The sequence below is a fragment of the Nocardia sp. NPDC003183 genome (genome assembly GCF_053590715.1).
Genome location: NZ_JBSFTG010000004.1, coordinates 423,761 through 481,431, shown reverse-complemented (window position 1 = coordinate 481,431; position 57,671 = coordinate 423,761). Strand labels below are relative to the sequence as shown.

General features: G+C 67.9%; 49 protein-coding genes and 1 tRNA gene (1 of these 50 cut by a window edge). 29 read left to right on the top strand and 21 right to left on the bottom strand.

What is annotated here, in order from left to right:
- Both ACWDXS_RS18115 and ACWDXS_RS18110 read right to left on the bottom strand, forming a co-directional pair.
- On the bottom strand, window positions 1–495 hold the 5' portion of the coding sequence (locus ACWDXS_RS18115; protein WP_449966938.1) for a MerR family transcriptional regulator. The gene continues 264 nt to the left of window position 1, outside the view; 495 of the gene's 759 nt are visible here — the first part of the coding sequence; its start codon is at window positions 493–495; the stop codon falls past the left edge of the window.
- A 55-nt stretch (window positions 496–550) separates the two neighbouring features.
- On the bottom strand, window positions 551–1,261 hold the full coding sequence (locus ACWDXS_RS18110; protein ID WP_387445969.1) for an SDR family NAD(P)-dependent oxidoreductase: 711 nt from the start codon (window positions 1,259–1,261) through the stop codon (window positions 551–553).
- A gap of 103 nt (window positions 1,262–1,364) precedes the next feature.
- Here ACWDXS_RS18110 and ACWDXS_RS18105 point away from each other — a divergent pair, with 103 nt between their 5' ends.
- The gene (locus ACWDXS_RS18105; protein WP_378989485.1) at window positions 1,365–1,991 is read left to right on the top strand and encodes a TetR/AcrR family transcriptional regulator; all 627 of its coding nucleotides are present in this window, start codon (window positions 1,365–1,367) and stop codon (window positions 1,989–1,991) included.
- A gap of 12 nt (window positions 1,992–2,003) precedes the next feature.
- Here the strand turns inward: ACWDXS_RS18105 and ACWDXS_RS18100 are convergent, their stop codons facing one another.
- Entirely contained in the window at window positions 2,004–3,020 is a 1,017-nt protein-coding gene (locus ACWDXS_RS18100) for an EamA family transporter (RefSeq protein ID WP_449966934.1), read from the bottom strand.
- 103 nt (window positions 3,021–3,123) lie between these two features.
- Here ACWDXS_RS18100 and ACWDXS_RS18095 point away from each other — a divergent pair, with 103 nt between their 5' ends.
- Window positions 3,124–3,624 carry a MarR family winged helix-turn-helix transcriptional regulator gene (locus tag ACWDXS_RS18095; RefSeq protein ID WP_378989483.1) on the top strand — a complete coding sequence of 167 codons (501 nt, stop codon included), beginning with the start codon at window positions 3,124–3,126 and terminating at the stop codon, window positions 3,622–3,624.
- A 23-nt stretch (window positions 3,625–3,647) separates the two neighbouring features.
- Here the strand turns inward: ACWDXS_RS18095 and ACWDXS_RS18090 are convergent, their stop codons facing one another.
- Window positions 3,648–5,186: a SpoIID/LytB domain-containing protein gene (locus tag ACWDXS_RS18090; protein ID WP_449966931.1), complete on the bottom strand. Its 1,539-nt coding sequence runs from the start codon at window positions 5,184–5,186 to the stop codon at window positions 3,648–3,650.
- Between the two features lie 216 nt (window positions 5,187–5,402).
- On the opposite strand from ACWDXS_RS18090, the gene ACWDXS_RS18085 reads away from it, so the two are divergent.
- Entirely contained in the window at window positions 5,403–7,853 is a 2,451-nt protein-coding gene (locus ACWDXS_RS18085; protein WP_449966928.1) for an N-acetylmuramoyl-L-alanine amidase, read from the top strand.
- A 96-nt stretch (window positions 7,854–7,949) separates the two neighbouring features.
- Here ACWDXS_RS18085 and ACWDXS_RS18080 read toward each other — a convergent pair whose 3' ends face one another.
- Window positions 7,950–8,777: an HAD family hydrolase gene (locus ACWDXS_RS18080; RefSeq protein WP_378637961.1), complete on the bottom strand. Its 828-nt coding sequence runs from the start codon at window positions 8,775–8,777 to the stop codon at window positions 7,950–7,952.
- 86 nt (window positions 8,778–8,863) lie between these two features.
- Here ACWDXS_RS18080 and ACWDXS_RS18075 point away from each other — a divergent pair, with 86 nt between their 5' ends.
- The 13 genes from ACWDXS_RS18075 (at window position 8,864) to ACWDXS_RS18015 (ending at window position 25,115) form a co-directional block, all read left to right on the top strand.
- A complete protein-coding gene (locus ACWDXS_RS18075) occupies window positions 8,864–9,841 on the top strand; it encodes an ABC transporter permease (protein WP_449966924.1) in 978 nt (325 codons plus the stop codon).
- On the top strand, window positions 9,838–10,806 hold the full coding sequence (locus tag ACWDXS_RS18070; protein ID WP_378989479.1) for an ABC transporter permease: 969 nt from the start codon (window positions 9,838–9,840) through the stop codon (window positions 10,804–10,806). The genes ACWDXS_RS18075 and ACWDXS_RS18070 overlap by 4 nt, the downstream gene beginning before the upstream one ends.
- Window positions 10,803–12,647: an ABC transporter ATP-binding protein gene (locus ACWDXS_RS18065; protein WP_449966920.1), complete on the top strand. Its 1,845-nt coding sequence runs from the start codon at window positions 10,803–10,805 to the stop codon at window positions 12,645–12,647. The genes ACWDXS_RS18070 and ACWDXS_RS18065 overlap by 4 nt, the downstream gene beginning before the upstream one ends.
- 31 nt (window positions 12,648–12,678) lie before the next feature.
- Window positions 12,679–14,373 (top strand): ABC transporter family substrate-binding protein, encoded by a 1,695-nt coding sequence (locus tag ACWDXS_RS18060; RefSeq protein ID WP_449966917.1) that lies wholly within the window; start codon window positions 12,679–12,681, stop codon window positions 14,371–14,373.
- A 32-nt stretch (window positions 14,374–14,405) separates the two neighbouring features.
- Complete coding sequence (locus tag ACWDXS_RS18055; protein WP_449966914.1) at window positions 14,406–16,076, top strand: ABC transporter family substrate-binding protein; 1,671 nt, start codon at window positions 14,406–14,408, stop codon at window positions 16,074–16,076.
- A gap of 36 nt (window positions 16,077–16,112) precedes the next feature.
- Window positions 16,113–17,789, top strand: a complete 1,677-nt coding sequence (locus ACWDXS_RS18050) for an ABC transporter family substrate-binding protein (protein WP_449966911.1) — start codon at window positions 16,113–16,115, stop codon at window positions 17,787–17,789.
- Window positions 17,790–17,808: 19 nt separating this feature from the next.
- The gene (locus ACWDXS_RS18045; protein ID WP_449966908.1) at window positions 17,809–18,450 is read left to right on the top strand and encodes a hypothetical protein; all 642 of its coding nucleotides are present in this window, start codon (window positions 17,809–17,811) and stop codon (window positions 18,448–18,450) included.
- 87 nt (window positions 18,451–18,537) lie between these two features.
- The gene (locus ACWDXS_RS18040) at window positions 18,538–19,275 is read left to right on the top strand and encodes a FadR/GntR family transcriptional regulator (protein WP_449966905.1); all 738 of its coding nucleotides are present in this window, start codon (window positions 18,538–18,540) and stop codon (window positions 19,273–19,275) included.
- Window positions 19,276–19,400: 125 nt separating this feature from the next.
- Window positions 19,401–20,027 (top strand): sterol desaturase family protein, encoded by a 627-nt coding sequence (locus ACWDXS_RS18035; RefSeq protein ID WP_379312214.1) that lies wholly within the window; start codon window positions 19,401–19,403, stop codon window positions 20,025–20,027.
- Between the two features lie 138 nt (window positions 20,028–20,165).
- Window positions 20,166–21,581: an MFS transporter gene (locus ACWDXS_RS18030; protein ID WP_449966902.1), complete on the top strand. Its 1,416-nt coding sequence runs from the start codon at window positions 20,166–20,168 to the stop codon at window positions 21,579–21,581.
- Window positions 21,582–21,635: 54 nt separating this feature from the next.
- On the top strand, window positions 21,636–21,839 hold the full coding sequence (locus ACWDXS_RS18025) for a heavy-metal-associated domain-containing protein (RefSeq protein WP_101464960.1): 204 nt from the start codon (window positions 21,636–21,638) through the stop codon (window positions 21,837–21,839).
- A gap of 19 nt (window positions 21,840–21,858) precedes the next feature.
- Window positions 21,859–22,797 carry a hypothetical protein gene (locus tag ACWDXS_RS18020; RefSeq protein WP_449966898.1) on the top strand — a complete coding sequence of 313 codons (939 nt, stop codon included), beginning with the start codon at window positions 21,859–21,861 and terminating at the stop codon, window positions 22,795–22,797.
- Between the two features lie 62 nt (window positions 22,798–22,859).
- Complete coding sequence (locus ACWDXS_RS18015; RefSeq protein ID WP_449966895.1) at window positions 22,860–25,115, top strand: heavy metal translocating P-type ATPase; 2,256 nt, start codon at window positions 22,860–22,862, stop codon at window positions 25,113–25,115.
- A 67-nt stretch (window positions 25,116–25,182) separates the two neighbouring features.
- On the opposite strand, the gene ACWDXS_RS18010 is transcribed toward ACWDXS_RS18015, so the two are convergent.
- Window positions 25,183–25,794, bottom strand: coding sequence for a DUF6636 domain-containing protein (locus tag ACWDXS_RS18010; RefSeq protein WP_378989466.1), 612 nt, complete (start codon window positions 25,792–25,794; stop codon window positions 25,183–25,185).
- Between the two features lie 102 nt (window positions 25,795–25,896).
- Here ACWDXS_RS18010 and ACWDXS_RS18005 point away from each other — a divergent pair, with 102 nt between their 5' ends.
- Together ACWDXS_RS18005 and ACWDXS_RS18000 are read left to right on the top strand one after the other, a co-directional pair.
- Window positions 25,897–26,553: a histone deacetylase gene (locus ACWDXS_RS18005; RefSeq protein WP_378989465.1), complete on the top strand. Its 657-nt coding sequence runs from the start codon at window positions 25,897–25,899 to the stop codon at window positions 26,551–26,553.
- Between the two features lie 63 nt (window positions 26,554–26,616).
- Window positions 26,617–28,047: a lipase maturation factor family protein gene (locus ACWDXS_RS18000; RefSeq protein ID WP_449966890.1), complete on the top strand. Its 1,431-nt coding sequence runs from the start codon at window positions 26,617–26,619 to the stop codon at window positions 28,045–28,047.
- 34 nt (window positions 28,048–28,081) lie between these two features.
- Here the strand turns inward: ACWDXS_RS18000 and ACWDXS_RS17995 are convergent.
- A tRNA-Gly gene (locus tag ACWDXS_RS17995) sits at window positions 28,082–28,153 on the bottom strand.
- A gap of 227 nt (window positions 28,154–28,380) precedes the next feature.
- On the opposite strand from ACWDXS_RS17995, the gene ACWDXS_RS17990 reads away from it, so the two are divergent.
- A complete protein-coding gene (locus tag ACWDXS_RS17990; protein WP_378637916.1) occupies window positions 28,381–28,803 on the top strand; it encodes a hypothetical protein in 423 nt (140 codons plus the stop codon).
- 43 nt (window positions 28,804–28,846) lie between these two features.
- Here the strand turns inward: ACWDXS_RS17990 and ACWDXS_RS17985 are convergent, their stop codons facing one another.
- Window positions 28,847–29,728: an SDR family oxidoreductase gene (locus tag ACWDXS_RS17985; RefSeq protein ID WP_449966887.1), complete on the bottom strand. Its 882-nt coding sequence runs from the start codon at window positions 29,726–29,728 to the stop codon at window positions 28,847–28,849.
- A gap of 85 nt (window positions 29,729–29,813) precedes the next feature.
- Between ACWDXS_RS17985 and ACWDXS_RS17980 the strand changes: the two genes are divergently transcribed.
- Window positions 29,814–30,605 (top strand): helix-turn-helix domain-containing protein, encoded by a 792-nt coding sequence (locus ACWDXS_RS17980; RefSeq protein ID WP_449966884.1) that lies wholly within the window; start codon window positions 29,814–29,816, stop codon window positions 30,603–30,605.
- Between the two features lie 67 nt (window positions 30,606–30,672).
- Here the strand turns inward: ACWDXS_RS17980 and ACWDXS_RS17975 are convergent, their stop codons facing one another.
- Both ACWDXS_RS17975 and ACWDXS_RS17970 read right to left on the bottom strand, forming a co-directional pair.
- Window positions 30,673–31,194, bottom strand: coding sequence for an OsmC family protein (locus tag ACWDXS_RS17975; protein ID WP_449966881.1), 522 nt, complete (start codon window positions 31,192–31,194; stop codon window positions 30,673–30,675).
- Window positions 31,195–31,227: 33 nt separating this feature from the next.
- Window positions 31,228–31,989, bottom strand: a complete 762-nt coding sequence (locus tag ACWDXS_RS17970; protein ID WP_378989458.1) for a lysophospholipid acyltransferase family protein — start codon at window positions 31,987–31,989, stop codon at window positions 31,228–31,230.
- 205 nt (window positions 31,990–32,194) lie between these two features.
- Between ACWDXS_RS17970 and ACWDXS_RS17965 the strand changes: the two genes are divergently transcribed.
- From ACWDXS_RS17965 to ACWDXS_RS17955, 3 genes are all read left to right on the top strand, one after another.
- Window positions 32,195–33,088, top strand: a complete 894-nt coding sequence (locus ACWDXS_RS17965) for a hypothetical protein (RefSeq protein ID WP_449966878.1) — start codon at window positions 32,195–32,197, stop codon at window positions 33,086–33,088.
- A gap of 101 nt (window positions 33,089–33,189) precedes the next feature.
- Window positions 33,190–34,725: a Rieske 2Fe-2S domain-containing protein gene (locus ACWDXS_RS17960; RefSeq protein ID WP_378989456.1), complete on the top strand. Its 1,536-nt coding sequence runs from the start codon at window positions 33,190–33,192 to the stop codon at window positions 34,723–34,725.
- A 131-nt stretch (window positions 34,726–34,856) separates the two neighbouring features.
- Window positions 34,857–36,233, top strand: a complete 1,377-nt coding sequence (locus ACWDXS_RS17955; RefSeq protein WP_449966875.1) for an FAD-binding oxidoreductase — start codon at window positions 34,857–34,859, stop codon at window positions 36,231–36,233.
- A gap of 98 nt (window positions 36,234–36,331) precedes the next feature.
- Here ACWDXS_RS17955 and ACWDXS_RS17950 read toward each other — a convergent pair whose 3' ends face one another.
- The 9 genes from ACWDXS_RS17950 to serS all read right to left on the bottom strand — a co-directional run bounded on the left by ACWDXS_RS17950 (window position 36,332) and on the right by serS (window position 50,094).
- Window positions 36,332–37,381 (bottom strand): Gfo/Idh/MocA family protein, encoded by a 1,050-nt coding sequence (locus tag ACWDXS_RS17950; protein WP_449966873.1) that lies wholly within the window; start codon window positions 37,379–37,381, stop codon window positions 36,332–36,334.
- Window positions 37,382–37,438: 57 nt separating this feature from the next.
- Window positions 37,439–39,355, bottom strand: coding sequence for a protein kinase domain-containing protein (locus ACWDXS_RS17945; protein ID WP_449966870.1), 1,917 nt, complete (start codon window positions 39,353–39,355; stop codon window positions 37,439–37,441).
- Window positions 39,352–41,217, bottom strand: coding sequence for a serine/threonine-protein kinase (locus tag ACWDXS_RS17940; RefSeq protein WP_449966867.1), 1,866 nt, complete (start codon window positions 41,215–41,217; stop codon window positions 39,352–39,354). Before ACWDXS_RS17940 ends, ACWDXS_RS17945 begins: the two co-directional genes overlap by 4 nt.
- 17 nt (window positions 41,218–41,234) lie before the next feature.
- The gene (locus ACWDXS_RS17935) at window positions 41,235–42,401 is read right to left on the bottom strand and encodes a DUF7373 family lipoprotein (RefSeq protein WP_449966864.1); all 1,167 of its coding nucleotides are present in this window, start codon (window positions 42,399–42,401) and stop codon (window positions 41,235–41,237) included.
- A 78-nt stretch (window positions 42,402–42,479) separates the two neighbouring features.
- Window positions 42,480–44,342, bottom strand: coding sequence for a protein kinase domain-containing protein (locus tag ACWDXS_RS17930; protein ID WP_449966861.1), 1,863 nt, complete (start codon window positions 44,340–44,342; stop codon window positions 42,480–42,482).
- A 128-nt stretch (window positions 44,343–44,470) separates the two neighbouring features.
- Window positions 44,471–45,376 (bottom strand): DMT family transporter, encoded by a 906-nt coding sequence (locus ACWDXS_RS17925; protein ID WP_449966858.1) that lies wholly within the window; start codon window positions 45,374–45,376, stop codon window positions 44,471–44,473.
- 101 nt (window positions 45,377–45,477) lie between these two features.
- Window positions 45,478–46,839: an MFS transporter gene (locus ACWDXS_RS17920; RefSeq protein ID WP_449966855.1), complete on the bottom strand. Its 1,362-nt coding sequence runs from the start codon at window positions 46,837–46,839 to the stop codon at window positions 45,478–45,480.
- 88 nt (window positions 46,840–46,927) lie between these two features.
- The gene (locus tag ACWDXS_RS17915) at window positions 46,928–48,760 is read right to left on the bottom strand and encodes a putative bifunctional diguanylate cyclase/phosphodiesterase (RefSeq protein WP_378637876.1); all 1,833 of its coding nucleotides are present in this window, start codon (window positions 48,758–48,760) and stop codon (window positions 46,928–46,930) included.
- Window positions 48,761–48,837: 77 nt separating this feature from the next.
- Window positions 48,838–50,094 carry a serine--tRNA ligase gene (serS, locus tag ACWDXS_RS17910; RefSeq protein ID WP_449966852.1) on the bottom strand — a complete coding sequence of 419 codons (1,257 nt, stop codon included), beginning with the start codon at window positions 50,092–50,094 and terminating at the stop codon, window positions 48,838–48,840.
- Window positions 50,095–50,149: 55 nt separating this feature from the next.
- On the opposite strand from serS, the gene ACWDXS_RS17905 reads away from it, so the two are divergent.
- From ACWDXS_RS17905 to ACWDXS_RS17880, 6 genes are all read left to right on the top strand, one after another.
- A complete protein-coding gene (locus ACWDXS_RS17905) occupies window positions 50,150–51,832 on the top strand; it encodes an aldehyde dehydrogenase family protein (protein WP_379313862.1) in 1,683 nt (560 codons plus the stop codon).
- 36 nt (window positions 51,833–51,868) lie between these two features.
- Entirely contained in the window at window positions 51,869–52,936 is a 1,068-nt protein-coding gene (locus tag ACWDXS_RS17900; protein ID WP_387445995.1) for a septum formation family protein, read from the top strand.
- Window positions 52,937–52,950: 14 nt separating this feature from the next.
- A complete protein-coding gene (locus tag ACWDXS_RS17895; RefSeq protein ID WP_378661368.1) occupies window positions 52,951–53,289 on the top strand; it encodes a metallopeptidase family protein in 339 nt (112 codons plus the stop codon).
- Window positions 53,290–53,398: 109 nt separating this feature from the next.
- The gene (locus tag ACWDXS_RS17890) at window positions 53,399–53,710 is read left to right on the top strand and encodes a PE family protein (RefSeq protein WP_378637867.1); all 312 of its coding nucleotides are present in this window, start codon (window positions 53,399–53,401) and stop codon (window positions 53,708–53,710) included.
- Window positions 53,711–53,758: 48 nt separating this feature from the next.
- Window positions 53,759–54,880 (top strand): PPE family protein, encoded by a 1,122-nt coding sequence (locus ACWDXS_RS17885; protein ID WP_387445996.1) that lies wholly within the window; start codon window positions 53,759–53,761, stop codon window positions 54,878–54,880.
- Window positions 54,877–55,713, top strand: a complete 837-nt coding sequence (locus tag ACWDXS_RS17880; RefSeq protein WP_379313865.1) for an ESX secretion-associated protein EspG — start codon at window positions 54,877–54,879, stop codon at window positions 55,711–55,713. Before ACWDXS_RS17885 ends, ACWDXS_RS17880 begins: the two co-directional genes overlap by 4 nt.
- Before the next feature lie 77 nt (window positions 55,714–55,790).
- Here the strand turns inward: ACWDXS_RS17880 and ACWDXS_RS17875 are convergent, their stop codons facing one another.
- Complete coding sequence (locus ACWDXS_RS17875) at window positions 55,791–56,459, bottom strand: histidine phosphatase family protein (protein WP_379313866.1); 669 nt, start codon at window positions 56,457–56,459, stop codon at window positions 55,791–55,793.
- Complete coding sequence (gene pheA / locus ACWDXS_RS17870) at window positions 56,456–57,370, bottom strand: prephenate dehydratase (RefSeq protein WP_378989441.1); 915 nt, start codon at window positions 57,368–57,370, stop codon at window positions 56,456–56,458. Before pheA ends, ACWDXS_RS17875 begins: the two co-directional genes overlap by 4 nt.
- Window positions 57,371–57,671: the final 301 nt, after the last annotated feature.

Below are 57,671 nucleotides of genomic sequence, written 5' to 3'. Positions count from 1 at the left end.
GAGCTGGGTCTGCTGGAAGCCCTTCTTCTCGGCCTCGGTCAGCGAACGCCACCAGCGATCGCCGCTCTCGTAGGCCTCCTTACCCCAGCGCTCGGTGACTTCGTCCTTGTACTGCGTGTGGTCGAAACCATCGAAAACCTCTGCGGCCATGAGTGGTTCACCTCTTTCTGTCTTGTGCAGAGTGGTCGACACCGATTCGATCTGTCGCGCCACCCGATCCTGCTGCTGCCGAAGCAGTGCCAGATGGGTGCGCAGCGCACCGGCGGTGTCCTGTTCCCCGGCGAGGACCTCGGCGATCACGGGAAGGCCGAGGCCGAGTTCGCGCAGCAGCAGAATTCGCTGCAGCCGAACAAGAGAGGTCTGGTCGTAGTAGCGATAGCCGTTGGCCCCGATCCGGCTCGGCTCCAACAGCCCGAGCTGCCCGTAGTGGCGCAACGTACGACTGGTGGTTCCCGCGGCCTTCGCGAGGTCCTGAATGGCCCATTCACCCACCATGACCTGCTCCTTTCTCGTCGGTACCTCCACTGTGCAAGTTGACGCTACGTCAATGTCAAGAGGCGAAACCGACCTCGACTTCGACCGTGTCGCGCTCGGTGTACATCTGCCACAACCGCGCGCCGAGCTCGGCATTGCCGATCCGCGGCAGCACCAGCCCGGCGGGCACGAGGTCGGGGTTGGCATCGATGACCGACTGGACCGCACTGTTCTCGATGAGCGAGCCGATGGCGAACAGCCCGACATAGACGCCGGTGCCGTCCACTTCGCGTGCCAGCTGCCGCACGTAGGCGCGCTGGGCCCCCAACGCGACCCCGACATTGGCCAGGTAGGGCTGCAAATGCTCCTCGGAGGCGCCGGAGGTGAACAGCAGCGTGCCACTGCCGCGGGCGAGCATCGCGGGCAGCAGGGCGCGGGTGAGCAGGATCGGCGAGTGCACCTTGAGCGCGATCGGCAGGGCCAGGGACGGCAGGTCGACGTCGATGGTCGTGGCGCTGCGCACCGACATATCGGCGGCCGCCGCATGCAGCGCGACGTCGATCGGCCCCAGCTTCTCCTCGACCCGGCCGATCACGTCGAGCACTTGCGCGGGATCGGTGACGTCGGCGATGAACGGTTCGGCGTCGATGCCCTCCGCACGCAGCGCCGCGGCGCGTTCTACCGGGTCGCGTCCGATCACCGCGACCCGAAAACCGTTGCGGCCGAAGTGTCGTGCTGTCCCGGCGCCGAGTCCTGGTCCGTAGCCGAAGATCGCGAGCGTACTCATCAGATACCCCTAAGTTGAGTGTTGGTTCAAGTTATGCCGAACGTAGCACTAAGTTGAACCCATGCTCAAGATATTTCGGACACCGGATTTGTAGGATCAGCGGATGCCCGAGGACAAGCCGTTGCGCAGTGACGCCGAACGCAACCGCGTCGCGCTGGTGACGGCAGCCCGCGAGATCTTCGAAGAACGCGGGCTCGACGCTCCGCTCAAGGACATCGCCGCCCACGCGGGCGTCGCGATCGGTACCCTCTACAACCGCTTCCCCACCCGCGACGCACTGATCGCCGCCGCCGTCGCCGACCGGCTGGAAGCGGGCGGCCGGGTCGCCGAACAGGCACTCGACATCACCGACCCGTGGGAGTCGTTCGTCTTCCTGGTCGAGAAGATCTGCGAACTCCAGGCGTCGGACCGCATTCTCGGCGACCTCGCGCTGCGAAATCCCCCCAGCGCCGCCGTCGAACGCGCACGCGAATACGGCCACAGCCTCATGCGCCGCATCATCGTCCGCGCCCAGCAAGCCGGCGCCCTTCGCCCGGACTGGACCCTCGAGGACATCGCCTTCATCACCTGGTCCCACATCAGCGTTCTCGCCGCCACCAGCACCGTCGCCCCCGACCTCTGGCGACGCAATCTCGCCCTCATCTTCGACGGCCTACGCGCGAAAGCCGCGCACCCCCTGCCGGTTCCGGCCCTCACCGAGGACCAGTTGATGCAGGCGATGCGCGGCTGACCTGATCAGCGTTCAGACCCGAACCGGCGCTGGAATCAGCTTCGGTGCAACAGAATTCACGGCCGACTCGGCATCACCGCGCCGCCCGGCCGGATCCGGCACCGCATCCGCAGGCGAATCCTGTTCTCCCGCTACATCTCCAACGGGGACGCCGACAGACTTGGACGGCATCTGCCCGAAGACGGTAGCCGCTAGCGCGACGCCGAGACCGACGATCTGCAGCGCGGTCAGCGCCTGACCCAGCGCGATCCAGCCGATCACCGCGGCCGACACCGGACTGAGCAGACCGAGGAAGGACACCGAAGTCGCAGGCACCCGTGAGATTCCGCGGACCCACAGCCAGTAGGCCAGCGCGGTGCCGATGATGCCGAGGTACAGGTAGCCGCCGACGGCCTCTCTGTCGAGCGCGGGCGGCGCGCCTTCGATCAGCAGGGCGAGCGGCACGATGAACAGCCCGCCCGCGGTGAGCTGCCACCCGGTCATCGCCAGCGGGCCGACACCGTCGGGACGCCCCCACTTCTTGGTGAGCACGGTTCCCGCGCCCATCGAGGCCGCACCGGCGAGACCGGCGACCACACCGAGGAAATCGAGCTCAGCGCTGCCGCGGAGCACGACCAGCGAGACACCGAACACCCCGACGACACCCGCGATCACCTTGCGCCGCGTCGGCGCTTCGGCCAGCAGCACCGCCGCGAATCCGAGCGCGAACATCGGCGCCACCGCGCCGAGCACCCCGGCGACACCACCCGGCAGCCGGTACGCGGCCAGGAAGAGCAGCGGGAAGAACGCGCCGATATTGAGCACGCCGAGCACCGCGGCCCGACCCAGCCACTTGCCGTGCGGCAGCACCCTGGTGAGCGCGAGCAAGATCAATCCGGCGGGGAGCGCGCGCATGAGCGCCGTGAACAGCGGCCGGTCCGGGGGCAGGAATTCCGTGGTCACCGCGTAGGTGGAGCCCCACACGATCGGGGTGAGAGCCGTGAGCGCGAGGGTGCCCACGTAGCCGGTGGGGCGGGTTGCGGTCGTCATGTTCACTCCTGATTGATAATCTCAACGTTGAAATATCTACCCGCCTAGGTATCTCTGCGTCAAGTAGATGAACGTTAAGAGTTTCAACCGAGAGGAAAAATAGATGCGCGACGCGGTCGACCTGATCACCGAGCACTGGAACATCGAACGCCCGGATGTCGACGTGTCACCGATGGCGATCGTCGGCCGGATCACCCGGCTCTCGCGCGTCCTCGAACAGGATCTGAAACGCTTCTTCGCAGGTCATGGCCTGGAATTCTGGGAGTTCGACGTGCTGGCCACGCTGCGCCGCTCCGGCGGCGAGACCGGCCTCACCGCCGGAGCGCTCAACCGCGCCGCCATGGTCACCTCGGGGGCCATCACCAACCGCATCGACCGCCTGGCCGCGAAGAACCTGGTCCGGCGCGTCCCCTCCCCCGACGATCGGCGCTCGGTCTTCGTGCAGCTCACCGCAGAGGGCCGCGAGCTCGTCGACCGGCTGCTGCCGCTGCATGTGGCCAACGAGCAGCGCCTGCTCTCCGCCCTCGGCGCCACGGACCGCGAGCAGCTCGCCGACCTGTTGCGCACCCTGGCCGTCGCACTGGACGACACAACGCTCGATTGACCCGACCCGTACGTTCGGTCCGTCTACTCCCCGTCGTGCACGCCGGGAACGGCGGGAACGGCGGGAACGGCGGCTGGGCCGTGCGGAACTCCATTGTGCGCGCCGGGTACCGCGGCCGGGCCGTTCAGTGCCCCATCGTGTGCGCCGGGCGCAGCGGGATTCACCGGACCGTGTACCGGCTCGCCCCTGACCTCGGCCTCCGTAGGGAACTGCACTCCCTGGGGGTTGCCCGGTGCAACAGCTTGGGGGACACCGCCTTCCGGCATCTTCAGGGTGGGCCGGCCCGAGGCCGTCGCGGGCAACTGGTCACCCGCGTCCGGGACGAGCTGGAGCAGCGTGGAGAAGTCGACGACCTGCGCGCCGAGCGTCTTCGTCGCGACGATCACACCGTTCGTGTACAGCCGATACGTACCTGCCCGTTGCGGCAACAGCATTTCCGGACCGATCGGCTCGCCTACCGAACTGCCCGCACCGCCGATCCGCCGGTACTCGGTGTCGATCACCGACTCACCCGCCAGTGCCTCGATGGTCAGATCCGGCTGTGCGGGTGTCGCGGGAACCACGGGGGCGGGGGCGGGGGCGGATTCGACGAGTTCGCTGGGTGCCGGTCCGACCTCGAAGGTCTGGATGTCGGCGGGCCTGCCGCCATCCGGCGCCGCCGAGTATTCCGAGCGCAGGATCTGCCCGTCACGCAGCAACACCGTGCCCGTGGTGGCGGCGACGGCTTCGGTACTACGCGAATCCTCCTTCACCGTACCGGGATACGCCTGGCAGTCGGTGGTGTCGCAGGTCTGCGCGTAGGCGTAGCGACTCTCGGCGAGCGCGTAGGAGCGGGCCGCGATCGCCTGTGCGCGTAAGGCTTCGAAGGCGCCCTGGTCTGCCCAGTTGGCCTGCATTTCCGCGGGTAGTACGCCGGCTAGATAGTCGTCGAGGTCCACCTGGTTGACGGTGCGGAAGGACTCGCCCTCGAGCGCCACCCCGAGCGCGCCGCGGTAGGCGGTGCCGCCGCAGAGGGTCAGATGTTCGTCGGCGGGTCTACCCGCACCGGCGCCGACCGGGTAAACGAACGGATCGTCGGTCGCGGCCTGCCACAGAACTTCGCCGTCGCAGCCCGCGGTCACCACCACGCTCGCCCCGCCGTCGGGCAGCGGGGTGAGATGGGCCGCGTCGCCGGGTCCGATCGTGCGACCGGCGACCTGCGCACCGGCGGCGGCGAAGGTGTCGAGGGTGGCGTCGTCCTGCGCCTGGAGCCGGACACCGATCGTTGTGGGGCCGATTTGCCCGAGATCAGCCCCGGGGTAGTAGTGCCCGAGAATCTCCTCGGCCGTCCAGCCCGCCCGCGCGTTGTCGAAAGCCCCGACCTGACTCATGCCGCGACCGTGTCCGGCGCCTGCGGTAGGCGTGATCTGCCCCGGCAGGATCTGCCACAGCCCGATCGCCCCGGCCATCGCCAGCACAGTTCCGCTGACCAGCACCGGCAGCGGCACGGTCCGGATCATCGGCACAGCCCTGCGACGGGTGCCACGGCCGGTACTGCGGGTGATCTTGGTGTCCGCTCTCATACTGCGCTCCCACGGTTTCGCGGTTCGACCGGCGGAGCTCGCGTCGGCATGTCGTCGTCGCCTAGCGGGATCCGAGGGCTACATTCGAGCAATCACATAAGTCTCGAGTTGAGGTTGAGATGTGTGACGTATGTTAACTAGTGTGATGCGTGAGGTTAGAGGAAGCAAGCATCACATGCGCGGAAAAACACGAGCTCGACCCGATAGGAGTCGCACGTGCGATACCGAAAGCCGAAACGTTCCTACGTGCTCCCGGTGGTCACGACCCTTGTTGTCGCCGCACCGATCGGCGCGTTCGCCCTCAGCGACTCGACCGACTACCGCAGCGCGAACGATTCCCAGGTCGCGGCCGTGCCGACGCAGCTGGCCGAGGTCGCGCTGACCACGGCTCCCGACATCACGGTCCCGCTGCGTGACCTGACCGGCCTCGATCTGCCCGACCTGCACCTCTCGGACCTGCGCATGTTGCAGCTGCCGAGCTCGATCCCGATCCCCCCGGGATTGCCGGTGCCCCCGGGCGTGGCGCTGCCCACCGAGATCCACCTGCCGCAGCTGCCGACGAAGCCGCAGCCCACCCCGACGCAGCAGGGCGCGGCGGCACCCGGGGCCGCAACGCCCGCGCGCCCACCGGTCCCGAGCACATCGGTCCCGACCGCGCCGCCGGCGCCACCGGCCGCGACACCGCAAGCCCAACCGCCCGCTCCGGGCGCGCCCGCTCCGGCACCAGGGGGCGCGGCCACCCAGGCCCCAGCGGCTCCTGCCGCGCCGGCCCCGGCCCAAGCACAGGCTGCCCCGGCCGCGCCGGTTCCAGCGCAACCAGCTCCGGGCGCACCCGAAGCTCCCGCCGGGGCCACGCCGACGTCGGCCGCACCGGCGCCCGCCGCCCAGCCTCCGGCGGCGCCCGCGACCGGTGACCCCGTCTCCCAAAGCCGTTCCGGCGGAGCAAAATTCATCGCCGACCCGGAAAATCTCGAACCCGGCACGACCCCCGACACTCCCGCCCTCTCGCCGGGCGCGGTCGGCGCGGACGTCATCGACCAGGTGGGCGCGCAGGTCAAGGAACTCACCCAGGACACCCCGTTCAGCATGGTCGCCGTCACCGCCCGCGACATGGCGAACACCACCACCAAGCTGCGAGCTCGCCAGCTCGACGGCAACTGGGGGCCCTGGTACAACGCCGATCCGGTCGATACCAGGGCCACCGATCAGACCCCGGCCGACGCACCGACCGGCACCGAACCGATCTACGTCGGCGAGACCACCGCGGTGCAGATGCTGGTCACCCGCAAGCCCACCGCGGGCCCGGACCACGACCCGGCCCACCTCACCGAGGCCGCGCTCAAGGCCGTCCTGATCAATCCGGGGCGGGCCGCGATCGATGCCGCGCTCAACGATGTCGCCGCGGCGCTGCCCGGTGGCGGACCGAAGGTCATCACCCGCGCGCAGTGGGGTGCCGACGAGTCGATCCGCTGCGAGGAACCCACCTACGACGACGGCGTCGGCGGCATCACCGTGCACCACACGGCCGGTCGCAACGACTACAGCCGCTCCGAGTCCGCGGGCATCGTCCGCGCGATCTACGCCTATCACGCCGAGACGCTCGGCTGGTGCGACGTCGGCTACAACGCCTTGGTCGACCAGTACGGCCAGATCTTCGAGGGCCGCTACGGCGGCCTCGACCGCGCGGTCCAGGGCGCGCACGCGGGCGGTTTCAACGAGAACACCGCGGGTGTGGCGCTGATGGGCAACTACGAGAACGAGGAGCCGAGCAACGAGGCGATCAACGCGATCGGCAAGTTCATCGGCTGGCGGGCCAAGCTCGCCGGGATCGATCCCAAGGGCACGACCACGATGTACTCCGAGGGCACCGAGTTCACGCCCTACGCCCAGGACGAAGCGGTCGATCTGCCGGTGGTGTTCGCGCACCGCGATGTCGGCAACACCGACTGCCCCGGTGACGCCGCCTACGCGCTGATGGATCGCATCCGCGGAATCGCGGCGGGCAATTCCGGCACCTACACCTCGCCCCCGACGGTGAACCGCCCGCCGAGCCAGCAAGCCCGTGCGCCGCAGGGCAATATGGCCGAACTGGGCGCGATGGTGGACAAGTTCCTCGGCCTGTCCGTCGACAACGCGATCGCCAAGCACTGGGTGGCCAAGGGCGGGGTCGACGGTCCGCTCGGCGCACCGCAATCGGACCTGATCTCGGGCGCGCAGGGCCGTCAGTACGCGAAGTTCGCCCACGGTTTCGTCTATTCGGGCGAGGGCGGTCAGGTATTCGAGGTGGTCGGCGCGATTCTCGACAAGTATCTGAGCCTGGGCGCCGATTCGGGCGTCCTCGGCCTGCCGACCGCGAGTTCCTACCTCGTCCCGAACGGTCTACGCACCGACTTCCAGCACGGTTCGCTGGTGCTCAACGAGCTCACGGGCATCGTCACGACGTTCTGGAAGACCTACGACGAGACCTACAAGCAGGAAATGAACGGTCCGCCGAAGCCGGGTCAGGCGCCTACCGCCCCGACGCTCGGACTGGCGGTGCCTGCCCCGGCTCCGGCCGACCCGCAAGTCCCCGCCGAACCGCAGGCCCCACCTGCGTCCGCTGAACAGATCCCCCTCGAGCAGGTTCCGGCAGACCCGCCGGCTCCCGAACCCGCCCCGATCGGCTAACCCCCGGTCACGGCGAAGAACGGCCGGTGCACCCTCCGAGCGAGGGGCACCGGCCGTTTTATTGGAGCGCTGGCGCGCTCGAGCGGGGCCGCTCGGCTAGCGCCACCAGCGTTCGAGGACCATCGCCACACCGTGGTCGATATTGCTGCCGGTCACCTCGTCGGCCGCGGCCCGGGCCTCGGGGTGGGCATTGCCCATCGCGACGCCGTGCCCGGCCATCGCCAGCATCGGGACATCGTTGGGCATGTCGCCGAAGGCGACGATCGACGAGTGTTCGGCGCCGATCCGGCGCGCGACCTCGGCCAGCCCGGACGCCTTCGTCACCTGCGGCACCGCCAGCTCGATCAGCCCGCTCTCGGTGGAGTAGGTGATCTCGGCGCGGTCGCCGATCAGCGGGGCCAGCGCCGCGCGCATGTCGGAGCTGCGGGCCGAACTGAGCCGGATGAGCATTTTGATCGCGGGTGAGTCGATCACCTCGGCGTGTGAGACGACGGTGTCGTCGGGGTTGAGCCAGGCGTGTTCGTATGTCGGTGAGCTGACGAACTGCGGGGTCACGGCGTCGTGCGCGCTGGCCCCGACCCGCTCGGTGGCCAGGCCGCAACCCGGCAGCGCGTGCTCGGCGATGTCGGCCAGCCAGCTCAGGGTCTCGACGTCGAGGGTGTGGCTCGACAGCACCCGATCGGTGGCGCTGTCGTAGATGACCGCGCCGTTTCCGCAGATGGCGAGCGGTGCGTACCCGAGCTCACTGACGACCGGGTCGATCCAGCGCGGCGGGCGGCCGGTGGCGAGCACGAAGGTGGCGCCGTCGGCGACGAGGGCCCCGACGGCCGCCTTGGTGCGCGCCGAGATCTTGTCGGAATCGTCGATCAGGGTGCCGTCGACGTCGCTGGCCACCAGCAGCGGTTTCGGGTGCAGGTGCGTCATCCCATCTATCCTGCCGCACGTCGCCACGCGGGGACGCCGGACTGTCCCTATGATCAGGGCCTGATTACCCGATCCAGAGGGGACTGATGACCGGCTTCTTGTTGCGGCGCACACTCAACTACGTTGTGCTCCTTCTGCTGGCATCATTTCTGACGTTCAGCCTCGCATCACTCACGTTCAACCCGCTCGAGAGCCTCGAGCAGCGCAACCCACGCCCGCCGCAGTCGGTGATCGACGCGAAGGCCGACCAGCTGCATCTCGACGAGCCGATCCCCCAGCGCTATCTCACCTGGCTCGGCGGCGTCGTGCAAGGGGATTTCGGGACCACCCTGTCCGGGCAGCCGGTGAGCGAGGAACTGGGCAGGCGGGTGGCGGTGAGTCTGCGGCTGCTGATTCTCGGTTCCGTCATCGGCACCGTGCTCGGCGTGCTGATCGGTGCGGCGGGGGCGATCCGGCAGTACAAGTTCAGCGACTATTTCTCGACGGTGCTGTCACTGCTGATCATCTCGACACCGATCTTCTTGCTGGCGACACTGCTGAAATACGGTGCGCTGCAGATCAATACGATGACCGGTTCACAGATCTTCCTCTACACCGGCGAGACGTCGGCCACTCAGGTCAACGGTTTCTGGAACGAAATGGTCGACCGCGCACAACATCTGGTGCTGCCGACCCTGGCGCTGGCGCTCTACGGCATGGCCGGCTATAGCCGTTACCAGCGCAACGCCATGCTCGACGTACTGCAGAGCGACTTCATCCGAACAGCGAGAGCCAAAGGCCTCAGCCGTAATCGCGCCCTGTACAAGCACGGCCTGCGCACCGCGCTGATTCCGATGGCCACCCTGTTCGCCTACAGCCTCGGCGGCCTGATCACCGGCGCCACCTTCGTCGAGAAGATCTTCGGCTGGCACGGTGTCGGCGAATGGCTGGTCGATTCGATCAACGCCCAGGACCTGTACGTCGTGGTGACGGTGACGGCGTTCGCCGGCCTGGTGGTGCTGGTGTCGGGCCTGCTCTCCGATGTCGTCCTTGCCCTGCTCGACCCGAGGGTGCGTGTCTCATGACCGAAACCGAACTCATCGCCGTCGGCGCACCCGAGGTCGCCGCCGCCGGGCGTCGCAAACTGGTGTGGCGCCGTTTCCTGCGCAACAAGCCCGCTGTGGTCGGCGCGGTGGTCCTGGTGGTGCTGCTGGTCGCCAGTTTCGCGCTGCCGCCACTGCTGCCGTGGGACTACCAGCAGATGGACTACAAGGCGCTGCTGAAACCGCCGAGCCTCGAGCACCCGTTCGGCACCACGCAGATCGGTCAGGACGTGCTCGCCCAGACCATGCGCGGCCTGCAGAAGTCACTGATCATCGGCTTCTGTGTGGCGATCTGTTCCAGCGTCATCGCCGCGACAGCGGGTGCGGTGGCCGGGCTGCTCGGCGGTTGGACCGACCGCGCGATCATGTGGTTCGTCGATCTGCTGCTGGTGGTGCCCAGTTTCATCATCATCGCGCTGTTCGCGCCGCGCACCAAGGGATCCGGATCGATCGCGATCCTGATCGTGCTGCTGAGCGTCTTCGGCTGGATGATCGCCGCCCGCATCGTCCGCGGCCTCACCTTGAGTCTGCGTGACCGCGAATTCGTCCGCGCCGCGCGGTATATGGGCGCACCGACTCGCACGGTGATCCTCAGTCACATCATCCCGAACATCGCCTCGATCCTGATCATCGACACCACACTGGCCGTCGGCGCCGCGATCGGCGCCGAAACCGGTTTGAGCTTCCTGGGTTTCGGTGTGCAGCCGCCGGACGTCTCGCTGGGTTCACTCATCGCGGCGGGAACCAAATCGGCGCTCACCTATCCGTGGCTGTTCCTGTTCGCCGGTGGCCTGCTGATCACGATCGTGTTGTCCGCCAACCTGGTCGGCGACGGCCTGCGTGACGCGTTCGACCCCGGTGCCCGCGGCGCGCGCAAGTCGCGCAAGGAGGTCGCCGAGCACAAGGACCAGGCGCAGGTGGAGTTGAAGAAAGCCGAGAAGCGATGACCGCGTCGACCGCACCCCTGCTCGAGGTCACCGACCTGCGGGTCTCGTTCCCCGGCGAGGAAGGCCGCGTCGAGGCGGTGCGCGGGGTGAACTACACCGTCGCCGACGGCGAGGTGCTCGCCATCGTCGGCGAGTCCGGTTCGGGCAAGTCGGTGTCCTCGCTCGCGGTGATCGGCCTGCTGCCCGACCAGGCACGGGTGCAGGGATCGGTGCGCCTGCGCGGCCGCGAACTGCTGGGCCTTGGCGACAAGCAGATGTCGAAGCTGCGCGGTTCCTCGATCAGCATGGTCTTCCAGGATCCGCTCTCCGCGCTGACACCGGTGTATCGGATCGGTGATCAGATCGCGGAAGCCCTGCTCGCGCACGGCGAGATGAGCCGCAAGGAGGCAGGCGAGCGGGCCGTCGAGCTGCTCGAACTCGTCGGCATCACCGATGCCAGGGCCCGTTCCAGGGCGTTCCCGCACGAGTTCTCCGGCGGTATGCGACAGCGCGTGGTGATCGCCATGGCCATCGCCAACGATCCCGCGCTGATCATCTGCGACGAACCGACCACCGCGCTCGACGTGACGGTGCAGGCCCAGATCCTCGCGCTGCTGCGCAAGGCGCGCGATATCACCGGCGCGGGCGTCATCATGATCACCCACGACATGGGCATCGCGGCCACCGTCGCCGACCGGGTCGCGGTGATGTACGCGGGCAAGGTCGTCGAAACCGCACCGGTCGCAGAACTTTTCGCGGCGCCGCGCATGCCGTACACCGTCGGCCTGCTCGGGTCCATCCCGCGCATGGACGGCCCGCCGCGCACCCCGCTGATTCCCATCCTCGGCGCCCCGCCCGCCATGCACGCCCTGCCGCCCGGTTGCTCGTTCGCGCCACGGTGCCCGGTCTCGATCGGCGACTGCACCGCCGCCGAACCTCCGCTGGAGAAGGTGAGCCCCGGTCACTCGGTCGCCTGCATCCGCACCGCCGAGGTCGGCACGCACCAGCTCTTCGAGGCCTACCGCAAGGAGATCCCGGCCCCGGCGCACCCCGACCGCACCGACGACGACGTGGTCCTGCGCGTCACCGACCTGGTGAAAACCTTCCCCCTCACCTCCGGGGTGCTGCTGCGCCGCCGCACCGGCGAGGTCCGCGCGGTCGACGGCATCAGCTTCGCCGTGCGCGCGGGCCGCACCCTGGCGCTGGTCGGCGAATCCGGTTCGGGCAAGTCGACCACCCTGTCGCAGATCATGGACCTGGTGCCCCCGCAGTCGGGCAGCATCGAGGTGCTCGGCAACGACGTCGCCACCCTCACCAAGGCGCGCACCCGCGAGATCCGCCGGAGGATGCAGATCGTCTTCCAGGACCCCAGCTCGTCGCTGGACCCGCGCCTGCCGATCTTCGACGTTCTGGCCGAGCCGCTGCGCATCGACGGCCGGTCGCGCGACGAGGTCAACCGGCGGGTGCCGGAGTTGCTGCGGCAGGTCGGGTTGCGTCCCGAGCACGCCGATCGCTATCCCTCGGACTTCTCCGGCGGCCAGAAGCAGCGCATCAGCATCGCCCGCGCGCTGGCCCTCGACACCCAGCTGCTGGTCCTCGACGAGCCCGTCTCGTCGCTGGACGTGTCGATCCAGGCCGGCGTCCTCAACCTGCTGCGCGACCTCCAGGCCGAGCACGGACTGTCCTACCTGTTCGTCTCCCACGACCTGTCGGTGGTGCGCAACCTCGCCCACGACATCGCGGTGATGCTGCAGGGCAAGATCGTCGAATCCGGTCCGGCCGAGCAGATCTTCGCCGATCCGCAGCACGAATACACGCGCTCGCTCATCGCGGCCGTACCGGAACCCGTCGTCAGCGGCTGAGAACGTCGGTCCAGCCCAAAGAGGAGGCGCCATGAGAACCCGTCGAATGCAAGCAGGCCGCAGGGCCCGATTGCGATGTGCTGCCGTGGTGGTGGCGGCCGGGATGATCGTGGCGGGTTGTGGGAGTGGCGACGAGTCCGCGACCGGGCTGAGCGATGCGATCGGGTCCACCAGCGACGTCAATCCCAAGGGTGTCGATGAACTGCGCGAGGGCGGCAACCTGCGCTTGGCGACCACCGACTACCCCGCCAACTGGAACATCCTGTCCAATGACGGCAACAACGGCGAGATCGGCTACATCGTGCGCGCGATGCTGCCGCGGTCCTTCGAGATCGACGCGGCCGGTCAACTCAGCATAGATACCGATTTCTTCACCGATATCCAGTTGACCAGCACCGATCCGATGCAGGTGACGTATTCGATCAATCCGAAGGCGGTCTGGTCGGACGGTTCGCCGATCACCTGGGAGGATCTGGCCGCGCAGGCGCACGCGCTGAGCGGGCGCGACAAGAGCTATCTGATCGCGATCACCAACGGTTTCGAATTCGTCGACAAGGTGGAGCGAGGTGCCGACGACCAGCAGGCGGTCCTTACCTTCAGCAAGCCCTACGCCGACTGGCGCGGCCAGTTCTCCGGCAACTCCGCCCTCTACCCGAAGTCGGTGACCAGCACGCCAGAGGCGTTCAACACCAGCCTCGCCGAGGCGATCACGCTCACCGCCGGGCCGTTCACAGTCAGCGCCACCGACCGTGGCCAGGGCCGAATCACTTTGGGCCGCAACCCCAAATGGTGGGGCGACAAACCCGTTCTCGACACCATCACCTACAGCGTGCTCGACGCGACGTCGTGGGTCCAGGCGTTGCAGAACAACGAGATCGACCTCATTCGCCTGACCACCCTCGACGACGTGAAAACGGTGCGCGGCACCGAAGGGCTCGTGGTGCGCCGCGCCCCCGGTAATCGCTGGCGCCACATCACTTTCAACGGCGCGCCCGGATCGATTCTGGCTGAAGAGGGTGTGCGCGTGGCTATCTCGAAGGCCATCGATCGTCAGGGGATCGTCAACGCGATGCAGAACGGGCTGGTCGAGGACCCGAAACCGCTGAACAACCACATCTTCCTCCAGGGCCAAAAGGGCTACCAGGACAACAGTCTCGGCTTCGATCCCGCCGCCGCGGCTCAGCAACTCGACGACCTCGGCTGGAAACTCAACGGTGGAGTACGCGAGAAGGACGGCCGCAAACTGGTCATCCGCGACGTCATGTACAACGACCCCACCTGGGTCCAGATCGCCCAGATCATCCAGCAGAACCTGGCTGCCATCGGCGTTCAGCTGAACATCGACACCAAGCCCGCCGCCGGTCTTTTCACCGACGTCATCCAGCCCGGCGACTTCGACGCCGCCCAGTACGTCTACGAGGGCGACCCCTTCCCACTGAGCAGCATCCGCCAGATCTACTACTACGACCCCAACGACCTCCAGTCCAACTACGGGCGCATCGGCTCCCCCGAACTCAACGCCCTCATCGAGCAAACCCTCACCGAACTGGACCCCCAGAAGTCCATCGCCCTCGCGAACCAGGTCGACCGCCAGGTATTCGAAGAAGGCCACTCCCTCCCCCTGATGCAGTCCGACGGCAGCTTCGGCGCCCGCACCACCCTCGCCAACATCGGCTCCCCCGGGTTGGCAACGTACGACTACACGAAGATCGGCTTCGTCAAGTAAACCTCCGCCACGCGCGGACAGGAAGGACCTCCATGCGAATTCGCTCGCTCGGTACCCAATTTGCAATTCCATGCGTGGCGGTCGGGCTGATCCTGTCTGGCTGTTCCTCCGATAACGGCGTCACACCGGGCACCTCCACCATCGGCAGCACCAACGACATCAACGCCCACGATGTGGCGGACCTACGCGATGGTGGCAATCTGCGGCTGGTGTTGAGCTCATTCCCGGAGTCGTTCAACTATCTGCAGATCGACGGCGGCACCGATAGCACCGGCGACGTGATCGAACCGACGTTGCCGGTGGCGTACACCAGCAATGCCGCCGGAGAGCTTGCGATCAATCATGACTACTTCACCGATATCCAGCTCACCGGCACCAACCCTCAGCAGGTGACCTACACGATCAACCCGAAGGCGGTGTGGACCGACGGCACGCCGATCACCTGGGAGGACATGCGTTCGCAGGCGGCGGCGCTGAGTGGACGTGACACGACGTATCTGATGACAGCCACCAGCGGATTCGAGAGGGTGGAGAAAGTCGAGCGTGGTGTCGACGACCGGCAGGCAGTCGTCACCTTCTCCCAGCCCTATGCCGAATGGCAAGGTCAGTTCAGTCCGCTGTATCCGAAGGCAACCACCGAGTCTGCCGCCGCGTTCAACGACCGTGATCGCAACGGGCTCGCGGTGAGCGCGGGCCCGTTCCAGATCAGTGCGATCGATCGCGGGCAGAACCGAATCACGCTGACCCGCAACCCAGCATGGTGGGGTGCCACCCCCAAGCTCGACACCATCACTTTCAGTGTGCTCGACAGTTCGGCATGGCTGCCCGCAATCCAGAACAACGAACTCGACATCGCCTATATGTCGGGCATCGAGAATGTCACCGGCGCGAAGCAGGCGGCCGGGGTAGTGCTGAGGCGCACGCCGGAGCCCAGCTGGTCGCACATCACGTTCAACGGCGCGCCGGGGTCGCTGCTCGAGGATCCGCAGGTGCGGATCGCGATTTCGAAGGCGATCGATCGGCAGGGCATCGTCAACGCCTCCCAGAATGGCGTCGTCGAAGATCCGAAGCCGCTCAACAACCACATCTTCATGAAGGGCCAGAAGGGGTATCAGGACAATTCGGGTCCCATCTCTTTCGACCCGGCCGCCGCGGCCAAAATGCTCGACGACCTGGGTTGGAAGCTGAACGGCGATGTGCGAGAGAAAGACGGCCGCCGTCTTGAAATCCGCGATGTGATGTACCAGCAGGACGCTTGGGTCCAAACCGCTCAGATCGTGCAGCAGAATCTGGCCCAAATCGGGGTGAAGCTGAACATCCAGACCGTCCCGGGCAGTGGACTTTTCAAGGACGTTATCGACCCTGGCAATTTCGAGCTGGCGCAATTCAGTTGGGGCGGTAGTTACCTCCCGCTGGGTGCATTGCCGCAGATCTACGCCTATGACCCGAACAACTTGCAGTCCAACAAGGCTCGGATCGGCTCACCGGAACTCAACGCGCTGATCGACCGCACCATCGCCGAACTCGACCCAGAGAAGGCGCGCGAGCTGGCGAACCAATGCGATCAGATGATCTTCGAAGAGGGCTATTCGATTCCACTGCACCAGGCTTCGGGTACGTACGCGGCACGGGCTGACCTCGCCAACTACGGCGCGTTCGGCCTTGCGACGGCCGATTACACCAAGGTCGGCTTCGTTAAATAACCGTACTCGTCAGCAATTTCTGGAGAGGAGCGAACCATGCGGATTCGTTCAATGACCACCCGACTGGCAATACCCCTGGTCATCGTCAGTTTGATCGCTGCCGGGTGTGCCTCGGGCGACGATGTCGTGTCCGACGGCGACGCCGCGCTCGGCACCACCAATGACATCAATCCTAAGGACGTCAGCGAACTTCGTGACGGCGGCAATCTTCGACTGGCGCTGACCTCGCTGCCGGAGAACTGGAATGGCCTGCACACCGACGGCAATACCGGGGGAACCGGCTCGATACTGCGTCCGGTGATGCCGCGTGCGTTCAAAACCGACGCAGCAGCGAACCTCTCGGTCAACACCGACTACTTCACCGATATCGCGTTGACCAACACCGAGCCACAGCAGGTCACCTACACGATCAATCCGAAGGCGGTCTGGTCCGACGGCACGCCGATTACCTGGGAGGATATTCGGTCCCAGGCTGCGGCACTCAGTGGTGCGGACAAGGCGTATCTCGTTGCCCTCAACTATGGCTTCGATCGGGTCGAGAAGGTCGAACGCGGTGTCGATGACAAGCAGGCCGTCATCACTTTCAAGAAGCACTACGCGGAGTGGCGCGGACAACTCGCGGGCAACTCGTTCCTCTACCCGAAGTCTGTCACCTCGAGCGCCGACGCGTTCAACAACAGCCAGGTCGAGGCTCTGACGCTGTCGTCCGGCCCGTTCGTCATCCAGTCCGTCGACCGCGGACAGGGCCGGGTCACCCTCGGCCGCAATCCCCGATGGTGGGGTGACACCCCGAAACTCGACACCATTACCTTCAGCGTGCTCGATAGTTCCGCGTTCACGCCCGCACTCCTGAACAACGAGATCGACGCGGTAGGAATCGCCAGTCGCGACGATTTGAAGTCGGTCAGCAGTACGCCCGGTATCGCGATCCGCCGAGCGCCCGGCAACGGTTGGGGTCACTTCACCTTCAACGGTGCTCCCGGTTCTGTCTTGGCCGACCAGGGTGTCCGTGTTGCGATCTCGAAGGCGATCGACCGGCAGGGTATCGCCACCGCCATCCAGAACGGGCTCGTCCGTGACCCCAAACCGCTGAACAATCACGTCTACCTGCAGGGCCAGGATGGATACCAGGACAACAGCATCGGGTATGACCCGGCGGCCGCCGCGCAAGAGCTGGATGCCCTCGGTTGGAAGCTCAACGGGGATGTGCGCGAAAAGGACGGCCGGAAGCTCGAGATCCGCGACGTGATGTACAACGACCCGACCAACATTCAGACCGCACAGATCATCCAGCAGAACCTCGCGCAAATCGGCGTAAAATTGACCATCGAGACAAAGGCGGGCGCCGGCCTGTTCCCCGATGTCCTCAAGCCGGGCAATTTCGATGTGGGACAGTGGTTCTATGCTGGCGACGCCTTCCCGCTCAGCAGCCTGACGCAGATCTACGGCTTGTACCCGGATGACATCCAGGGCAATTACGGCCGCATCGGCTCTCCCGAAATCAACGCCCTCATCGAGCAGACCGTCTCTGAGCTCGATCCGGTCAAGGCTAAGGAGCTGGCCAACCAGATCGATCGAAAGGTATTCGAGGAGGGGCATTCCCTGCCGCTCATGCAATCCGCAGGCAATCTCGGAGTTCGGGACAACCTGGCCAACTTCGGAGCGGCAGGCCTCGCTTCCTACGACTACACCAAGATCGGCTTCGTGAAGTGAGCACGGAAGTCTTCCTGAAGTGAGCGACGGCCCGGCGCGCACACTCACCTATCCGCTGCTCGTCACGAGCGGCACCCTCGCGGTGATCGCCGTGTGGGTGCCGTTCGCGGATGTCGATCAGCTGAGTGCGCTCGCCGTGGTCGCTCTCGCCGTACTCGCCTATACCGCGTATCAAGGCGGACTTGCCTTCGGGGTTTTCCCGAGCGGGCTCGTTGCGGCAGGGGCTGTGCGCGGTAGGCGGGTTCGGCAGCAGTATCGGCTGGTCAGCCGGTCGTGGCTGGAGATCAGCAGTGGTGATCGGATGGTGTGGCAGCCGGTGTTCTATGAGCCGGCGCTGTCGACGCTCACTCCGGCCGAGCTGGAGCTGACCGCCCGATCCATCCGCGCGGGGGACACGCGATTCTTCCCCTCGGGGCGTGTGCGCACCACCGAGCCGGCGGGCAATCTCGTGGACAATCCCTCCCGCCCTATCGATCCGCCCACGTTCGGGATCGCCCGCCGTCTGGTCCTCGATATTCAGCAGGCGGTCGGCGCTCCCCTCGTCGGCCTGCTGTGGGTCTATGTCATGAACGGCGGAATCGGCGCGTTCGTCGCCACCACGACGGTCGCCGCCGCCACCTTCACCTGGCTTTCCGCCATCCGGGGTTCCGACCCCAGCTAGACCACCAGGTAGCTTTGCCACCCTTCTTTCGTGATCCAACTGGTCTGGCCACTTGACCTCTTACCTCCAATGGCGCATCATCGAGGTATGGCATGGACTCCCGTGGTGAAGCGCTCGGTTTCCGGTGATGTGTTCGAACAGATCGCCGCCGAAGTGCTGGGCGGGGAATTGGCGGCGGGAAGCACGCTGCCGAGTGAGCGGCAGCTGGCCGAGGCGCTGGGGGTGTCGCGGCCCGCGGTGCGGGAGGCGTTGCAGCGGTTGGCCGCGGCGGGGCTGGTGGCCGTTCGGCAAGGCGAGGCGACGACCGTGCTCGACTATCGGCGCAGCGCCGGACTGGAAGTGCTTCCGCGACTGCTGCTTCGGGGTGATTCGATCGATCCCGCGGTCGCTCGCAGCATTCTCGAGGCGCGGCTGCACAACGGGCCGAAGATCGCCGAGCTGGCCGCCGCGCGGGTTCGATCGCGCGGTGCGGACGATTCGCGCGTCGCGAGCGACCTCGGCCTGTTGGGCGAATCCGTCGATTCCCTTGTCGCCGAATCGGATCCACTCACCCAGCAACGGATCGCCCTCGAATTCTGGGACCACATCCTCGACCTCGCCGATTCGATCGCCTTCCGGCTGATGTATTCCATGCTGCGCGCCGCTTACGAACCCGCCTTGGCCGCGCTGGCGCCGATCATGTCCGCCGAGGTGGGCAATGGCGTCGCCTATCGAGACCTGGCCGCCGCGATCGCCGCGGGCGAGCCGGAACGGGCCGCCGACACCGCTCGAGCACTGCTCGGGCCGGCGACCACCGCCCTGATCCATGCCCTCGACGGGGCATGATCCACCCGAGGAATGACATGACCGATCACCGTCCGACAACGACGTCGCACGACTCCGAAGAATCCCGTGCGACCGAAACCCGCCGAACTCCTGACCGAGGCTCGCCACGGTCGATCCGGCGCAGCATGCCCCTGAGCGAGGCGGCCCGCGAATTCCTCCGGCATCCGTCACCCTGGATGATCGCCGCGGTCTTCGTGGTCGCGGCCGGTACCCGCATCGCCATCGGCGACTGGCAGCTCACCGATGCCCTTGTCCCCGTGGTGATTCTGGCCGCGTTCCCGCTCATCGAGTGGATCATCCACGTCACCGTGCTGCACTGGCGTCCACGGCATCTCGGCCCGCTGACTCTCGACAGCGAGCTGGCCCGCAAACACCGCGAGCACCACGTCGACCCGCGTGACATCCCGCTGATCTTCATCCCGCCGAAGTCGCTGCTGCTCACGATCGTCGCCCTGGTCGCGATCGCCCTACTGGCCTTCCCCCGCACCGGCCTCGGCCTCACCTTCCTGCTCACCATCACCACACTCGGCCTGCTCTACGAGTGGACGCACTACCTGATCCACACCGACTACAAGCCGAAACGTGCCCTGTACCGGGCTATTTGGCGTAACCACCGCCACCACCACTACAAGAACGAGCACTACTGGTTCACCGTGACCACTTCCGGCACCGCCGACCGCCTCCTCGGCACCGCCCCCGACCCGGCCACGACACCGACCTCCCCCACGGCGCGCAACCTCCACGCCGGCTAAATCCCAGGGCACACCTCGGGGCAGCACTCAGACCCGGCTCGCACCATCACGCGAGCCGGGTTTTTGCTTGACACATTAATACCCTAGGGGGGTATGGTACCGAGCACGGGACACACCCCGCTCGAAAGGACGAAAGTCGTGACTACGCAATCGCAATCCACCCGGAAGTGGTGGGCGCTGGCGGTGATCGCCGCCGCGCAGTTCATGGTCATCATGGACACCTCGATCATCGGGATCGCGCTGCCCAAGATGCAGGCCGAACTCGGATTCACGCCGGGCAATCTGACGTGGGTGTTCAACGCCTACGTGGTGGCGTTCGGCGGTCTGCTGCTGCTCGGCGGCAGGCTCTCCGACCTACTCGGCGCTCGCCGGGTATTCGCCGCGGGCTGGGTGGTGCTCGGCGTCGGCTCCGTCATCGCCGGTGCCGCGGGCACTGTCGGCGTCGAGCTGGCCGGTCGGGCGATCCAAGGTGGTGGTGCGGCGCTGATCGCGCCTTCCGCGCTCACGCTGCTGATGATGCTGTTCGGAGGCTCGCCCCAGGAGCTCACCAAGGCGCTCGCCGTGTATGGCGCGGCCGCGCCCGCCGGTGGCACCGCGGGCGTGTTCCTCGGCGGTGTGATCACCGAATACATCAGCTGGCCTTGGGTTTTCTACATCAACATTCCGATCGCCGTGCTGGCGCTGATCGCCGTGCCGCTGCTGATGCCCGCCGCTCCGGCGCGCAAGGGGTCCATCGATATCGCCGGATCCGTCACTGTGACAGCCGGTTTGGCGGCCGCGGTGTACGCGATCGTGCAGGCGCCGGAGGTCGGTTGGGCTTCGGGCGAGACCTGGGGTGTGCTGGCACTGGCCGCCGCGCTGCTGGCCGGCTTCGTCGCCATCCAGTCCCGGCGCAGCGAGCCGCTCATGCGGCTGAGCATCTTCCGCGCACCGAACCTGGCCGCCGCCAACTTCGCCCAGTTCGCGATGGCCGCCGCGTGGGTGCCGATGTGGTTCTTCCTCAACCTGTACCTGCAGCAGGTGCTCGGGTACAGCGCGTTCCCGTCGGGTGCGGCACTACTGCCGATGACCACGCTGATCATGCTCGGCATGGTGGTGCTCGCCCCGAAGGCGATGCAGCGTTTCGGCGCCAAGCCGATGATCGTCACCGGTCTGATCGTGCTCGGTCTCGGCCTCGGGGTGATGTCGCTGGTGCGGCCGACCGGAAACTTCTGGATCGACGTGCTGCCCGCCTCGCTGATAGCGGCGGGGGGTATGTCGCTGGCCTTCATTCCCTCGCTCGGCACCGCTATCTCGGCGGCACGACCAGAGGAAGGTGGGCTGGCCTCGGGCATCGTCAACGTCAGCTACCAGGTGGGTTCGGCGCTCGGACTGGCCGCGATGACGGCGGTGGCCGCCGCGTTCGGCGCGAGCGAGCTGGGAGATACCTCGGCACTGACCGACGGCTATTCCGCGGCCTTCCTGGGGGCGGGCGTGCTCGCCCTGGCAGGGGCGGGCATCACCGCGGCGACCATGCGGACCCCGGCCGCCGACAAGGCCGGCGCGACCGTTTGACAAAATACCCTAGGGGGGTATGGTAATGATCGAGAGCGAAACGAGGAGAGTTCCATGAGCACCACCACCGTCACCGTCACCGGTATGACCTGCGGCTGCTGCGTCAACAAGGTCCGCGACAAGGTCGGCGCCCTACCCGGCGTCACCGGCGTCGATGTCGACCTGGCCGCGGGCTCGGTAACCATCGACGGCACCGAGCCCGAACGCACCGCCCTCGCCGACGCCGTAGCCGCGGCCGGCTTCCAGCTCGCAGACTGAACGGATACGGAGCATCCCGATGAACGCAACAGGCAAGTTCGCCGGATTCACCCTCGGCCTCGCGGCGGTCTTCGGGATCGCTCTGGCCGCAGGCGCCCTGGTCGGTCCGCAACCTTCCGAACCGGCCGGGCACGGCGAGCACTCGACCGCGGCGGCACCGTCCGCCGATCTCCCCGGCGGGCTGCTCGCCACCGACCAGGGCTACACGCTGGCCTTGGACAAGCCGAACACCACCACCGCACCGCAGTCGCCGACAAGTTTTCGTATCCTCGACGCGAACGGCGCACCGGTGACGAAGTACGTGAACAGCCACGACAAGGACCTGCACCTGATCGTGGTCCGACGCGACATGGCGGGCTTCCAGCACGTCCACCCGGTCCTCGACCCGGCCGGAACCTGGACAGTTCCGCTGAACCTCAGCCGGGGCGGCGACTACCGCGTCTACGCCGACTTCACCCCCGAGGGTGGGTCGAACCTGACGCTCGGCGCCGATCTGCGCGTCGCGGGCACCTACGACGTGCAGGCACTGCCCGCCCCCGCCGCCACCGCGCAGGTCGGTGAGTACACGGTCGCGCTGAACGGCACGGTCGCCCCCGGCACCGCGTCGAAGGTGACGCTCTCGGTCAGCCGCAACGGCACCCCGGTCACCGACCTGCAGCCCTACCTCGGGGCCTACGGTCACCTGGTGGCCCTGCGCGCCGCCGACCTCGCCTACCTGCACGTTCATCCCGAGGGCGCGCCCGGCGACGGAGTCACCCCCGCCGGACCCGGCATCGACTTCATCGTGAACGCGCCGAGCGCCGGCGACTATCGCCTGTTCCTCGACTTCCAGCACCAGGGCGTGGTATGCACCGCCGAGTTCACGGTGCGGGTCGCCACGCCGAACGCCACCGGTGCGAGCAACCCCGCCCCGACCAGCGCGCCCGCCGACCACGGCACCCCCGGCCACGGCCACTGACCCCACCTGTTTCACCCGTGATCGCTCAGCAAGAATTGCTATCAGGAACGAAGGAGCACCCCATGACCGCCGTGACACACCCACCGGGCACCGGCCAGGTAGAACTGGTGATCGGTGGCATGACCTGCGCTTCCTGCGCGAACCGGATCGAGAAGAAGCTCAACAAGCTCGACGGGGTCACCGCCACGGTCAACTACGCGACCGAGAAGGCACGCGTCGACTTCACCGGTGACGTCTCCCCCGAGGCGCTGATCGCCACCGTCGAGCAGGCCGGCTACACCGCGGCACTCCCCGCGCCGAAGAAGCCCGAGACCGACGAAACGCCGGTCGCCGACGCGGACCCGACGGCTTCGCTGCGCACCCGGCTGATCGTGTCGGCGCTGCTCACCGTGCCGGTGACCGCGATGGCGATGATCCCGGCGCTGCAGTTCACCAACTGGCAGTGGCTCTCGCTCACGCTGGCCGCACCGGTCGTGATCTGGGGCGCGCTGCCCTTCCACAAAGCCGCGTGGACCAACCTGAAGCACGGCACCGCCACCATGGACACCCTGGTGTCGATGGGTACGCTCGCGGCCTTCGGCTGGTCGCTGTACGCGCTGTTCTGGGGCACGGCGGGCACGCCGGGCATGAAACACCCGTTCGAGTTCACCATCGCGCGGATGGACGGCACCGGCAGCATCTACCTCGAAGCCGCGGCGGGCGTGACCACGTTCATCCTGGCCGGGCGGTATTTCGAGGCACGATCGAAGCGACGGGCGGGCGCGGCGCTGAGGGCCCTGCTCGAGCTCGGCGCGAAGGATGTCGCGGTTCTTCGCGGCGGCGTCGAGACGCGAATTCCGGTGGAACAGCTGGCCGTCGGTGACGAGTTCGTCGTGCGGCCGGGTGAGAAGATCGCCACCGACGGTGTGATCACCGAGGGGACGTCGGCGGTCGACGCGTCCATGCTCACCGGTGAGTCGGTGCCGGTGGAGGTCGGCGTCGACGATGGCGTCACCGGCGCCACCGTGAACGTCGGTGGACGACTCGTCGTGCGCGCCAACAGGATCGGCGCCGACACCCAGCTCGCCCAGATGGCACAGCTCGTCGAGGACGCGCAGACCGGCAAGGCACAGGCACAGCGGCTGGCCGACCGGATCTCCGGCATCTTCGTCCCGATCGTCATCGCGCTCGCCGTCGCCACCCTCGGATTCTGGCTCGGCACCGGCGGAGCCATCGCCGCCGCCTTCACGGCGGGCGTGGCGGTACTGATCATCGCCTGCCCCTGCGCCCTCGGCCTGGCCACCCCAACGGCGCTCATGGTCGGCACCGGCCGCGGCGCGCAGCTGGGCATCCTGATCAAGGGACCCGAAGTGCTCGAATCCACCCGCAAGGTCGACACCATCGTGCTGGACAAGACCGGCACCGTCACCACCGGCAAGATGACGCTGCTCGACGTGATCCCCGCCGAGGGCGAACTCGGCAGCAAGGTGCTGGAACTCGCTGGTGCGCTGGAGGATTCGTCGGAACACCCGATCGCGCAGGCCATCGCCAAGGGCGCACGCGACGAGTTCGGCACCCTGCTGCCGGTGGAGGGTTTCGCCAATGTCGAAGGCCTCGGTGTGCAGGGCGTGGTCGACGGTCACGCGGTGATCGTCGGCCGGGCGCGACTGCTGGCCGACTGGTCACAACCGCTGCCCGAGACGCTGGAAACCGCGCTGGCGGAAGCGGAATCGGCAGGCAAGACCGCGGTCGCGATCGGCTGGGACGGCAGCGCGCGCGGCGTGCTGGTTGTCGCCGACGCGGTGAAGCCGAGCTCGGCGCAGGCCATCGCGCAGTTCCGCGAGCTCGGGCTGACACCGATCCTGCTCACCGGTGACAACGCCCGCGCGGCCCGCACCATCGGCGACGAAGTGGGCATCGACGAGGTCATCGCCGAGGTGCTGCCGCAGGACAAGGTCGACACCGTCAAGCGGCTGCAGGCCGAGGGCAAGGTCGTCGCCATGGTCGGTGACGGCGTCAACGACGCGGCCGCCCTGGCCCAGGCCGACCTGGGCCTGTCGATGGGCACCGGCACCGACGTCGCCATCGAGGCCAGCGACCTCACCCTCGTCCGCGGCGATCTGCGCGCCGCAGCCGACGCGATCCGCCTGTCGCGGCGCACCCTGGCCACGATCAAGGGCAACCTGTTCTGGGCCTTCGCCTACAACGTGGCCGCGATTCCCCTGGCCATGGCGGGCCTGCTCAACCCGATGCTGGCCGGCGCCGCGATGGCGTTCAGCTCGGTCTTCGTGGTGAGCAACAGCCTGCGCCTGCGCCGGTTCAAGTCGACCGCGCAGTAGACCGTCGGCAAGAGGCGAGGTCCGTAAATCTACGGACCTCGCCTCTGTTTCTGTCCGGTGATCGGAGTCAGAACAGGTACTGCTGATCTGCCGAGATGAAGAAGCCGTGACCGCCGGCGTCACAGCGGACGCCCTGTTGGGTGGAGGTGCAGGCGGCGCCGCGGACGATGATGGTGTCGCCGTAGTTCAGGGTTTTTCCGCCGCCCTTGGTGGTGCCGTCCACCGGCTCGCCGACGAAGAAGCCCTGGTTGGTGCACAAGAATTCCGCTGTGCCGCCGTAGATATGGGCGGCGACCTTGCGGGCCGGGGAGTTGTCGCAGGTGGGGAGTTCGGGCGGGATCACGTGTGTGTCGGCCAGCTGGCAGCCGACACCGAGGGTGCCCTCTTCGACGAAGCCGCACAGGATGTTGCCGGTGGGCGACTGGAAGTAGAAGTTGTTGCGCTGCTGGTAGTCGCGGGCGTCGACGGTGGCGTCGTCGCGGGTGGGCAGGTCGGCCGGACTCGGGCCGGTGCCGGGCGCGGTGGGTGGCTCGTTGGAGGCAGGCGCGACGGTCGAAGCGTTGCCCTGATCCGCGGGCTGGGTGGTCACCGGAAGGCGCGATGGCGTGGACGCACCGTCACACGCGGCGAGCCCACCGGCGAGCACCGCCAGCGCGGCCACCGTGATTACTGATCTCATGATCTCTCCCCTCGATGTCCGACCCCATTCGAAGGAAGAATCGACAGCAGAAGCGGATTCGTTTCCTGCGCTCATGAACCGTGACCCACCCGAGGTGAGCCCGTGACGACAGCTCAGCACGTCTGGTACGCCGCGTACGGCTCCAACATGCACGCGCGGCGGTTCGCCTACTACCGCGAAGGCGGCACCCCGCCCGGAACCGACCACACCTATCCGGGGTTCCGTGACCGGTCCGCACCGGCCGCCGTCGCACCGCTCGACCTACCGGGAAGTCTGTATTTCGCCTGGCAGAGCCCCGTGTGGACCGGCGGGGTCGGGTTCTATGCCGCGCGCCCGGCGGCGGGCAGGCCGGTCGGCGCGGCGGCACGGGGGTACTTGCTGACCGTCGGTCAGTTCGGTGACCTGCTGGCGCAGGAGATGTATCGAAGTCCGGCGATCGACTTCGATCCGGCGCCGGTCCTCGCCGACGGTGCGGTGCGGCTCGGGCCGGGTCGGTACGAGACGGTGGTGCACGCGGGGACGCACGACGGGATTCCCGTCCTCACCTTCACCTCACCGTGGGATCCGGAAACCGTGGCCCTGCGACGGCCCTCGGCCCGATATCTGACGATGATCGGCGCCGGGCTGCGCGAATCACACGGCTGGGATCTGGATCGCATCGTCGACTATCTGCGGGTGTGGCCCGGCATCGCCGGGCACTGGACCGAGCCCGACCTGCGCGGCGCGCTGGTCAGCGGCACCGGACTCGAGCGGCCCTAGATTTTCGTCGCGCCGATCGCGGGTACTCCCCTGGTGCGGGCGTCGACCACCGGGAGCACACGCATGGAGTGGTTCACGGCACCGGAGTACTGGCAGGGCAGGCTGATCTTCCAGCGTGGCCTGGCGGTGATCTACGCCCTCGCCTTCCTGACGGCGGCACTACAGTTCCGCGCGCTCCTCGGTGAGCGCGGGATGCTGCCCATCCCGCGATACCTGGCCCGGACGCCGTTCCGCCGGTCACCCAGCCTGTTCCAGCTGCACTACTCCGATCGGTTCTATGCCGGCATCGCCTGGTTCGGTGCGGTGCTCGCGATGGCGGTCGCGCTCGGTGTCGCCGATCTGGTGCCGCTGTGGGCGGCCATGGCGTTGTGGTTGCTGCTGTGGGCGCTGTATCTGTCGATCGTCAACGTGGGGCAGACCTGGTACTCGTTCGGCTGGGAATCGCTGCTGCTCGAGGCGGGGTTCCTGGCGATCTTCCTCGGCAACGACACCGTCGCGCCGCCGCTGCTGGTGTTGTTCGCCGCGCGCTGGCTGCTGTTCCGGGTGGAGTTCGGGGCCGGGCTGATCAAGATGCGCGGCGATCGGTGCTGGCGGGACCTGACCTGCCTGTACTACCACCACGAGACCCAGCCGATGCCCGGTCCGCTGAGCTGGTTCTTCCACCATCTGCCCCGGCCACTGCACCGGGTGGAGGTCGCCGCCAATCATGCCGCGCAGCTGATCGTGCCGTTCGGGCTGTTCGCGCCGCAGCCGGTGGCGAGCGTCGCGGCGGGCATCATCATCGTCACGCAGTCGTGGCTGGTGCTCTCCGGCAATTTCGCCTGGCTCAACTGGGTGACTCTGCTGCTGGCAACCACCGCGGTCAGCGCGTACCCGGTACTGCCGGACGCGCCGCCGGTGGCCGACCCGCCCGGATGGTTCCTCGGCGCCGTCGTCGCCTTCGTCGCGATGGTCGTGGTGCTGAGCTTCTGGCCGGTGCGCAACCTCCTCTCCGCACAGCAGGCGATGAACGCCTCGTTCGACCCGTTGCACCTGGTCAACACCTATGGAGCGTTCGGCAGCATCACCCGGGTCCGCCAGGAGATCGTGCTCGAGGGCACCGACGCCACCCACCTCACGCCGGACACGGTGTGGCACGAATACGAGTTCAAGGGCAAACCGGGCGACCCCCGGTACCGTCCGCGCCAGTGGGCGCCCTATCACCTGCGGCTGGACTGGTTGATGTGGTTCGCCGCGCTGTCGCCGGCCTACGCGCGATCGTGGGCACTGCCGTTGGCGATCCGGCTGCTCGACAACGACCCCGATACCCTGCGCCTGCTGCGGCGCTGCCCCTTCCCCGACGCACCGCCGCACTACGTGCGCGCCCGGCTGTACGAGTACCACTTCAGTACGCCCGCCGAACTGTTCCGCGAACGGATCTGGTGGCGCCGAACCCTGATCGGCGAGTTCCTGCCTGCGCTGCGTCACCCACGCCTCGACCGGCACCGGGAATGAGAAAAGCCCGGCACGATGGCCGGGCTGTTCGTTGAGCGGATGACGAGATTCGAACTCGCGACCCTCACCTTGGCAAGGTGATGCGCTACCACTGCGCCACATCCGCGTGCCCTCCGAAACCGATCCGGCGAGCGCCGGTGACTTCGTCGTGCGAGTACGAACTTTAGCGCGAAACTCCCGAACTACGAAATCCGGGCTCACTCATCACCCGGGGCGGCGGTGAGACCCCGCATCGGCGGGCGTCGTTAAGCAGGTCACAAGGATGCGGAAAAGGCTGCGGGGGAAGGTTTTTCGCAGGCGGTCGTGACCGCGGGAATCATGGGAGGAACGACTGTGAAGTCTCTGGGGATGATCGCGGCGGGCGTCGCGATGACGGCGCTGACCGTGTTGGGGGCCGGACCGGCGCACGCCGACTTCACCGACCCGGTGGAGTACACCGACAGTGGGGAGAACGTGGAGGACGAAGGGTTCGGGGAGTACGCGGTCAACCGTTCCGACCCGAACTCGTGCCTGGTGGTGCAGAACCACACCGGCGGGCAGGTGACGGTCCGGTTGAACTACCCGACCAGTGGCGGAAAGTGGCTGTTCAACCACGATCAGGTCGGTGTGCTGATGCGCAACGGCAAGGTGGTCACCTCACCGTCCGGGAATTGGAATGTGCGGACGAACCCGCCGATCAGGTTCAACTGGGTCTACGACGGCAACATGAACACCCGCAGGGGTTGCAACGGGTCGTGGGTGCTGACCATGAACTGAGCGGCAGGGTCCGGTGCGCCGCCACGCACCGGACCCTGCCCGGTCAGCTCGGCTTCAACGCGCCGCCTGCGACGACGGGGGCGAAGGCGGCGCGGTGGTCGGCGGCCCAGGCGGCGTAGCCGCGGGGTGGTCTGCCGAGGACGCGTTCGATGTCGTCGGTGACGAGCTCGTTGTGGCCGCCGCGGATGAAGGACTGGCCGATCAGTGAGCCTTCCACGAAAGCGGGCGGAAGACCCGCGGCGACCATGAACGCGCGGGCATCGGCTTCGGCGATGTCGGTGACGGCGATCGGGCGGTCGAGAACCCGCGCGAGAACGGCGGCCTGGTCGCGGCCCGTGTGCAGGTCGGGGCCGGTCAGGGTGTAGATACGGCCGTGGTGGTCGTTCGAGCGCAGCGCCGCTGCGGCGACCGCCGAGACATCGCGTGGGTCGACCACGGCCTGCCTGCCGTCGCCGGTGAGGTTCGGGACGGGGTGACCGTTGCTGAGGGGTTCGATCCAGCTGAACGTGTTCGACGCGAAAGTATTGGGGCGCAGAATCGTCCACTGCAAGCCGGAGTCGCGCACGGCCTGCTCCCCTGGCACATGCCAGGAACCCGGCACGCCGAGACGTGGGTCGCCGGTACCGACCGCGGACAGCTTCACCACTCGCCGCACACCGGCCTTTCGCGCGGCAGCCACCAGTTCGGCATCGGTGCCGGTGCTGTCCGGGCCGGGAATCCCGACGAGGAACGCGGCCGCTACGCCCGTCATGGCGGGTCCGAACGTCGCCGGGTCGCGGTAGTCCACCCGCACCACCTCCACCCCGGCGGGGAACCCTGCCCGCTCCGGGTCGCGGGTCGCCGCCCGGACGGCGACGCCCTCGGCTGCCAGCTGTCGCACGATGTCGCTTCCGATGGTGCCTGTCGCACCGGTGATCAGGATCATGGAACGAGCATGGCCGCCGCGCTGCCTGCGAAGATAGGAGAAATCGGCACGGACATCCCGGCCCGCGCCGCCTACAGTCGACCAGGTGGAGTATCTGACCTCGGCGCACATCGAGACGCCCGTGACGACACCGGAATCGTTGCGCCCGTGGCTCACCGAACTCACCAGCACGCCACTGTTCGACGACCTCGCTCAGCCGTTCGCGCATCCGCCCGTCGCGACCACCACGGTCGTCCTGCGCACCGAAAAGTCCGGTCGCGGTAGCGCGTTCGTCGTCGGCGCGCAGACGAAGGCGTCCTACTCGACACCCGAGGAGCCCGCCGGATGCGTGCGGCTGCGCCTGGAACCGGGCGTGACCCGCCAGCTGCTCGGCGTGACCGCGGGCGAACTCACCGACCGCGTCTTTCGTCTCGACGAATTGCCGGGTCCGCTGGGCGGTTTCGCGACGCAACTGACGGGCGTGCCCGCCGCACACGCGATAACCCACCTGGAAGACCTACTGCCGCACACTATCTCGGAATCGGATACCGATCGGGCGCACCGGATCGTGCTGCGCGAGGCGATCTCGGCGCTCACCGCCGACAACGCCCCCGCACTCTCCGAACTCACCGCGCGCCTCGCTGTCAGCGAGCGCCAGCTGCGCAACCTGTTCACCATGGGAATCGGCCTGTCCCCCAAGCATTTCGCTCGTATTCAACGCCTGCGGCGGGTCCTCTCCTACGCGGGCGACACCCCCTGGTCACACCTCGCGGCGAGTACCGGCTACTACGACCAGTCCCACCTCACCACCGACTTCCGCACCCTCATGGGCGTCCCACCCGCCGCCTACCTTCGCGGCAAGCTACCGGCACCGACCCGCTGCCGGATTCCGCGCTGAGTCCGCCTCGGCAGGCATCCGCCACATCGCACGCGACAGCCACGCGAGCCGAACGGCACAGTAGCGATCACGGCGCCGGAGCGCTCACCACCCGGACAGTCGGCGGATTCCGCAAGCTCTGACCGACCACGCAGTAGCGCTCGGTGAGTTCGCCGAGCTTGACCAGGGCGGCGTCGTCGACAGCAGCCGAGGTGGTGACGGTGATCGTCACGGCGATCGGCGAAACCCCGACCTCCACGGTTCGATCGATGCCCAGGGTGCCGGCGGCGTCGAAGGACCCCGCTGCCTCGACCTCGGCGCCGGTGATGGGCAGGCCCATCGCGGTGGCGACGCTGCGGCAGGTCACCCCGGCGCAGGCCGCCACCGCCTCCAGCAGCATGTCGCCCGAGCAGGCGTCGGCGCCGTCACCGCCGGTGGCACGGTGCAGGCCGGCGCGGACCGGGCCGGCGAAGGTCCGCACCGTGCAGGTGATGCCGGGGTCGGCGAACGAACCGGCGCCGCGCAGGGCGGTGACCGCGGCGGCCGGGTCGTCCCGGTAGCGCTGTTTCACCGGAGCTTGCAGGGCCTTCAACTCCGCCGCGGTGGTCATCTCCCGAGCGTAAGCCCGCCCGAGGCCGAAATGTCAGCCCTCGGTGTCCTGTGTTTTCTCTGCCTTGCGGGCGAAACGTTCGGCCGCTTCGGCTTCGTCGAGGGCGGTGGCCTCTTCGAGGGAAGGGGCACTGCCACCGAGCCGTTTCGGGACCCAGTAGGCGCCGGGCTCGTGCTCGTAGGATTCTTGCAGGTCGGCGAGCATTTCCTGCATGGTGGAGCGCAGCTGTGCGGTGAGGTCGGCGGCGGGTTCGTAGGGCTGGATGGGGGTGCCGACGGCGATCGAGATGGGGGTGTTGGTGCGGCCGAGCCGCTTGGGGAAGCCCTTGGTCCAGACGCGCTGGGCGCCCCAGATGGTGATCGGGATGATCGGCACACCCGCCTCCAGTGCCATGCGGGCCGCGCCGGACTTGAATTCCTTGATCTCGAAGCTGCGGCTGATCGTGGCCTCGGGGTACACGCCGACGAGCTCGCCGTCGCGCAGGTACTGCACCGCCGATTGGTAGGAGTCGGCGCCCGCGGTGCGGTCGACCGGGATGTGCTTGAGGGTGCGCATGATCGGGCCGGAGATGTTGTTGTCGAACACTTCCTGCTTGGCCATGAACCTGATGTAGCGACGGGGGGTGCGCACAGGCAGACCCGCGTAGGTGAAGTCCATGTAACCGGTGTGGTTGACCGCCAGCACGGCGCCGCCGGTGGCGGGGATGTTTTCCGCCCCCTTGACAGTGAACTTCAGACCTTCGAGGAAGAACAGGGTTCGGGCCACGCCGATGATCGAGAAGTAGAGGGGTTCCACAAGTACGCAAGCGTAGTCGTAGATCTCCGCATCGGCAGGGGTGCCATCGGCGCGGGCCGTGACCGTAGAATCGCGGCGTTCGCCCGCGCAGCGAATCCGCTTCGCGCACACCGGTCTACACCCCGGCGAGTCCGCTCGCCCCGACAGTCACTCCCCGCCGTCGTCACAGGCGGGTGCCACGACCTAGGAATCGAGGAACGTCGTAGTGGAACGCGCCCAGCTTGCCCTGACCCGCCCGCACCGCGCCTACGCGCTGGTCACGGGCCTGACCGTCGCCGCGGCCCTGGTCGCCGGGTGCGATTCGGTGTCGGGGATCCCGGGCGATCCGGTCGAGACGACCACTACCGCGTCGACCACGGCCGCCGCGGCGCCGACGACCACGGCGACCCAGGCCATCGCACCCGGCGAACCGGCGCCGAACAGCCCGCTCCCCGCCGACGCACCCCAGGTCGGCGCGGTCGCGGGCCACGCCGACGCCGTCACCGCCGTGCGCCGCTGGGCCGCCGACCTACAGACCGGCACGGTGAAAGAACTCCAGGACAACTGCTGGACCATCCCGCCTGCCACCGTCGCCGAGATGTACGCCGATCCCCAGGCGGTGCTGGCCGCCCTGGCCACGCCGGGCACCGCGACCGCCGATACCGTGACCTGGCGTAACCGAACCGTCACCGTCACCGTCGACCGCGAATCCGTGGCATCCGGATATGCCTGCGGACGGGTGTCCGCGGCGGGCGTCGAGCCCGGTTACGACGACGCCGACGCGCGCCACACCGTGCGCCGCTACCTCGCCCGCGCCACCGGCAAACCACTCAACGCGGCAGATATCGAAGCAGACCATCCGCTGACCTGCAATGCCTCGCCCGCGAGCTGGGATCCCGAGGGCACCGGCAACCCCGTAGCAGCCCCCTTGACAGGCGACTCGGGCAAAGTAGGCAATGTCACCTCCTACACCGGCGAGGAGCTACGATCCGAGCAGGTTCGTGGCGACTACCTGGCAGTTCACGTCCCTGTGACCACCTCACCCGGGGGCACGCGGACGCGCACTTTCACGGTTGTCGCGACCGCTGAGGGCTATTGCATCGGTGACGTAACGATTTAGCCACTACCCTGGTTGGCTGGTACGCCGAAGCAGTCAGGGGGCCCGAGGCGGTAGCTCGCCATTGATCCGGCGAATCAGATCCTGGTAGGAGGAAACAGCTCGTGCAGATCACCAGCGTCGGACACGCCGGCTTCCATATCCGAACCGAGGCCGGCACGATCCTGTGCGATCCCTGGGTGAACCCCGCGTACTTCGCGTCGTGGTTCCCCTTCCCGGACAACTCCCAGCTCGACTGGGAGACCCTCGGCGATGTCGACTACCTGTACGTCTCGCACCTGCACCGCGATCACTTCGACGCCGCCCACCTGGCGAAGTACGTGAACAAGGACGCCACGATCCTGCTGCCCGACTACCCGGTGCTCGACCTGCGCCGTGAGCTCGAGGCGCTGGGTTTCACCAAGTTCTTCGAGACCGAGGACTCGGTCAAGCACACGATCACCGGGCCGAAGGGCTCCGTGGACATCATGATCGTCGCGTTGCGCGCGCCCGCCGACGGCCCGATCGGCGACTCCGGAATTCTCATCTCCGACGGTGAGACCACCTGTTTCAACATGAACGACGCCCGACCGGTGGACATGGACGTCATCCACGACGCGTTCGGCGACATCGACATCCACCTGCTGCAGTACTCGGGCGCGATCTGGTACCCGGCCGTGTACGACATCCCGGCGCGGACCAAGGCCAACTTCGGCAAGCAGAAGCGTCAGCGTGGCATGGATCGCGCGCGCTCCTACATCGAGCAGGTCGGCGCGACCTGGGTGGTGCCCTCGGCGGGTCCGCCGGTGTTCCTCGACGACGAGCTGCGCTACCTCAACGACGATCGCGGCGACGAAGGCAACATCTTCCCCGACCAGATCGTGTTCCTCGATCAGATGAACATTCACGGCAACTCCGGCGGGATCCTGATGATCCCCGGTTCGGTCGCCGATGTGCGCGGTAAGGAGCTCGACCTCGCGCACCCGTTCGACCCGGATCGGATCTACGGCGACAAGGCCGCCTACATCGCGGAGATGGCACAGCGTTTCGCGCCGGTGCTGGCCGCGGAGAAGGCGTCGTGGGAGACCGGCGAGGGTTCGCTGCTCGAGCCGCTGCGTGAGCTCTTCGAACCGATCATGAAGCAGAGCGCGCTGATCAGCGACGGCATCGGCTACCCCGTGGGCCTGGTGATCGGCGAGGAGACCATCGTCCTGGACTTCCCGCACCGCACCGTGCGCGCGCCGCTCGAGGGCGAAGGCCGCTACCGTTACGGCTTCCGCATCGCCCCCGAACTGGTACGCACCGTGCTGCGCGACAACGAGCCGGACTGGGTGAACACGATCTTCCTGTCCACCCGCTTCCAGGCGTGGCGCATCGGCGGCTACAACGAGTTCCTCTACACCTTCTTCAAGTGCCTCACCGACGAGCGCATCGCCTACGCCGACGGCTGGTTCTCCGAGGCACACGACGACTCCGCCGTCACCGAACTCGACGGCTGGGAAGTCCAGCGCCGCTGCCCCCACCTCAAGGCAGACCTCTCCAAATTCGGTGTGGTGGAAGGTAACAACCTCACCTGTAACCTGCACGGCTGGCAATGGGACCTGGAATCGGGGCGCTGCAAGACCTCCAAGGGTCACGAGCTGCGCTCTCGCAAGCTCTGAACCTTGAACCAGGGACGGCGACCGGAGTAATTTGAGTTCGGGGTCCATCGAGACAGTCCGATCCACCCCTCCGTTCCACGATCACGCACTGCGTTTGTTCGGCTCATTCTCGACCCGACCAGGGAGCGACAATGAACGGCACACCTGTATCGACCATCCTCGAAGCGATTCGCGGTGAGGTGATCACCGCGGACTCACCCGGCTACGACCAGGCGCGTTCGGTCTACAACGCGATGATCGACCGCCGGCCCCTCGCGGTCGTCCGCGCGGTAGACGTCGCCGACGTGCGTACCACCGTCGACGCCGCCCGCGAGAGCGGACTCGACCTCGCCATCCGCGCCGGCTCCCACAGCGTGCCCGGTTTCGGCACCGTCGACGACGGCATCGTCTTGGACCTGAGCGCCATGAAGGGCATCCGCGTCGATCCCGAACGGCGGATCGCCCGCGTACAGGGCGGCTGCGACTGGGGCGACTTCGACCACGCCGCGCATTCCTTCGGGCTCGCCACCACCGGCGGCATCATCTCCACCACCGGGGTCACCGGCCTGACTCTCGGCGGCGGGATCGGCTACCTCGCCCGCGCCTACGGTCTGTCCATCGACAACCTCCGGTCCGCCGATGTGGTGCTGGCCGACGGCACCTTCGTGACCGCGAACGCGACCGAGCACCCCGATCTGTACTGGGCGCTGCGCGGCGGCGGCGGCAATTTCGGTGTGGTCACCGAAATGGAGTTCGACCTGCACCCGGTGGACACGATCTACGGCGGACCCATGTTCTTCGAGCTCGACGTCGCCGAAGAGCTGTTGCGGACCTACCGCGACTGGATCGCGGCGGCACCGCGCGCGATGGGCGCCTTCCCCGGCTTCCAGATCGCGCCGCCGCTGCCGTTCATTCCCGAGGAACGGGTCGGCGAACCGTTCGTCCTGCTGGTGTCCTGCTTCAACGGCCCCGATCAGGAGGCCGAAGCCCTGCTCGCGGACCTGCGGGCGGTCGCGACGCCGGTGGCCGAGCACGTCGGCCGGATGCCCTACCCGGCCCTCAACAGCGCATTCGACGGTCTCCTTCCTCCCGGCCTGCAGCACTACTGGAAGGCGGCGTTCCAACCCGAACTCACCGACGGCGCCCTCGCCGCTCATCTCGAGTTCGGCCCGCGAGTGCCCGCGGTGCAGTCCACCATGCACCTCTACCCGATCGACGGCGCCGTGCAGGACGTCGCGGTGGACGACACCGCGTTCGCCTACCGCACCGCGAATTTCGCCCCCGTGATCGCCGGGATGTGGCCCGATGCGATCGACAACGACGCCAACATCAGGTGGGTCCGCGACTACCACTCCGCGCTAGAACCCCACACCGCCGACGGCGGCTACATCAACTTCATGGGCTCCGACGACCAGGGCCGCATCCGCGCCAACTACGGCCCGAACTTCGACCGCCTGGCCGCGGTCAAGAAGACCTACGACCCGGCCAACCTGTTCCACCTCAACCAGAACATCGCGCCGGCGCAATAGTCGGCTGCAGCCGTTCCGCATCATCGGGCTGCGGCTCTGCATGGATGTGCTCGACGGAGCCGTCGGATCACCCCTTCGGCTCGACTCGGTGCCGGTGGTCAAGAAGTGAGATCGGCGGGTTCGGCTACGTGGCGGGCGTATTCGAGAATTCGCAGGGTTTCCACGGCGTCGCGGGGGTCGACCGGGACCGGAGCTCCGTCGAGCAGGGCGGCGGCCATTCCCGCGTAGAAGGCGGGGTAGTCGCCGGGAAGGGTGGGGATCGGGCGTAGATCCTCGCCTGCGCCGAAGGTGCCCCACTTTTCGGGTGGGACTGTGCCCCAGGGTTTTCCGTCGTCCGGGCGGCGGCCTGCGCGCAGTTCGTCTTCCTGGGGGTCGAGGCCGGAGACGGTGTAGCCGTTGGCGGATCCGAGCACACGCAGGCGCGGACCCAGTTGCGGCGCAACGGCACTCATCCACAACTGCGACCGGGTGCCGTTGGCGTGGGTGAGGGCGATGAAGGCGTCGTCGTCGGCTCCGACCTCCGGGCGGCGCCGGTCGAGTTCGGCGTAGACCTCGGTGACCGGGCCGAACAACGTCAGCGCCTGGTCGACCAGGTGGCTGCCCAGATCGAACAGGATCCCCGCACCGTCCTCGGCATCGCCCACTTCACGCCAGCCACCCTTGGGAACCGGCCGCCACCGCTCGAACCTGGACTCGAACCGCCGGACCTCACCCAGTTCACCGGCATCCATCAGCGCGCGCACGGTCAGAAAGTCGTTGTCCCAGCGCCGATTCTGGAAAACGCTCAACGGCAGATCGGCCCGCTCCGCAGCCTCGACCACTTCCTCGGCATCGGCCGCTGTCACCGCGAACGGCTTGTCCACCACCACGGGCAACCCGGCGGCCAGCGCCTGCAACGCCAGCGGCGCGTGCGAGCGATTCGGCGTGGCGATCACCGCGAGATCGACGTCCTCGTCCTCGACGAACATCTCCTGCGCCGACTTCCACACCCGCACTCCCGGATACTCGGCCCGCGCCTGCGCGGCCCGCTCCTGCGATGAGGTCACCACCGCGGCCACTCGCATCCGCGGCTCGGCGGCGATGAGCGGCGCGTGGAACACCGACCCGGCCAGGCCGTATCCGACTACCGCTACTCCGAGCTGGTCCATGGCTGCCCTTTCGTGGTGGTCTGCGGAATCGCAGTATTCACCGTAGCCGGGCTTGTCTCAGCGCTCGGGCAGTTTCCCGACCGCCTGTCGCAGGAGGGACGAGGCAATCGCGCAATAGTCGTCGCGGAATCCCTCGGTTCCGTGTACCGAGACCTCGATGGTCTCCTGCCCGGCATCCGGCATCAGGAAGGCGCGGGAGCAGATGGCCTTCGAACCGCCCTTGCCGAGATACACCTGGACCCCGTCGACCGTGACGAGCTCCAGGTCCTTGCCCGTAGTGCTCGTGCTGGTGCTGACCATCTCCAGGGTGACTCGCACGCGCCCGTCCCACCGGCAGGTGTGCGCGTCGGCGATCGTGGGCTCGGGCGGCAGGACGCCGATCTTCTCGGCGACGGCGGCGCGGTCGAGCAGCGCGCACGGTTCCAGCAGCGCCAGCGAGGAGTCCCTGCCCTCGGCGCGCGGCGCGGTCGTCAGTGACCGGGCGAGGTTGGCCGCGATGTAGTCGAGGCCCGCGCATTCCTTCACCCCGGACGGATTGCTGAGGACGATGACGATGCCGGACTCGTGCTCGGCGCCTGGGCTCGCGATGGCTCGCGTACAGGCTGCCGCGCTCCCGTCGATGATCGGAACCCCTTCTACCACCGTCTTGTTCGGCGTCAGGTATTCGTCCTCCTGCCCCAGGTAGAGGTAGAGGGCGTAGCGGTTGGAACTGGCGCTACACCCCCAGCTCGGGGACGGACTCAGCTCCCATGTGGCCGCGGCCAGTGGGGTCGGCGCGACCGGCACCGAGTCGCCGAGGGCCGAGGTCAGCCAGGGGCAGGCATCGATCTGCCGCAACTGCGCCAGGGTCAGCCCGGTCACCGGTCCCGGCTCGCTTTCTTCGCGTGTCGCGAAGTAACTGATCCCGGCGAGCGCCACGAGCAGTGCCGCCAGTCCACCTGCCAGACCGCCGCGCGCCCTCGGACTCGCCGCACTCCAACGACGACGACCGGATTCCAGTGCACGCCTGCCGTATTCGACGGCCGCACGACCCGATTCGGTGATGACCACCGAAAAAGGCCGTCCAGGTACGGGTTCCGGTGCGGTGATCGCGGGCAGGGCGGCCAGCAGCGCCGAGATCTCGTGTTGCTGGCGCCCGATGTCATCGAGCACGGGGGCGGGCCACGGTGGCGGACCGCTCGGCTGGGCACCGAGATAGTCGAGGATCTGTCCTGGCGTGGGGCGGGCTGCCGGATCCTTGCGCAGGCACGCGGCCAGCATCTCGAACAGTGGCTCCGGCACCCGGCTCAGATCGGGTTCGCGCTGGGCGATGTTGAACAGCGTGTACGGCACCGACGGTGCGGCGAACGGTGCGACGCCGGAGGCGGCGAAAGCGAGGACGGAACCGAGGGAGAACACGTCCGAAGCCGGCGTCAGCTCGTACCCGAGCGACTGCTCCGGCGACAGGAAGTCCGGCGTGCCCGTCGCCGTCGCAGTGGCGGTCCCGGCGGCCGGGGTGATACCGACTTCACCGAGACGGCCACTGTCCCTGGCCAACAGCACCGTGTCGGCCCGGATGCGCTGATGCACGAGGCCTGCGGCATGCACGGTCCGCAGTGCGGAGGCGAGCGCGGCGGCCAGGGCACGAACGGCAGGCACAGGCAGTGGCCCGTGCTCGGCTACGGCGGTGTCGAGGCGCACGCCTGGCACGAATGCTGATGCCACCCACGGTTTTTCCGCGTCGGCGTCGACATCGATCACCGTGGTGTTGGCGGAACCGGAGACACGCATCGCGGCAATCGCGCTGTGCCGCATCCTGATCCGGAAATCCGGCTCGTCGAGAAGTTCCGGTAGCGCCTGTCGCACCACGACCAGCGAGTCATCGGGGCAGGAGGCCAGCACGGACCGGAATCCGGCCGCGGACTCGAGGGTGCCGAGCACTCGGTAGCGGCCGATGGTGGGTGGATCGCTGGGACCGGGCGGATGGATCGTCATGATGGGGGCAACTTCTCGAGTACGGGTCCGAACAAATCGGCGGCGGTCTCGCAGTTACCGTCGGCCTGTGCGGTGTTCGGGTAGTAGGAGGCCCGCAGTTGCTCGGCCTGATCGTCCTTGGTCGGCATCACCATGAAGATGAAGGTGCAGTATGTGGGACCGCTGCCGTCGAGATAGACCGTGCGCTCCCCGATCGCGCGTGTTTGCCGGACCCTTCCACCCGTGACATTGTCCGGCCGGATGTTCTCGCCGATGTCGACCGCGAAGTAGCCGTTGGCGCCGGTAAACCCGCAACCGTGGGGAGTCGATGAGCGCACGAGGTCACCGAGCGACGAACGAATCGCCGCGAGGTCGATCAGCGAGCACGGGTCGAGCGGCAGCAGCGAGCCCTGCGGATAGGTCCGCAGGGGCGGATTGACCGACAGTCGCCGGACCACCGCCGCGAGTGCACGTTCGGACTCCGGGCAGAGGTCGCCCGCGGGCGGAAAGGTGCTCGCACTCATCTTCAGTACCATCGGCAAACCGCTCTGCGTCACCACCATGCGGTCACAGGAGGCGGACTCCTTGTAGCGTCCGAGCACCGGCATCCAATTGATGGTGCTGCCCATCGGCTCTTTGTCATCGCGCACTTCAGCGACATTCTCGCTGGTATCCAGACTGAAAGACATCTTGCGACCGGCCCGATCCCGATACCCGACAGTGCAGCCGCCGAAGCTGTTCGGCACTACTTCACTTGTCGCCGTGCCCAGTTCACCGAGCACCGACGGATCGAGCAAGGCGCAGATGTCGAGGCGGCGGGATTCGTCGTGGGTCAGCGCCAGTGGCGGATCGTCCATCGCCACCGCATTGCCCTCGACGCCGACGCCCCAGAACGCGATGGCCGCAAGCACCAGTGCCGAGACCGCCGCGGCAACGGGAACCGTTCTCGCCCACTTCGGCTTCGGCTGTTCGGGCGCGGTCGACGCTGCGGCAGAGGCGGTTCCGTCAGCCCAGCGACCCGCCTCGGCCTGACAGTCGGCGATGCGCCGGCGAATCCGGACCGGCCAGACGGGTTCGGCGTCGATCCGGCTCGCCGCGTCGAGCAACTGCTCGGGGGTCGGTCGCGCCGACGGGTCCTTTGCGAGGCAGGCATCGACCAACGCCCGGATCGGCTCCGGAATTCCGGTGGTGTCCGGGGAGCTGTAGAGCACGTTGTAGAGAACCTGCGGGGTGGAGGCCGCGTCGAACGGGCTCGCGCCGGTGGCCGCCATCGCGAGGACCGCACCGACGGCGAACACATCGGAAGCCGGTGTGAGTGGGCGGCATTCGGCCTGTTCGGGCGACATATAAGCGGGCGAGCCGATCACGGCACCGGTGGCGGTGAGGTTGACGTCGTCCTCGAGCGCCCTGGCGATGCCGAAGTCGATCACGCGTGGACCGTCGTTGGTGAGCAGGATGTTGCTCGGCTTGAGGTCGCGGTGCACCAAACCGGTGCGGTGGATCTCGAGCAGCGCCATCGCCAGGCCGGTGGCCAGGAGTTTCAGCCCGCTCAGGTTCAGGCGGCCGAACTCGCCGACCATGTCCTGCAAGCCGGGGCCCGCGATGTATTCGGAAGCCAGCCATGGCGTTTCGGATTCCGCGTCGTGGTCGACCACGCCCGCGGTGTAGGCGCCGGTGACCTGCTGTGACGCGAGCACCTCTCGCCGGAACCTGGCACGGAATTCCGGATTGCCGGTGAACTGGCGGTGGATCTGCTTCACCGCGACCAGCCGGCCGTCCTGACCCTGGCCGAGCAGCACCTGTCCCATGCCACCCCGGCCGATCACGGCCAGCAGGCGATAGCGGCCCAGCTGTTCGGGATCCTGCGAACCCAGCGGTTTCATCGCCGCGCCTCCCGTGCTCACCACGACCCGCTCAGGAGCGCGTGCTGCGCGACCGCCTGCTGCCGAATATCGGTTTCCTGATTGCTGTAGAGGCGGACCACGAACTCGTTGTGGCGCACCAGGCAGGAGAACCGCCGGGCGGGAACCGATCTGTTGTCCGGCCGCGCCGCGCGGTAGCAGGAAACACCCGAAAGTCCCGGCGGACCCGCCAGCGGGGTGTAATCGGCAGCCAGCGAATGCCTTTCCTCTATGTCGGCGTAGGTCATCGCGGCTTCGCTGTCACGCGTGCGGTACAGGAACTTGTTGTACGACACCGCGATCGCGTCGATCGCGCTCTGTTCGAACTCACCCAGGTTGACCGACGGATCGTCGCGCAACAGGGCATAGGAACGCGGCCCGTAAACCATGAAATCCCACTTGTCGGGCCAGTAGTCGCCGGTTTTCACCACCCGGGTGAGCAACTTGTCACTGTCGAGCTTCAATTTCGGCACGTCGGCGGCGGGCGTCGGAACGAAGGTGCCGAGCTCGGACAGCTGTGCTCGGTAGGTCCGTGTGAGCAGATCGGTCAACAGTTCGGGACTGGGCTCGATGATCTTGGCGTACAACCTGATCACCAGGTTCTTCCACACCAGCCAGCTCCCGGCCGTCGGCACACCGGGTCGCCAATGTGACAGTGCGGCAGGATATTCCGGGAGAGCCAGGGGCGCGTTCTCGGTGTTCGCGGCGAAATCCGCGGCAGCCATCGCCTGGGCGGCCGCCGTCGCCTGGGCTTCATCGGGTAGGGACAGGATCGCGATCGACAGCAGCTTGTGCTTCGATTCGTTGTCCGACTGGCCGTTGCTCGCGATCGCGCCGTAGCCGGCCAGCACGTCGAACGGTCCGAGTGCGGTTCGCTGCACGCCCGAGAGCAGATTGTCGACGCCGCGTATTCCGACGATCAGCCCGCCGCCGTCACCCTCGGTCAATTCCGGGTCGACGCGGTCGGCGAACAGCAACCGCTCGCCGATGCGCACGGATTCCACCAGCGTTCCGCGCACCGTACTCGGCGCGTCGTCGTAGTCGCCCGCCACCGGTTCGAGGGCATAGTCACCGTGATCGGGTGCGGTGTTGTCACCGCATGCCGCGGTGAGCAGGGTGAGCGACAACAACGCCGCCGGCCAACACAACCGATTACGCACGTACATTCCCCTCCGACCGCAGCGTCAAACGCCGGGCCCCTCCCGAACTCTGCCGTGAAACTATCACCTGCGAGTTCAGCGCCGCTACCGCGCGGGCAACCGCCCCACCGCCTGCTTCACGAGCGGATCGGCGACCGCGCACAGTTGCCCCTCACGCTGGTTCGGGTTGCTGACCGACACTTCGACATCCTCGCGAAAGGTCTCGCCGACCTTGCGGAACTGATACACCCGGCGGCATTCGTTCAATCCCAGCATTACGCTGCCGAGATCCTCGACCAGCACACCGTCGCCGATATCGATCACCTTCTCCTCCATGGAGGTCGCTCGTCGCCGTGGCTGCGACAACGTGATCCGCACGGTGGAGTCACCCGCCCACTCACAGCTGTGCGCGGACTTCGCGCTCGCGGGGCCGAGCGCGGCGAAGGCCGAATTGTCTACCAGTGCACAGGGATCCACCGACGACAGCGACAGCTGCGCGGCGGCGTCGGGACGCAGCTCACCGAGCGAGGCGGTGAGTCTTTCCAGGACGTGGTCGGCGAGGCGGCATTCAGTGCGCGTGAAGGTGTCGACGATGATGCCCCAGCGCGCGGCTTGCCCGCCGCCCTCGATGGCGAACGCGCAGTCGTCGCCGCGGCGGGCAATCGAGTAGCCGTTGACCACCTGCTTGCCGGACGCGAATCCGTCCAGCGCGGCACCGATCTCGACGGCGATGCGCGCGCCACCCGAGTTGCCGTCACATCCCCAACTCGACGTCGCCTGCCAGCGCCAGGACGAGACATCCGGCGAGGCCTTCGCGGCGACCTCGGTGGGCAGGGTCTTTCCGAGTGCCTGCGGCACCCAGGTGCACGCATCGGTGCCACGCAGTTGGTCCAGGCCGGGGAGCGTCGCGGTCGGTATCGCCTGCGGCGTGTCCTGAGGTGTTGTCGCGGAGTCGTTGGCGCGCAAGACAACCGCGGTGAGCGCGCCCGCGATCACCACCGCGGTCGCCGCGACTATTCCCAGCCGAAGTGCGGTCCGGCGCTTCTCGGCAGGCACCGGGGCAGGTGGCGGTGCGATCGGCGTGTACGCCGGAATGATCTGCGTCGCTTCGGGGTCCGAGGTCAGCGCGACCAGTTTTTGTGTCTGGGCGGCGATTTCGGCATGGACAGGCGCGGGCCACGGGTGTGCCTGAACGGGCAGGACCCCCAGGTAGTCCAGGATCTGAGCGGGTGTCGGTCTGGCCCTCGGGTCCTTGCGCAGACAACCCGCGATCAGATCGCGCAGCGGCGCGGGGACATCGTCGAGTTGCGGCTCGCTGTGGACGATGTTGAACAGGGTGTAGGGAGCGGAGGACGCCGCGAACGGTGCCGTTCCCGTCGCGGCCATGCACAGCAGCGAGCCGAGGGAGAAGACATCGCTCGCGGAGGTGATCGGTTCGCTGTTCGCCTGTTCCGGTGACATGTACGCGGGCGAGCCGACCACGGCACCCACTTCGGTGAGCGCGGCGCCGGTACCGACCGCCTGCGCGATGCCGAAGTCGATCACGCGCGGTCCGTCGGCGGCCAGAATCACGTTGGCGGGTTTGAGATCTCGATGCACCAGGCCGGTGCTGTGGATCGAGTGCAGCGCGGAGGCCATGCCGGAAGCCAGGGTGCGCAACGCGGGGACCGGCAGTGGGCCCAGCTCGCGCACCGCTTTGTCCAGCCCCACCCCTGCGATGAAGACCGAAGCGAGCCAAGGTGTTTCGCCGGTGGTCTCGAAATCGACCACCGCCGCCGTGAATGCCCCCGACACCCGGGCGGAGATGGCGACTTCACGCTCGAACCGCGCCCGGAACTCACGATCGTCGAGCAGATGCGAATGAATCTGCTTGATCGCGACGAAGCGCCCGTCGGGGCCCGTCGCCAGGACGACCCGGCCCATTCCGCCCGCACCGAGCACACCGCGCACCCGATAGCGTCCGATCATCGGCGAGTCACTCGTCGACAGCGGCTCGATCAATTCGGTACTCCCCCAACTCGCTCTCCGCCGCACCCGGCGAAACGGCCGAGATCCCAGCCGCAGTTCGCCTGAAACCTAGCATTTCGGCGTCTGGGTCAGCGACTGCTCCGGCTCGCCACCACCACCGCCGCCAGCACGATCGCACAGCTCACGACGGTGGTGAGCGACAGTCTCGCGTCGGCGGCGTCGAGCACCATCGCCGCGACCAGCTGGCCGGCCACCGAGGTGAGGCCGAGCAGCAGGACGCCGATCAGGCCGACCGTCACGGCGGCCAGGGCGATGAACGCGACGCCGATCAAGCCGCCGGTGTAGAGCCAGAGATCGGTGGGGAATTCGGTGGGCAGGCCCGTGGTGGCCAGGGTGTACAGGTCGAGCAGGAGCAGCGCGGTCAGGCCAACGCCGAAGTTGAGCAGGGTGGCGGTGAAGGGGCCGCCGGTGGCGCCGACCCGGCCGTTGACCGCCTGTTGCCAGGCCAGACCGATGCCCGCGAGGGCGGGCAGGACGATGAGCAGGGCTGGGATATCCGGGACGCCGGTGGTGACGGTGGCCGGGGCGGAACTGCCGCCTGCCGAGAGCACGACCCCGGTGATGCCGAGGGCGGCCGCGACGAGGCGCCACGCGGTGATCGGGGTTCGGCCGTTCGGGGCGAGGCCGAGCCGGTCGACCACGAGGCTGCTCAGGAGCTGGCCCGCGACCACCGCGACAGTGAACGCGGTGACGCCGATCGCCGCGATGGTGAGTCCCTGTGCCGCTACGAAGAACGCGCCGCACAATCCGCCGAGCAACTGCCAGGGCGCCAACCTGCCCTCCGATACCGCCACACGCACCTTGGTGACGCCCGCGCGCAGCGCCGGGCTGACAGCGAAGGCGATCAGCAGAGCGATGAGCCCGGTGCCGAAGCTGATGGTGGCCGCCGCGATCCCGTCGGCCAGCCGCGCACCCAGCGCACCGTTGATCCGCCCCTGTACTGCGACTCCCGCCCCGATAGCGAACCCGAACACGAGCCCAGCGGTCTTGCGCCTCCCAGCGAAGCTCGCTCGTCCGGGACCTCGACGGTTGGCGGTCGGCGTCACGTATGGGCGTCCTTGGTGCGAGGTGGGTGCTACCCGAAGTCTCCCCCTTGCTCAGGGGTTGCGTTCTCAGTCCTATCACGCTCGGTGCCGTGACGCGGCGGCAGCCAGGTGGGCGTCAACGCGGCGGCGACCAGCAACACCGATCCGAGCAGCGCGATAGTCGTCGACATCGCGAGCCACTGCGTCGCGGCCGCGACGAACGCGAACACACCCAGCGCGACGATCTCGGAGAGCAGCCCGGACACCGAGGTGACGGTGGCCCTGGCCGGGCCCTCGATCGCGTCCTGAAGCCGTGCACCCGCGATGACCTCGGCGTTGAAGTCGATGCCGTAGGCGATGCCGATGCCGACGAATCCCACCCAGACCAGCGCGGGGCCCGCCGCCACCCCGACCGCCAACGCGCCCGCGATGAACAGGATTCCGGCGACGAACAGCGCGATGGCCAACGTGCGAGCCGACACGACCTCGGTGCGGCCCGCCAGCAGCGAACCGATCAGCGAACCCGCGACGGTGACGCCGACCAGCAGCGCCGACGTACTGGTCGACGCGCCGCCGGACACCGCGAGCAAGCCGAAGTACTCATCGAAGGCGGTGACGCCGTACAGCAGCGCGCCGAGCAGCACGCCTCGACGCACCCGGCGGACGTGAAGTGCTTCGGCGAGACCCGTTTTGAGCATGGCGAGATAGCGCGACGAGGTGGAACCGGGCGAACTCGACTGTGGCGCCACCGCTCCCGGTTTGACGTGCGGGCCCACCGGTCCGGGTGCGGGCTCGTCCTCGAGATCGTCGACAGCGGTGGCGGAGATGGCGACGGGCGCGCTGGGCAGAGCCAGCGCGGTCAGCGTGTGCAGGAGGCCGACACCGACGCTGACCCAGCCCACCAGCGCATAGCCGCCGATGGCGAAGAGCGGGGCGGCGGCGATGATCGCCACGAGCACGGTGCTCTCCTGCGCACCGCGCGTCCACCCCATGATTCGCGGGTAGGCGGACGGTGCACCGCGCGCGACCAGATCGTCGTAGATCAGCGCCTCGAAGGTTCCCGATTCCAGTGCGCTCGCGATACCCCAGACGAGGAAGCCGAGCGCGAAGCCGGCGAACGACGGCACCAGCATCCAGAGGGTGAAACACGCGGCCTGCAACACACAGCTCAGGACGAGCAGGCGACGACGCGGCACCGTGTCGGCCCACGCGCCGGATGGCACCTCGAGCAGGAACGCCGTCACCGACCAGATCGCCAACAGCAGCGAGATCTGCGCGGTACTCAGCCCGTGATCGGCGAAGAGAACGCCGTAGAGGGCATAGATCGGTAGCAGGTCGCGGGTGCCCTTGAACAGGACCGCGCGCACCGTGAGGTCGCCGACGCCGGTCGGCTCACGCCTCAACCAGGCCACCGCGTGCCGGAGCGGGAAAGATCAACAGCCGTAGACGAGCATCCGCATGGGTTCTATCGTTCGCGCCACGACCGGCCGGGTCAAGCGATTATCCGAGCGGGATCCAGCCGTTGGCGGCAAGGGAATCGTCCTCGTCGGTGGCGCTCACCAGCGGACGGCCGTCGTTGAGATCGTTGATGAGCTCCGAGACCGGGTGCGAGTCGCTGTAGTGGTAGCCCTGGGCCAGGGCGAAGCCGAGTTCGGTGAGGACGGCGGCCTGGTATTCGGTTTCCACGCCCTCGGCGATGACCTGCAGGTCGAGCGATTTGCTCAGCGCGGCGATGACGCTGAGCAGCGGAGGGGCGGGGGAATCGGAGCGGATGGCGGCGACGAAGGACTGGTCGACCTTGAGGATGTCGCTGGGGATGGTGGCCAGGCGGCTCAGCGAGGAGTAACCGGTGCCGAAATCGTCGATGGCGATGCGCACGCCACGGTCGCGCAGGGTGTGCAGGTTGGTGATCGCGGTCTGGGATTCGGCGGCGAGTTCGCTCTCGGTCACCTCGAGGACGAGCTGGTCGGCGGGCCAGCCGGTATCGGACAGGATGGTCGCGACCCGCTCGGCGTATTCGGTCTCGGCCAGTTCGAGGCCGGAGACGTTCACGTTGAGGGTGAGGTTCAGCGACGCGAAGCTCTCCTGCAGGCGAGCGGCGTCGGCGCAGGCGCGGCGCAGGACCAGCTCGTCCAGGTCGGAGATGAGGTCGTATTCCTCGGCGACACGGATCAGGCCCTCGGTGGTGACCTCGGGCTGCGCGCTCGACGACCAGCGCAGCAGCGCCTCGACGCCGACCGCCTGGCCGCCGTCCTCGGTGAGGCTGACGATCGGCTGGTAGTGCACGTCGAGCGCACCGCGGTCGATGGCCTCGCGCAGTTCCACCGCTAGTGGGAGCTGACGCGACGATTCCAGCACCGTGCGGTTGCGGCCCGCCTGCTTGGCCCGGTACAGGCCCACGTCGGCACGGCTGACCAGCAGCGAACCGGACTCGCCCGGCTGCCAGGAGGTGACACCGGCCGAGCAGCCCATGGTCACCGCGGCCCGCAGTTGTTCGGTGAGCAGGATCGCGGCCTGCTCGGTGGTCCCGGGCAACAGCAGCGCGAACACGTCGCCGCCGAAGCGGGCCAGCACCTGGCCGGGCGCGAGCAGGTCGAGCCAGGTATCGGCGACCCGCTGCAGGACGGCGTCGCCCGCGCGGTGGCCGAGGTGATCGTTGATCTTCTGGAATCGGTCGAGGTCGACCAGCACCAGGGCCATGCCCTGACCACCGCGACCGGCCGCGTCGATCGCCGGGTTGAGCTGCTTCTCGAAACCGCGCCGGTTGAGCAGGCCGGTGAGCACGTCGATATCGGCTTCCGACGCCATCCTGGTGAGGATGCCGACCACCACGCCGGCGCCGAAGGTGACACCGGCCGGGATCAGCCCGGACCACCACGGCAACCCGCGCGCGGGCAACACCAGCAGGCACAGCACCATCGCGAAACCGATGTGCGCGGCGGCCTGGGTCCAGGCGAAGAACAGCGCCGCGTCGCAGGCGACGAAGACGAAGAACGAGGCCAGGGTGATGGCGCCGACCAGGTTGGGGAAGTCGTACACCGCGATCGCGACGAGCACCGCCGCGGTGGCGAGGTAGGCGTGGTGCAGGCCGTGCGGCATCCGCGGACCCCACGCGAGCAGCGTGAGACCGAGAACCACCGAGATCGCCGCCGCGGTGCCGACCACGGCGCGATTGCCGTCGTCGCCCGGCGCGACGGCAGTGATCATCAGGCCGAGAACACCACCGAGAACGTAGAACGCCCCCGTTGTCCTGGCCATGACCTTTGCCGTCGCCAACGCCGATGCCGCCCGCACCCGGGTTCGGGTATCGCCGCGCGCCCCGATTCCTCGCACGTGCACCAGCCTAGATGTTGATGGGTCAGGGTGTTTGCCACATCCGGCAAATGGGTCGCCAGCAAACACTGAGCATCTTACGGCTTCAGGATATCGGTACCGACGAACGGGACCAGCGCCTCGGGCACCCGCACCGAACCGTCGGCCTGCTGGTGGTTCTCCAGGATCGCCACAATCCAGCGCGTCGTGGCCAAAGTGCCGTTCAACGTGGCCGCGATCTGCGCTTTCCCGTTCTCGTCGCGGTAGCGGACCGAGAGCCTGCGCGCCTGGAAAGTGGTGCAGTTCGAGGTGGAGGTGAGTTCGCGGTAGGTCTGCTGAGTGGGCACCCAGGCCTCGCAGTCGAATTTGCGCGCCGCCGAGCTACCCAGGTCGCCACCCGCCACGTCGATCACCCGGTAGGGCACATCGATGGCGGCCAGCATCTCGCGCTCCCAGGCCAGCAGCCGCTGATGCTCGGCATCGGCCTGCTCAGGGGTGGTGTAGACGAACATCTCGACCTTGTCGAACTGATGCACGCGGATGATGCCGCGGGTGTCCTTGCCGTAGCTACCGGCCTCGCGGCGGAAGCACGACGACCAGCCCGCATAGCGCTTCGGGCCCGCACTCAGATCGAGGATCTCGTCGGAGTGGTAGCCGGCCAGCGGCACCTCCGAGGTCCCCACGAGGTAGAGGTCGTCCTCTTCGAGGTGGTAGACCTCGGCCGAATGCTGACCGAGGAACCCGGTTCCCGCCATGATCTCCGGTCGCACGAGCACCGGCGGGATCATCATGGTGAACCCGTTGGCCACGGCTTTCTGCGCGGCCAGCTGCAGCAGACCCATCTGCAGCAACGCGCCGTAGCCGGTCATGAAGTAGAACCGCGAGCCCGACACCTTGGCGCCACGTTCCATGTCGAACAGGTGCAGCGACTCGCCCAGCTCGAGGTGATCCTTGGGCTCGAAGTCGAAAACTGGTGGGGCGCCGATGGTTTCGAGCACGACATAGTCGTCCTCGCCGCCCGCGGGCGCGCCGTCCTGCACGACATTGGAGATGGCGCGCTGCGCGGCGTCGAGTTCGGCGTCGGCGGCGTTCTCGGCGAGCTCGGCCTCTTTGACCTTGGTGGACATGTCGGTGGCGGCGGCCAGCAGCGCGGGGCGCTCCTCTTTGCTCGCCTTGCCGATCACCTTGCCCATGGCCTTGTGTTCGGCGCGCAAGTTGTCGGCGGTGGCCACGGCGGCCCGGCGCGCGGCGTCGGCTTCGAGCAGGGCGTCGACGAGCGCGGGGTCCTCACCGCGGGTCCGCTGCGAGGCACGGACGGCTTCCGGGTTCTCGCGCAGGAATCGGAGGTCGATCATGAGAAAACAGCCTAGTTGAAGTGCCAATCGGGCAGCACAGGGGCATAGTTGCGGTGTGAGTACCTCTTTCGACACCGCCGTCATCGATACCGCGCTCGCCGATCTCACCCAAGGGGAAAAGACCTGGGCCGCGACCGACCTGCGTCGCCGCCGCGAACTGCTCGACGAACTGCACGCGCTCACCGCCCGCGACGCCGAGGCGTGGGTCGCGGCCGCCCGCACCATCAAGAAACTCGACGCCGACAGCCCGCTGCTCGGGGAGGAGTGGATGTCGGGCCCGATGACGATGCTCGCGGGCGCGCAGGCGCTGAGCGAGTCGATGGCGGCGCTCGAGAAGGGTGCGAGCCCGCTCGACGGTGTCGACCTCACCACCGCCCCCGGCGGCCGGGTGGCGGTGCCCGCGCTGCCGCACGGCGTCTACGACAAGCTGCTGCTGAGTGGATTCAGCGCCGATGTGTGGCTGAAGCCCGGCGTCGATGCCGCGACCGCGCGCCGCAAGGCCGGCCTGGCCCAGCGCGACCCCGCGAAGACCAACGGTGTGGGCGCGGTGCTCGGCGCGGGCAACATCATGTCGATCGCGCCGCTGGACACCCTCTACGAGCTCTACGCCAACAACCGCGTCGTCGCGCTCAAGCTCAACCCGATCACCGATCCGCTGCTGCCGGTGTTCCAGGCGATCTTCGCGCCGTTCATCGAGCTCGGCGTGGTACGCATCCTCACCGGCGGGGCCCCCGAGGGCGGCTACCTGGTGAACCATCCGCTGGTCGCGCACGTGCACATGACCGGCGGCGCGCCGACCCACGACGCGATCGTCTGGGGTCAGGGCGCGGACAAGACCGGCGAGCCCATCCTGGACAAGCCGATCACCAGCGAGCTCGGCGGTGTCGCGCCGTGCATCGTGGTGCCCGGTGAGTGGTCGGCCGCCGATCTGAAGTTCCAGGCCGAGCACGTGGCCACCCAGCGCCTGCACAACGGCGGCTACAACTGTGTCGCCGCGCAGACGGTGGTACTCGCCGCGGACTGGCCGCTCAAGGAGCAGTTCCTCACCGAACTGCGCGCCGCGATCGACAACGCTCCCGCGCGCACCGCCTACTACCCGGGCAGCGACAACCGCGTAGCGGGCGCGCTGGCGAGCTACCCCGACGCCGCCCGCGCCAACGGCCGCCTCCTGGTCGAGAACCTGCCCGCAGGCGACACTCCGCTGCTGCGCACCGAGTACTTCTCGCCGGTGCTCGGCGTGGTCGAGCTCCCCGGCGCCGGGGCCGAATTCCTCGGCAACGCGGTCGACTTCGCCAATGCGGAGCTGATGGGCACGCTCGGCGCCAACATCATCGCCGACCCCGCGACCATCACCGAGCTCGGCGCGAAACTCGACACCGCGATCGAGGACCTGCGCTACGGCACCGTCGCCCTCAACGCCTGGACCGGTCTCGCGTTCCTGACGCCGCGCGCCAGCTGGGGCGCCTACCCCGGCCACACCATCGACGACATCCAGAGCGGCATCGGCGTCGTACACAACGCCTTCCTCCTCGACGATGTGGAACGCACCGTGGTCCGCGGTCCCTTCCGCCCCGCTCCGCGCTCGATTCTGCGCGGTGAATTCGCCCTGACCCCGAAGCCGCCGTGGTTCGTCTCGAACAAGACCGGCACCTCCACCGGACGCAAACTGACCGACTTCTACGGCGACGGCAAACTGCGCCGCATACCGGGCATCTTCGTGTCAGCTCTGCGGGGCTGACCCGGCAGTCCGCCGCGACAAATACACTCGTCGACGATGTCGAAGAAGCAGAGCAACCCAGCCGAGGGACCCGCCGCGCCCAGTCGCGGCGGCGCCCTGCACCTGTCCGCGACGAAACTGCGTTGGGGGCTGCTGATAGGCGCCCTCGGGGCGATCGTCGCGGCCATGGTCACCATGGCCGTGACAGGCTTCGACACCGACAAGGTGGAAGCGCACCAACCCGGCGCCGAACCGGTGGTGCGTGACAAAGAGTTCAGCAGCGCCGCGCAGGGCGACTGCCTGACCTGGTCCAAACCCGACCGCAGCGACCTCGTGAAGGTGGGCTGCGGCGACAAGCACCTGTTCGAGGTGGCGGGTGTCATCGACCTCAGCGCCTATCCGGGGCGTGAGTTCGCCGACGGCACCCGTCACCCCGATTCGCTGCGCATGACCGAGCTGCGCGACGAGCACTGCGTGACCGCTGTCCAGAAATACCTGGGCGGCCGGTTCGACCCGCGCGGCAAGTTCATGGTGAATGTGATGTCGCCGAGCCCGGCCGGTTGGCAGCACGGCGACCGGACTCTGCGCTGCGGTGTCCAGGTCGCGGCCACCGCCACGAGCCCGGCCACCACCGGCACTCTCGCCGAGAGTGATCAGTCCAAGACCCATGCCACCGGCACCTGCCTCGGCATCAATCAGAACCTGCCCACCGACCCGGTCGACTGCGCCCAGCCGCACTCGGTGGAGATCGTCGGCACCGTCGACCTGGCCACCGCCTTCACCGGCGGACCGCCGTCGGAAGCCGATCAGGACAAGTTCGTCGAGGCCGAGTGCAACCGGCTCTCGGGCGACTACCTCGGCAGCCCCGATGCCATCCGCAACAAGACACTCACCCTGTTCTTCGACTATCTGGAGCCCGCCAGCTGGCTCGCGGGCAGCCACAAATTGGACTGCTGGCTCGGAAAAGGCGCCGACCGTGAGGGTTTCGCGCCCATCGTCGGCTCGGCCCGCGGCGAGATCCTGATCGACGGACAGGCCCCGGTGCCCCCGCCCAACACCGGACGTTCCACCCCGGCGCCGCTGCCGGGGGCCGCGCCACTGCCGCCGCAGCCCCAGCCGAGGTGACGTTGTCCGAGCGGATGCCGGAGCGGCGTTTCGAGGAGCTGGTCAGTGATGCCCTCGACCAGATCCCGGCGGAACTGTCCAGTGCCATAGACAATGTTGTGGTGCTGGTAGAGCCCCGAAACGACGAGGAACCGTCGCTGCTCGGGCTGTACCACGGCATCGCTCTCACCGAGCGCGACAGCTACTACGCCGGATCGTTGCCGGATACGATCACGATCTATCGTGAGGCTATTCTCGACATCTGCAACAGCGACGACGAGGTGGTCGAAGAAGTCGCGATCACCGTGATCCATGAAATAGCACACCATTTCGGGATTGACGACGACCGGTTGCATGAGCTGGGATGGGGTTAGCGAAACTGGGTGGGGAATCGATGGAACCGAATGAACCGCTCTCGCGTCCTAGTACTCGTAGGGGGAATTCTCGTGGTTCCCGATAGCCGCCACCAGAAGGAGTCGGGTCATGGTTGGACACGTTCTCGTTGCACCTGAAATCGTCCTCGCCGCATCCGCGGAGCTGGATCTGCTCGCCGAGCGCCTCGCCATCGCGGCCGGGCTCGCCGGGCCGACCACGCACGTGCTGCCTTCCGGCGCCGAAGAGGTGTCGCTGCTCGCGGCGACCCACTTCAACACCGCGGCGGGCAAGCACGACGGTTCGGTCGCCCAGGCGATCCTCGAGCTGCATCACGCGGCCGCGACCCTGCGCTCGCAGCTGACCACTCACATCGGGGAAGACGTGGCTCGCGCGGCGACGATCAACGCCGTCCAGGTGTAGTCGCACCGAGATCCTGTCGACGATCATTTACTCAGGGGAGAAACAAACATGACCGCAGGGATCACCGGGGTGTTCTGGCTGCCTCGTATGGCCGAAGTGAACTCCACCACCCTCAACGCGGGCGCACACGCGATCCCGATCAGCGCCGCCGCCACCTCGTGGGGCACGCTGGCCGCCGCGTGGGGCGACGCCGCCTTCACCATCACGCGCGTGATCGCCGAAGTCGGTGTCGGCCTCCAGGGTGTCAACGGCATCGCCGTGCTCGCCCGTCTTGCGCCGTTCGCGGGCTGGGCCAGCCAGCAGGGCATCGCGTCCGCGGCGATCAGTGCCAAGTGCGCGGCCAACGCCACCGCCTACACCGTCGCCTCGATCGCGATGCCGAGCCTGCCCGAGATCGTCGCCACCAACAGCGCGGTGGCCGCTTCGGCCAACCCGCCCGGTGTCGTCTCCGGCGCCTTCGAGGTCGCCGAAGTCGCGCGCAATGCCATGGACATCCGCGCCGCGCTGGTGATGGAGACCTACGAGGCCGCTACCTCGGCCACCGTCGCCGTCCCCAGCGAGTTCACCATGCCGCCCGCCATCGCCAGCGGTGCGGGTTCCGCCTCGCAGGGCGACTTCGGCGGTGGCGATCCGCTGCAGACCGCGGTCGCCGCGGCGCAGGCCTTCGTCTCCAACCCCGGTGTGGTCAGCGCGGCCACCCAGGCGGCCAACACCGCGGGTGGCGTGCTCACCGGCGGCGTCAGCACGGTCGGCAACATCGGCGCTTCCGCGATCTCGGCGGCCACGGCCACCGTGCCCGCGGGCACCGCCGCCGCGCCTGTCATGGCGGGTGTCGGCGCCGCCGGTGCCGCGGTGGGCGGCATGGCCACCACCTCGGCCGGTCTCGGTGGCGTCAGCGCGGGGTCGCTGAAGCTGCCCGAGGGCTGGGGTGCGCCCGCCTCGAACGCGGCAGCGAGCGCGCCGGTCTCGGAATCGGTCGTCAACCGGGTCGAGAGCGCACCCGTGCGCAACGCCAACAGCGGCACCAACCCGCTGATGGGCAACCGGCAGAAGGGCGAGGAAGACGACGAGCACGATGGCGTCGACTACGTGCGCTCCGACGAATTCACCGACGGCCGCTACGCGGCCGAAGGTGTGATCGGCGCCGACCTCGCCGGAACGGCCAAGTGACGGTTCTCGGCACGGGCAGCGGAGGTTCGCTGCTCGGCGCCGTCGTGCTCTCGCTCGACGACATGCAGTTCCTCCTGGAGAAACTGGAATTCGACGAGATGCCCGTGGTGCTCGACGCCATGGGCCGCTATGACAACGTCACCGCGCACGACGCCGCCATGAACGTGGCACAGACCGCCCTGGCCGAACGCGAGCTGCTGTTCGGCCAGGCGGTGGCACCCGAGCTCGCCGAACGGCTGCGGGTGCTCTACCGGCCGCAGTGGATCATCGCGCTGCGGTGGGTGGTGGCAGGCCAGGTCAACCGATTCTGTCTGGCGCAGGGCGACGACCGCGCGGTCGTCGCCCTGCGCGGGCCGCAGTCCTACGTCATCGACGACGCCGGGCTCGATCTGCCCGGCGCGGTGCTGCAGGCGCTCGGACCGGTCGAAGCGCTCGAGCTGTACGGGATGAACGCCCCCACCGAACAATTGGCGCCGATCTTCGGCGACACCGGCGACGCGGCCGCCACCACGAAACGCCTGGCCGAGGTGGGCAATCCGGCCACCGACGCGCAGGCACTGGCCTCGGCGCTGGTGGAGATCCACTCCTACGCCGAGATCGTCGGCGTGGCCTACGGCGACGGCACCCGCGATGTCCAGGACAACCACATCGCCGTCTTCAACACGCGCGCAGGCAGATTCATCATCACCGCCAGCGTCGCCGACGACGGCGTGAAATGGTCGTCCATCGCCAGCGGCACCAACGCCCGCCTCCGCACCGCGGTAGCCGACCTCATCGAGTCCCTCCCGGTCCGCACCGAATTCCCTACCGCGGCAGCCGCTAACCCGGCGTAAGCCCACCCCGCCCCACCGCAACCGCCCACCAAACGCCCCCACAACTTAGCCGTAAACCGTAGGCGCAGCCGGAGCGTTTAACCCATGGGGTCGTCGGCGGAAGGGTCGGCTTTGATGGTGAACGGCGGGGTGAATCTGCCCCAGCGTAGGCATTCCCAGCCACCGTCCTCGGTGGGGAGCAGTTCGATGGTTTCGGTGTTGTCGAGGTGGTTGTTCGTTGTGAACGGCGGCGCCACCCCGGCCAGCGCCTTGCCGACCAGGCGCATCGCGGCGCCGTGGTTCACCACCACCACGTCGGCGTCGGCGTCGGCGGTCAGGAATTCCTCGCGCAGGCCGTCGAGGACGGGCAGGATGCGGGCCAGCACTTCGTGGCCGGATTCGCCGCCGGGGGCTCGCACGTCGAGTTCGCCGAGGTGCCAGCCGCGATAGATCTGCTGGAAGAGTTCGTGCGCTTCCCGGTCGGAGCGGCCGTGCAGATCGCCCACCTGCACCTCGTACAGGCCGTCGAGAACGTAAGCCGGTGTGCCGGTGGCTTCTTCGATGTGACTCGCGGTCTGCCGGGCGCGTAATGCGTCCGACGACACCAGTACCTGGGGCGCGCGCTCCAGGCCCGCGCCGAACGCTTTCGCTTGCGCCACACCACGTTCGGTCAGCGGCAGGCCGGGCACGGCGGTGTCGAGAATCTTCGCGACATTGCCCTCGGTCTCGCCGTGGCGCACCAGAATCAGTTTCGCGCGGGTAGTCATAGGTCCGCGACCCCCTTTCGCAATTGCGTCAACCATTCTGCGGCCGGTTCGTCCGACGGCGGAGGTGTGCCGACTGCCGCTGTCGCGGGCCATGATCCGAGGAAGCGGACCTGGGTCGTGCGGTGCAGGGCCTTCAGAGTTTCCGCTACCGCCGGGTCGTCGAGGTGTCCGACACAGTCGAGATAGAACCGGTAGGTGCCCATGCCGGTGCGGGTCGGGCGCGATTCGATGCGCGTGAGATCGACCCCACGCGTGGCGAATTCGGCGAACGCGCGCATCAGCGAACCGGGCTCGTTGGGCAGTTCGAGGACGACGGAGGTCCGGTCGGCGCCGGTGGCCGCGGGGGCGATGCCCGGCTGGGTGACCAGCACGAAGCGGGTGATGGCCTGGTCGTGGTCGGCCACCCCCGCGGCCAGGGTCTGCAGGCCGAGTCGTTCGCCTGCCAGCGCGGTCGAGATCGCGGCGTCCGCGGTGCCCGCGGCCACGTCTTCGGCAGCTGCCGCGTTGGACGCCGAGGTGAACGGGCGCGCCTCCGGCATGTTCCGGGCCACCCACTCCCTGACCTGCGCGGCCGCCACGGGATAGGCGGCGAGTGTGCGCACATCGGCCAGCGAGGTGCCCGGGCGCGCCAGGATCGTGAAGGTGACCTCGAGCTCGGTTTCGGCCATGATCTGCAAGCGCGGTCCGATGGCGAGGGAATCCAGGGTCGCCGGGATCGAGCCCTCGACCGAACTCTCGATCGGCACCACCGCGCCGTCGACCTCGCCGGTCCGGATCAGGTCGAGCGCCGCCCCTTGACTGGGCGCGGCAATCCGCTCGACCGGCCCGTCGAAGGCCCCCGAGTTCTCGAACTTCGCCAGAGCCATCTCGGTGAAGGTCCCGGACGGCCCGAAATACGCAATAGACGGCACACTGCAACTTTAGCGGCTGGCGTCGGCGGGGTTTCGGACTCGAAGATCGGGGATATCGTGCACAGCTACCGCGTGGCGGTCGGCTGGGTGGGGTCGGTGAGGGCGCATCGGGGTTTACCGGGTCCGGGTTAGTTGGGGGCTGTGTTTTTGGAGCGCTGGCGCGCTCGAGCGGGGCCCTGGAGGCCCCGATCTTCCCTCCCTACGGGTACTCCTTCGTCGCACCCTTCGGTCAGTCCAGATCGGGGCGGGCCCCTTTGGGTAGAGACATCCACGGGCTACCCGGCCCGGGCGGTCGCGGGCT

Coding starts and splice junctions, on each gene's coding strand:
- serS (WP_449966852.1), bottom strand. CDS start 50,094: ATGATCGACCTCCGATTCCTGCGCGAGAACCCGGAAGCCGTCCGTGCC.
- ACWDXS_RS18035 (WP_379312214.1), top strand. CDS start 19,401: ATGCCCCTGAGCGAGGCGGCCCGCGAATTCCTCCGGCATCCGTCACCC.
- ACWDXS_RS17945 (WP_449966870.1), bottom strand. CDS start 39,355: ATGACGATCCATCCGCCCGGTCCCAGCGATCCACCCACCATCGGCCGC.
- ACWDXS_RS17985 (WP_449966887.1), bottom strand. CDS start 29,728: ATGATCCTGATCACCGGTGCGACAGGCACCATCGGAAGCGACATCGTG.
- ACWDXS_RS18025 (WP_101464960.1), top strand. CDS start 21,636: ATGAGCACCACCACCGTCACCGTCACCGGTATGACCTGCGGCTGCTGC.
- ACWDXS_RS17935 (WP_449966864.1), bottom strand. CDS start 42,401: ATGTACGTGCGTAATCGGTTGTGTTGGCCGGCGGCGTTGTTGTCGCTC.
- ACWDXS_RS17885 (WP_387445996.1), top strand. CDS start 53,759: ATGACCGCAGGGATCACCGGGGTGTTCTGGCTGCCTCGTATGGCCGAA.
- ACWDXS_RS18040 (WP_449966905.1), top strand. CDS start 18,538: ATGGCATGGACTCCCGTGGTGAAGCGCTCGGTTTCCGGTGATGTGTTC.
- ACWDXS_RS17955 (WP_449966875.1), top strand. CDS start 34,857: ATGAACGGCACACCTGTATCGACCATCCTCGAAGCGATTCGCGGTGAG.
- ACWDXS_RS18000 (WP_449966890.1), top strand. CDS start 26,617: ATGGAGTGGTTCACGGCACCGGAGTACTGGCAGGGCAGGCTGATCTTC.
- ACWDXS_RS18095 (WP_378989483.1), top strand. CDS start 3,124: ATGCGCGACGCGGTCGACCTGATCACCGAGCACTGGAACATCGAACGC.
- ACWDXS_RS18010 (WP_378989466.1), bottom strand. CDS start 25,794: ATGAGATCAGTAATCACGGTGGCCGCGCTGGCGGTGCTCGCCGGTGGG.
- ACWDXS_RS18105 (WP_378989485.1), top strand. CDS start 1,365: ATGCCCGAGGACAAGCCGTTGCGCAGTGACGCCGAACGCAACCGCGTC.
- ACWDXS_RS18100 (WP_449966934.1), bottom strand. CDS start 3,020: ATGACGACCGCAACCCGCCCCACCGGCTACGTGGGCACCCTCGCGCTC.
- ACWDXS_RS17890 (WP_378637867.1), top strand. CDS start 53,399: ATGGTTGGACACGTTCTCGTTGCACCTGAAATCGTCCTCGCCGCATCC.
- ACWDXS_RS18055 (WP_449966914.1), top strand. CDS start 14,406: ATGCGAATTCGCTCGCTCGGTACCCAATTTGCAATTCCATGCGTGGCG.
- ACWDXS_RS17895 (WP_378661368.1), top strand. CDS start 52,951: ATGCCGGAGCGGCGTTTCGAGGAGCTGGTCAGTGATGCCCTCGACCAG.
- ACWDXS_RS17875 (WP_379313866.1), bottom strand. CDS start 56,459: ATGACTACCCGCGCGAAACTGATTCTGGTGCGCCACGGCGAGACCGAG.
- ACWDXS_RS18050 (WP_449966911.1), top strand. CDS start 16,113: ATGCGGATTCGTTCAATGACCACCCGACTGGCAATACCCCTGGTCATC.
- ACWDXS_RS18015 (WP_449966895.1), top strand. CDS start 22,860: ATGACCGCCGTGACACACCCACCGGGCACCGGCCAGGTAGAACTGGTG.
- ACWDXS_RS18020 (WP_449966898.1), top strand. CDS start 21,859: ATGAACGCAACAGGCAAGTTCGCCGGATTCACCCTCGGCCTCGCGGCG.
- ACWDXS_RS17940 (WP_449966867.1), bottom strand. CDS start 41,217: ATGAAACCGCTGGGTTCGCAGGATCCCGAACAGCTGGGCCGCTATCGC.
- ACWDXS_RS18060 (WP_449966917.1), top strand. CDS start 12,679: ATGAGAACCCGTCGAATGCAAGCAGGCCGCAGGGCCCGATTGCGATGT.
- ACWDXS_RS17950 (WP_449966873.1), bottom strand. CDS start 37,381: ATGGACCAGCTCGGAGTAGCGGTAGTCGGATACGGCCTGGCCGGGTCG.
- ACWDXS_RS18065 (WP_449966920.1), top strand. CDS start 10,803: ATGACCGCGTCGACCGCACCCCTGCTCGAGGTCACCGACCTGCGGGTC.
- ACWDXS_RS18075 (WP_449966924.1), top strand. CDS start 8,864: ATGACCGGCTTCTTGTTGCGGCGCACACTCAACTACGTTGTGCTCCTT.
- ACWDXS_RS18080 (WP_378637961.1), bottom strand. CDS start 8,777: ATGACGCACCTGCACCCGAAACCGCTGCTGGTGGCCAGCGACGTCGAC.
- ACWDXS_RS17930 (WP_449966861.1), bottom strand. CDS start 44,342: ATGATCGGACGCTATCGGGTGCGCGGTGTGCTCGGTGCGGGCGGAATG.
- ACWDXS_RS17975 (WP_449966881.1), bottom strand. CDS start 31,194: ATGACCACCGCGGCGGAGTTGAAGGCCCTGCAAGCTCCGGTGAAACAG.
- ACWDXS_RS17900 (WP_387445995.1), top strand. CDS start 51,869: ATGTCGAAGAAGCAGAGCAACCCAGCCGAGGGACCCGCCGCGCCCAGT.
- ACWDXS_RS18070 (WP_378989479.1), top strand. CDS start 9,838: ATGACCGAAACCGAACTCATCGCCGTCGGCGCACCCGAGGTCGCCGCC.
- ACWDXS_RS18110 (WP_387445969.1), bottom strand. CDS start 1,261: ATGAGTACGCTCGCGATCTTCGGCTACGGACCAGGACTCGGCGCCGGG.
- ACWDXS_RS18090 (WP_449966931.1), bottom strand. CDS start 5,186: ATGAGAGCGGACACCAAGATCACCCGCAGTACCGGCCGTGGCACCCGT.